The organism is Candidatus Nitronauta litoralis, assembly GCA_015698285.1.
In the GTDB taxonomy this organism is placed as follows: domain Bacteria; phylum Nitrospinota; class Nitrospinia; order Nitrospinales; family Nitrospinaceae; genus Nitronauta; species Nitronauta litoralis.
In genome coordinates this window covers 3,460,287-3,517,957 of record CP048685.1, presented here as the reverse complement: position 1 = coordinate 3,517,957, position 57,671 = coordinate 3,460,287, and the positions used below count along the sequence as shown (strand labels likewise).

Here is a 57,671-nt window from a genome sequence, read left to right as displayed (position 1 = left end):
GTATCCCAGCCGCTCATCTGCGAAACGATCCGGGAAATACCCAGGCCGATGAGGACCCCGATACCACCTCCAAGAACACTGACCACAACCGATTCGATAAGAAACTGTTTTCTGATTTCCCGCTTACGGGCGCCAATGGCAATGCGAATTCCAATTTCACGTGTGCGCTCCGTAACTGACACGAGCATAATGTTCATGATGCCGATGCCGCCAACCATCAGGGAAATGGCTGCGATTCCACCGAGCAGGTATTGAAAAGTTTTTGCAGCGTTTCCCCAACTGTTCAGCCATTCTGCAGAATTTTGCACGTGGAAGTCGTTTTCCTTGTCCTCCGGAATATTGTGTCGTCTGCGCAACAGGGCCTCAATATCCGCTTTGATGGTTTCAATGTCTTCGATGTTCTCAGCCTGGATATCTATGGTCTGTAAATAATCCTGGCCAAACTGCCTTTTTTGAGCGGTGGTTACTGGAATGAACACCTGGTCATCAGGGTCAAACCAGCTTAATGCTCCTTTGGCTACCGTTGTCCCGATAATAAGGTAATTATTTCCGTTGATCTTTAAAGTTTCACCTATGGGGTCAACCGCTCCTCCAAACAGGTTTTTAACAACCGTTGCCCCCAGAACGGCCACACGGCGCGATGTGTTGACCTCTTGCATGTTAAAAAACCGGCCTTTGTCCATTTGATAGTTTGCAAGACGGGCATATTCTCTTCCAGTACCCCGGATCGTTGATGAACTGTTTTTATTTCCAAATTTGATCTGGGCTCCCTTGTACACCTGGGCGGCAACCCCAGTGATTAACCCGATATGTTCTTCGATTGCTTTGGCATCTTCAAAGGTTAGGGTCTCTACCTGTCCACTTCTGACATGCCTTGATTTTTTTTCTCCAGGACGTACCGAAATGATATTCGTTCCAAATTTGGAAATGGTAGACAAGGTTTCCCGTTTTGCACCTTCACCAATCGAAATCATGGAGATTACGGATGCCACACCAATGATAATTCCCAATGCAGTCAGGAATGTTCGCATTTTATTTGCAACGAGGCTCCGCACGGCCATTTTAAATAGGTCAAATATCAGCATGTCGCCGCTTCCTTTTTAGCCCTGGCTGTGGGTTTATCGGACAATATCTCTCCATCTTTTAAGGTGATAATACGGTGGGCGTATTCAGCGATGTGAGGTTCATGTGTGACCAGGATGAGGGTGACGCCTTCTGTGTGCAACCGGGTAAACATTCCCATTATTTCTTCGCCTGTCCGGGAATCCAGGTTTCCAGTTGGCTCGTCTGCGAGAATGATAGAAGGATTGTTGACCAGAGCTCTTGCAATGGCCACACGTTGGCGTTCGCCACCTGAAAGCTCATTAGGCTTATGACGTGAACGAGCCTCCAGACCGACGCGCTCAAGCGCTTTCAGGGACTTTTCCCGTGAATCCGAAACGCGTCCATAAAGAAGAGGCAGTTCTACATTTTCAAGCGCAGAGGACCTGGGCAGGAGATTGAAGCTCTGGAACACAAATCCGATTTTACGATTGCGAACTTCTGCCAGTGAGTCTGCGTTGAGGGTTTTGACGTCAATATCATCCAGGAGATAAGTCCCGCCAGTGGGTTGGTCCAGGCAACCCAGTAAATTCATCAGGGTGGACTTGCCGCTACCGGATTGGCCCATGATAGCCACCCACTCTCCTTCATTGATTCTGAAAGTGGTACTTTTTAGGGCCACTACCTGTTGGTTGCCTAGCTGGTAGCTCTTGGAAAGTTCCAGTGCCTCTATCATGCGGGATTATTTTCGTGACAGGATGAACAATATTCTTTTCATAGTAGACATTTTACCGGAGTTTTTCTTGTACTCCTCAAGTAATTTTTCCCAGTCGCCTACTAAAACTTCCTGATCTTTGGAGACACCTTTTTTAATTTCAATGTGAATCGGATTGAGGATTCCGGTTTCAACTGTGACCTCTTTGGGCAAACCCGCTTCAAGAATGGCCACAAATGACCTGCCGTCCTTGTCCTGGACAGCTTCCCGGGGAAGGAATAAGGAGTTTTCCAGCTCTTTGGAAATAATGTCCACATTCGCAGACATCATGGGTTTTAGAATCTTCCGGCCTTTTCCGAGTATTTCAATTTTGACTTTGAACAGGGTGATGCTGTTTTCAACAACCCCCTTGGGTGCAATGCGGGTCACCCGGCCCTTGAAGGTTTTTCCCTGAAAAGCATCGGTGGTAATGGAAACCGGGTGTCCAACGCGTACGGATCCGATATCGGTCTCGTCCACATCGGCAATGATAAAAATGCGACTAAGATCCGCTACCTTGGAGAGGGGAGTCCCACCGGAGACATTCGAAATACCGGATGAAATAATCTGCCCCTGCTCAACCAGTTTTTCAATAAGCGTCCCGGAAATGGGTGCATAAATATCGGTTTCTGAAAGTCGCTCCTGGGCTTCAGCCAGGGTGATTTCGGCCTGGGTGACGTCGGCTTTTGCCAGTTCGATTTCGTTTTCCTTGACAGTGATATCGTGAATGGAATCTTTGGCAACCATCAAAAGGGCGCGCGCCTGAATGAGGGACTCCTGGCTCACCTTAAAGGAGGTTTCCGCAATATCTAGAGACTCCTGAGCAACAATCTTTTCCTTGAACAGGTTTCGCTGGCGTTCCAGTTTATCCTTCGCCTCTTTCAGATTGGCAATGGATTCTTCAACACGGGATTCAGCGGTTTTAAGATCGGTTTTATACTTAGATTTTTGTAGCAGGAGAGTAATTTCGGCGCGCCTCAATTTTGCCATTGCGCTGTCGAGTTCGGCCTGAGCTCTTGCGACATTCCGGTCCTCATCCGATTTGTCCAGCTTGAGCAATAATTGATCTTTTTTTACTGTGTCGCCTTCTTCAAAAGGGAACTCCAAAACTTCACCACTTGCCTTGGACTTTACTTCAACTTCGAAATTGGGTTCGACGACTCCTGTGGCCGTTACTTTGACTTTAAGGGTTCCAAATTTAACGGGAGTTGTTTTCCAGGAAATATCGGGAGGAGAGTCTGGTTTCTCATTTTCACTGAGAACAAACAGTGCTCCGGCAACTATGAAAAGGAGAAGCAGCCCTAGCCAGAGTTTTTTTTTCATATTTATTTTGCGCGACTGTCCAGGCTGATGTTGTGTGCTGTCAGGGTAGAGGCTTTAACTTTCTTGAAATTACTGAGGGACTTTTTATAATCGATTATTGCTTTCAACTCCCGACTCTCTTGTTCCGCAAGATCCGTTTGAAACTCCAGGACCTCGAAGCTGGTGGAGAGGCCTACGGCAAACTTTTTTTCTTCTGCAGCCAGTTTTTCTTCGGCGAGTCGCCTTGCGACCCTTGCGGCATGAACCCGCTTGATATCGGTCAGGATCTGGCGGGATGCCTGTCGGACTTCGACAACGATCGATTTTTCCAGATCCTTTATTTCGAGTAAAAGCTGGGCTGCCTGAAGTCGGGAAGCAGTGAGCCTGCTTTCGGCCGCGCGATTGCCTATTGGATAGTTGAGTAGTAAACCAACCTCCCAATTCTTAAAGTCCCCGGAGAAAACGTCATCCAGACTTTGGCCATAGTTTCCCCCAAAGCGACTGCGTACTGAACCACCGCCAAACTGTTGGATAGAACCGGCAGTTCCGCTCAATCCATTCAGTCCGAAGGTTCCAACCAGATCCAGGGAAGGATAGAGCTGGTTTTCGTTAAATTTCACGTTGATATTTTGATTCTCCAGTTCCTTTTTTCGAACAAGGAAATCGGGACGGTTTTCCAATGCTTCGGTAATGGCTTCACTCAGGACAATCTTTTTGCCTAACATAAAATCCGCAGGATCAAGAGGTTTAAATTCTTTCTTCCCCTCCTGCGAGTCAAAATTAATATTCATGATGTTTTTGAGCTGATCTTCTGCATCGGCGATGGCTTTTTCTGCAAGGAGAACCCCTTCTTCACGGGAGGCCACTTCAGATTGGGCCTGCAGAATTTCTATGGGGGCAAGGGTTCCCACCCTGACCTGAGCCCGAACGCGGCGTTCCAGATCCTGGGCTCGTTTAACCGATTGTTTTTTGACCTTGAGATCTTCACGGGTAAAAACGAGATCCCAATAAGTATTCTCGGCGTTAGTGATGATGTCGATCACACCGGATTTGAATTCGTACTCGGAAATATCCAGATTGTTCTGAGCTATGAAAATATCTTTCTTATTGGTATCAATCCCGAAATTTTTTAATAGGGGTTGGGTCACATTGACCTCAACACGAGAGGTGTACTGAGGGTTTAATCCTGCGAATGCGGAGTTGGTTTCATCCCGAAAACCTGTGTAGTTAAGTTCATATTGAGTTCCCGTCACCAGCTTCTGGGAAAGACCTACTTTCCAGCTTTGTCGCTCATTGTTGCTGATATCGGGTGCAGCAAAAGCCGACGCGATCTGCGATTCGTTTTCGTTTGCCCGACCCTCAATTACTATGGAAGGATCGAATACCGCATCCTGGCCAGTAATTTCCTGTTGTCTGATCCCGGTTTGATATTCTTGTACTGCAATCGCAACATTATTTTGGAGGGTAATACTGAGTACGTCTCTCAAGCCCAGGAGGCGCTCTTCAGGGGCATCTATGCTCTGATCAATTGTTTGAATCGAAGCCGCAGAACCAGTCTTTTTTTGATCCCCATTGAGATCTACTATCAGGGCAGGGGAGGGAGCCTCTCCTTTTTCACTTTTAGTATTTTTTATGGGTTGAGATTGACTGGCCGCCGAATCATAAGCTGGCAGGTCCGTTTCTTTTAAAGAAATGGATGAGCCAGAAGCTGTGGAATTGAACAAAATTAACGTCAGTCCAAAACAAACGGGCACCGGCCTGAAAACCCTAAAAATCGGGTGCATGGAAACTCCGCTGAAATAATGAATTTGATTAAGATAACTTATTATAATCGAAGGGGTTAAAGAAAAGAAGTCCATAATAAAAAAAAGTTAAAAAACTATAAATTTGTTAAAAAAGGAGCTAACTATAAATAAAAAAAGGGCTTGATAATCTATTTGTTTGTATTTATGGAGCTTAGAAGGTTTTTGTGGTTTTGGGTTTGATTCTCGAGAATTAACCTGTTAATTTACATTGAATGTAAAGTGGAATTGTTTGGGACCAAAATGGGGACCCAATTACGGCTAAAATACTTTGGAGATATTGATGGCCCGCAAAGACAATCTTGATTTTGAAAAAGTAACGGCAGCGGATATTTTGCTTGTGGTTCCTATCACAAGAAAGACTTTATGGTTATGGCAGAAGAAATATCAGTTTTTCCCTGACCCGATTAAGGTTGCCCATCCGGGGGGGAAGGGGATTGTGGGCTACTATCCCGCCTGGGTGAGGGAACGATGTAAACGCGTTTACTCCCTTCAAAAGAGTGGTTACACCATAACCATGATTCAGGAAATATTGAAGAAGGAGGAAGTTGAGAAGTCTGCCCGTAAGGTATTGATTGTGGATGATGAAAAGAAGTTCACTCAACTCATGAAAAAATATTTTGAGAAAAACGGGTTTCAGGTTGATGTGGCCTATGATGGCCTCAATGCAGGTTTGAAAGCCGCTGAATTCAAACCCAATATTATTTTATTGGATATCAACCTGCCGGGTCTGAATGGTCTTGAAGTTTGCCGCCATTTAAAAAGTAACCCACGCACCCAGAACACCCGGATCCTGGTTATTTCAGCCAGCCTGCAATATACCCTTGAAGAGGTGACTGAGGCGGGTGGCGATGGATTTATGAAAAAGCCTGTGAATTTTCAAGAGGTTATTGCGCATTGTGACGGCCTGATGGACAAGGGCGGCGATACTTTTTTGAATAATTAGTAACTGTTTTCACCCTGTATTTTCTTCCATCATAATATTTTCCAAAAAATTTCCTGTTAAATTTTTTTCAATTGCCTTAAGCTTAGCCCTCACGGATTTTGCCGTTAACAGGAGATTATAATGACGGTTTGTACAGACGATATTGCCTCTCTTGAAAAAGAGGCCAAGGAAGTCCGCAAGGACAGCTTGAAGCTTATTCACCAAGCGGGTTCGGGCCATCCTGGAGGAAGCCTCTCCGGGGCAGACATACTCACCGCCCTGTATTTTGGCGGAATAATGAAATACGATTCGAACAACCCAAAAGATCCTTCCCGGGACCGTTTTGTGTTGAGCAAAGGCCATGTTACCGGGCTTTTGTATACGGTGCTTTCACGGGCTGGCTTTTTCCCAAAAGAAGACCTTGCAGGCTATCGGAAAATAAACAGCGAGAGCAATTTATCCGGCCATCCTCATCCCAAAACTCCTGGCGTCGAAATTGCCACGGGCAGCCTTGGACAGGGATTGAGTGTTGCCAATGGGATAGCCCTTTCGGCCAGGTTGGATAATCTGAATTTTAAAGTTTACTGTTTGCTTGGGGATGGTGAATTGCAGGAGGGGCAGGTGTGGGAAGCTGCAATGTCGGCCCAGAAATTCAAGACCAATAACCTGGTGGCCATTGTGGATTTTAATAAGGTCGCACAGGATAACATCACCAAAGATTTAAAGGACTTGGAGCCTTTAGAAGAAAAATGGGCCTCTTTTGGATGGGAAGTTATCAGGATTGACGGCCACAATATGGCGGAAGTGATGGGAGCGTTGCAAAAGCCTCTGGATGCAACGCGCCCCAGAGTCATTATTGCGGATACGGTAAAAGGTAAGGGAGTCAGTTTCATGGAAGGTAAAACCGCCTGGCATGGGGTGGCTCCAGGAGACGAGGATCTGGAACGCGCACTTAAGGAGTTGGAATGAAAGACGGAGCAACCCGGGACGGCTACGGAGCCGCCTTACAGGATTTTGGAGAAAATCCCAAAGTAGTGGTACTGGATGCTGGAGTGAGTGACAGTACTCGTTCCAAAAAATTTGGAGACAAATTTCCTGACCGTTTCTTCAATATGGGAATTAGTGAAGGTGATATGGTCTGTACCGCTGCAGGGCTGGCCACAGCCGGAAAGGTGGCTTTTGCAACCAGTTTTGCCTGCTTTTTACTGGGAAGAACAATGGATCAGGTTCTGGTTAGCGTTGCTTATTCCAATACCAACGTGAAACTTGTGGGAACTCATACTGGAATTGCGGTGGGCCCGGATGGTCCAACGGCCCAGATGATAGTGGACTTGGCTTATACTCGGGCCATGCCAAACCTGACCGTGATTCAACCTGCGGATTACGAAGAGGCTTATCAGGCAACTAAGGTATTGATTGATCATGAAGGTCCTGTGTACTTCAGGCTGGGCCGGCCAAAAGTAAAAGGCCTGTATGATTCAAATTATAAATTTGAAATTGGAAAAGGCCACACAATTCAGGAAGGTTCTGATGCCGTAATTTTTGCATCCGGGGTGATGGTTCAGGAATCTCTGAAGGCTGCCGAGCAATTGAGAGCTGAAGCAGTGGATGTAAGCGTCGTGAACATTTCCACCATAAAACCTCTGGATCACAATCTGGTTGCTGAGCAGGCTAGAAAAACCGGTGCTGTAGTCACCGCTGAAGATCACAACGTAATAGGTGGTCTTGGAGATGCGATTCTGGATTCACTTGCCAGTCAGGATATTTCCGTGCCGGTCCGAAAAGTGGGGGTACGGGATACTTTCGCTGAGACTGGATCACAGGACCAGCTATTCGAAAAATACGGCCTTTCTTCGTCCAACATAGTTTCCCAGGTAAAAGAGGTTATCGGGAAAAAATCAGCTTCTAAAGCATCCGTCTAAGGTTGTATTAATTTCCCCTAAAACCCGGATCGTTTGGGTTCTTTTCACTCATTATAATTATTTAACATAATATATGTTATGGGAACTTGGCTTTTGGGGTAATATACAAGTATTTGATTTATTAGAGTCTAACCTTGATTTCCCTGTTTTGACCCGAGACTCCTGAATGCGGCGTTCCTTCCAATTCTTCCAAATCGATGTCTTCACCGATAAGCCTCTGAGTGGAAACCCGCTTGCGGTATTTCCGGATGCTAAAGGGTTGAACTCACACCAAATGCAAAAAATTGCAGCTGAGATGAACCTGTCTGAGACTACGTTCGTATTTCCATCAACCAAACCGGAAGCTGATTTTGACGTCCGTATTTTCACTCCTGGAAAGGAAATTCCATTTGGCGGCCACCCGACTCTGGGGACTGCCGAGGTCTTGAAATATCTGGCGGGCGATTTCATGCCTTCATTGTGTTTCAATATGGGGGTCGGTAATGTGCCTGTTGAATGGGAAAACGGCTTTTGTTTTATGCAACAACCTGAGCCAGAATTTTCCTCCCCTCTTCCGGAAACATCCTTAGCCGCCGAAGCTCTTGGCCTTCCTTTAGAATCCCTCCATGCTACATTACCTGTCCAGGAAGTAAGTACAGGTTTTCCTGCCCTGATGATTCCTCTCAAAGACATAAATTCTGTTAAAAAAATTGAACTTAATCTTCATGCTTTGAAAAAAATTCTGCGCTCACTGGACCTTGTGTATCCTTTCTGTATTGTTTCAGAAAATAAGGATTGTCAGGTCCATGCAAGGAGCTTTGCGCCTTTTATTGGGATTCCAGAAGATCCTGCCACTGGAAGTGTTGCGGGGGCTTTGGGGGCTTACCTGCTGCATTATGGAATCCTTGGTAAGGATTCCATTTCCATTTCAATTGAGCAAGGTGTTGAGATGGGACGTGCTTCAGAAATTCGAGTTGAAGCAAAACGGGATGGAGGGGTGATCGGATCTATTAGGGTCGGGGGAAAATCGCAAATTGTCATAGAAGGCCAATTGCAGCTTTAACTTGCGAAGGAGGATTAGCAAAAGCAGTTTAAATCATTATATTTAAGCGCTTTTTTTGTCTTCCGGCTTTACTTCGGTGGGGATTTTAAACTGGCAATTTGGGCAACTATGATTAATTTCACGTCCGCACATCAAGCAAACCTCAATTTCGCCGTTTTCCCTTATCATACCTCCGCAATGGTTACATTTTGGACTGGATTGTGTGGTTTTTTGCTTTTTTTTAGCAAAACGGCGATTATTAATTAAATGTTTGCTCCTTGAAATATTGACGTACATGGGGGCCTCTTGTTCAGTTAGTGCTGGGTTTTCAATTATTTTCTCCCAAACGGAACAACCCGTTATTAATATTGATGATTTTATTTTGCATAGGATTTATTTTTTAGATAAATACCCAAAATAGCGGATCAGGTTCTAGCGAGCATCCCGGCATTTACCTTTTCCACCATTTCAGGGTTGTACAATAATTCTACCAGCTTCAGGGCAAATTCCATTGCAGTTCCAGGGGCCCTACTGGTTGTGAAATTGCCGTCAACCACGACCCGTTCATCCAAATACCCTTTGACCTTTAGCTGTTTTTCAACCGAGGGGTGAGACGTTATATTTTTATTTTTGATCAATCCTGCTTTTTGGAGGACCAGTGGAGCGGCACAAATCGCGGCGATATGTTTTTGTTCCTGATTCATGGTTTTAAGAAAATGAATCAGTCCTGGATTGTTTTCCAGGTTAGTGGTTCCCGGTTGCCCTCCCGGTAGTACGATCATATCAAAGTCCTTAGGTGACTGGATTTCCAATGGGGCATCCGGCATTACCAAAATGCCACGCGAACCCTTGATCGGGCCCCTTTCAGTTCCTCCTAATATTACCCTTGCACCTGCCCTCCTGAGGACATCCACTACTGTGATGGTTTCAATTTCTTCAAAACCTGGAGCTAAAGGGATTAAAACCTTTTTTGCCATTGTTTTCTCCATATGAAACATTAACGCTGTAATTAAACTTATTTGCAAAGTTTAACATTTTGTTATTCTTTGCCAAAATAAGAGGCTTGGCTGCATTTTATTTAGCGTTGACTTAATATAAGTGAGACTGTAAAAGCTTAATCTAGGTGTGGTTCTAAATCCTTTCATGCCCTAAAGCTATGGCCTTTAAATCTTTTTTTAAAGAAAACAGGGTTTTGTTGATTTTGTCCCTTTTCGTGCTTGCCAACCCGGAGTTGTTAAAGGCGGCGAACCAGGAAAAAGAATGTTTAAAGAATATTATGCCTCTAGAAAAGCAGTTGCTTGCTGTTACTGAGGATGGTGGAGTCTGGGCTGAGTTTGAAGGGAGGCCGGGACTAAGAAAAGAATCGGCAACCGCTTTAAAAGTTGATTCAAAGCTTGAGCAACTCCTGAATTCACTTCACTATCTTTGCAAGGCAATAAATGGAATACCATTCAGCGATCTTGCGACTTACATCAATGGCTTCCTGGAAAACAAAACCGAGAAAGAAGTCAGGGCAGAATTTAATAAACACGGGAAAACGAAATCAGAGGTCGACCTTTGGTTTAAATACACATATTTTTTTAATGAACATCACAATCGCAAGCTGGATCCTGCTTCAATTCAAAATACTATAGAATTGTCAAAAAATTATTTTGACCGTTATGTGACCTATACAAATAAGTTAAAAAGGATGACCTCTGAAGCGTCACTGCAAGAAGCTAATAATTTGATAGTGGATGTCGATTCTTTTTTGGAATCGGATCCAAACCATTCAAAGGCTGCCTTTGAGAATGCCCAGGTACCCTATTGGGATATTGACGAAAACTATGGGGGTTCCTGATCCAATTTAATTCAAAGGGTCAGGGGTAATTTGCAACGATAGACAGGAGCGGTAAATGACAACATGCGTGATAGTGGGAGGTAGTGGGGTAATGGGAACTGCTGCCCTGCAGGCTTTTCGGGAACATTTCGGGAATGATGCCAGAATTATTGCCAACTGGTTTGCGAAAACTCCTTCGGATGAATCCATAGATGGAGCTGATGTGACTATTTTTGGTGATATTACCTCGGAGGATTGCCTGTCAAAGATTGAGGCTGCGGCCGGAAAACAATTCGATTATTTATTTTATGCAACAGCTTTGGGTGCGGTTGGATTCCCTATAAAAGATTCCACTCAGGAGCAGATTGACCAATCCAACCAACTTTCGTTTAATCCTCTTTTGCATCTCGAAGAAAGGTTTGATGCGGGCACTATAGTGGCCTATTCGACATTTTATAAAACACGGCACCAACTTGGTAGTTATGGTGCTATGGGTTATTCGAAGGAAGCAATTGAAAAATGGACCCTGGAGAAAGGGAAGTCCAGGCACGCTTGTATTCGCGCCGGTTTGTTCGAGTCATTTTCTTCTCGCGGTATCAAACTTCTTTTGCGCAAGACTTTTCGGGACAAAAAGGCAATGGCGGATCCATTGATCCAATCCTATTTTGAAGACGTGACGACCAGCGAGGGTGTCGATAACTTCATCAAGGGAATTGTTGCTGAAGAAAAGGAATTATTTGGAGACAGTCCTACCCTTCCGGAAAACCTGATGGACGCTCATTTGAAATTGTTTAAATCTGATAGTCCTGATTTTGTGAATGTTTGCGGGTCCAAAATCTGGTTGAGCTCCGAACCGCAACTTCTTGATTGATCAGGTAAGGAAAAAAAATCAATCGTTAAAATCCCGTTCCCCATGCAGGCCGCTGGTTGGTTTGATTTTGCGAAGGATTTCCCTGATAATAATTCTAAATTCAGTTATTTATATTTGTTACACGTTTGCAGGGCGAAGGTATGGATGACACAGGGCGACATTTTTCGGGGGCCCCTCTGGATAAAAATTTCTCAAAAGACGAAAACCTCAATACGGTTTTAAATAATATTGTAGGTGAGGTTACCAGTTATGCAGACCATCTCAGGGAGCAGATTAAAAAGCTCACAGATATTGGTCGTGCCCTTTCCGGGGTTAACGATCTCAATGCCCTGCTCGAGACCATTGTGGATCAGGCGCGACAATTTACCCAAGCCGACGCTGGCACTCTATATATTGTAGAAGACAACAAGCTCCGCTTCAAAATCGTACAAAATGACAGTCTGAACATCCGTTTGGGTGGGCAAACCGGGGATGCGATAGAGTTTGATCCGGTCGAAATGAAAGAGTCTAATGTGTCGGCCTTCGTCGCACTCCACGGTATTCCAGTCAATATCCCTGATGTTTACGACACAAACCTTTTTGATTTTACTGGTCCCAAAAACTTTGATGCCCAGTACGGGTACCGTTCGAAATCCATGCTGGTTGTTCCCATGCGCAACCATGAAAACGATATTATTGGCGTGCTTCAACTATTGAACTCGTGTTGTAAGCGTACCCAGGAGGTGCACGCTTTTTCACCTGATTTTGAAAGTCTTACCGAGTCTCTAGCCTCGCAGGCGGCTATCGCAATCACAAACGTAAAGCTCATTTCGGACATGGAGCGCTTGTTCGAATCCTTTGTTCAGGTGATGGCAACAGCTATTGATGAAAAATCTCCTGTAACAGGCGGGCACATTCGCAGAGTGGCTAACCTCACCGTATTAATGGCTGAAGAAATTCATAAGATCAATGAAGGCCCTTTTAAAAATATCCGATATACCCCGGAGCAATTATATGAAATAAAAGTTGCCGGGTGGATGCATGATATAGGGAAGGTCACCACACCGGTCGAAATTATTGAAAAGAGTAAAAAGCTTCAAACCATTTTTGATCGCATCCACCATGTCGACCTTCGTCTGGAGTACGCAATTCATTGCGCCCTTACTGAAAAACTTCAGGCCATGCTCAATCTTAAAAACGCGGGGGCATCTGAGGAAGAAATCAAAAAGGCCGAAGAAGAAGGCGATAGCAAGGCTAACGAATTACGTGAAATCAGAAAGTTCATCCAATTCTGCAATGAACCTCGAGAGTTTTTGGATGATGAGCGGGTGGAACGACTCAGAAGTATACGCGAAATGAGCTTTATGGGATTGGATGGAACCGTCCACAATCTTTTAACTGACGATGAGTTGGAAAACCTTTCTATCCGCAAAGGCAGCATTACAGAAGGCGAGAGACAGGTGATGAAGAATCACGCAAAGATTACACTGGACATGCTCAGTCAGATTCCCTTCACCAAAAAATTGCGTAACCTTCCCCACTTTGCCGGGGCTCATCATGAATGTATTAATGGGAAAGGTTATCCGCTTGGTCTTTCGGGAGAAAATATCCCCTTTGAAGGAAAGATGATGGCTGTGACTGATATCGCGGAAGCACTCACTGCAATTGACCGGCCATACAAAAAAGCCATGCCATTAAGTAATGTTTATCGGATTCTGAGAACGATGGCGGAACACGAGGAGCTTGATCAAGGGCTGGTCGAGTTTTTTATCGAAAATAAAATATATGAAAAGTATAAAGAAAAATTTGAACCTGATGAAGTCGCCGAAGAATCCCCACCTGAAACGAGGGAACCTGCTCCAAAACCAGTTCCCAAAGCCTGACCTTATTATTATCCTGGCAGACAGGATTTCCAATTCAGCAAAAACTATTTCAAGGTATTGTGAGTGACCTTGTATCGCCTATTGTGTTTATTTACGCGTTACTTTTTCTTGGGAACGTAGAGGCCGGTTCGCATGTATGAGTCGTTCATTTTCACATGAACATCAATGTTGACATCGTTTGAGTTGGTTGATTCCGGTTCGTGTTCCTTGTCAAACTTCTTAAACATTTTACCTTTGGATTTTTCTGACAGGAGTGTTGTCCGTTTTTTGCGTGAACTGTTAATTTTAATTTTTCGGTCGGCCTTAAGTTTCCGCAGTTCTCTATAGTTCATTGAAATGGTCATAACGCCTCGTGAGAAAGTCTTGATTTTCCTTTTATAACAGCAGTGTTAATATAACAAAATCATGCCGGTCAACAAATTAAAATCCATTCTGGAGTCTGCGGATTCCCCTGAAACCTCAAAACTGGTCAACGAAATGGACCAATTTGAGATTGCCAGGGTCCTGCATGCCTTCCCCACTGATCAAAAAACGGCCATTTTTCAATTACTGGATACAGAGGAGAAACAGCAGGATGTTCTGTATGAAACAGATATTGAAAGCCGTAAGGAAATAACCAAGGCTCTGGGGCTTAAGGAACTGGTTCCACTGATTGAGGCCATGCCGGCGGATGAGGCCGCTGATATCATTCAGGAACATCCTCCGGCGGGGCAAGCGGAAATTCTGGATAAATTGCCGCAGGAAGACGCCCGGATCATTAAGGATCTGATCCACTACAAGGAAGAGACTGCCGGTGGGATGATGAATCCCGACTTCAACCGGGTATCTGGAGACCAATTGGCTGGTGATCTACTGATGAGCCTTATCCGGGAACCGGGACTCGACCGTGGACACTATTTTTTTGTGGTTGATGACACCGGTAAGTTGAAGGGGTTTTTCAAAATGAGAGACTTGCTTCACGCTCCGGCTAATTTCCGAGCTGATCAAATTATTCGTGACTATCTCCCAACAGTGGACCTGACGGACCCCTTTGAAAAAGTGGCTAACCTGATGGATCATGAACACATGAGCACCCTTCCTGTCCTTGATTCCAATAATGTTATCCACGGGATCGTAACTTTTGATGATGTCTTGCGAGTGATGCAAGATGAAGCCAGTGAAGATATTTTCACTATGGTGGGAACCGCAAAAGTTGACCCTTTTGCCAAAAGTACCATCAGCAAGGTTCGAGCCCGGGCTCCCTGGCTCCTCACGACATTTGTCGGGGGAATTGTCAGTGCTTTTGTTTTAAAGTCATTTCAGTTAAGGGTTCCAGAGTTTGCGACCATATTGTTTTTTGTCCCCTTCGTGTTGGGGCTGGCGGGAAATGTTGGAATTCAGGGAGCCACCGTAATTGTTCGTGGGCTTGCAACCGGGGATATTAAAGATGATAACCTGAAGACTGTGGTGGTCAGTGAAGTGATGGTGGGGGTTATCAACGGGGCTCTGTTTGGTATCATTTGCGGGATTTTGATTGCCCTTGCGGCCCAACCGTTACTTGGGGCACCCACCTTGCTAGGTGCTTCGGTTGGTATCGGCATTGTGCTGGCAGTATGTGCTGCTGGATTTATTGGATCTCTTGCCCCGCTGGCTTTCATAAAACTTGAAATTGATCCAGCGATCAGCACAGGCCCCGTTGTGACCGTAATCAACGATATTCTGGGTCTGACAATTTACATGCTTGCTTCAGGGGTGATTTTTTCTATGCTCGGTTAGCTTCCTTCGGGATATCTTCCCCCTCAGCGAGCTCAATTTCCTCGACTTCCAGTATTGGTGTGTCGACCTCGACATACTCCCCTTCCCCGACATAAATTTCCTTCACAACACCGTAATATTCAGATAACAAAGTGTAATATCCTTCTGCAACGATTTCCGCAATTGGTGTTCCATCTTTAACGGTATCACCAATATTGACCAGAAATTCATCAACCTTGCCCGATGTCATTGTTGGGTACATTGCTGCCATGGTAATGTATGCCATCGAATAACCTCCCATGTTTCTATTTCTGATTTTCAAGAGTTCGTGCTAAAACCAGATGCAGCGTAACCTGAAAATCATTTGCATGTCTTTTGAACCACAGGCGAAGAGATTTACCAGTGGTTTTGTTTTCAATTCCTGCAAAATTAAGTTAAATTACAGGACAGTATTCAAATATCTTTAACTTGCCTTGTACAATTAGATTATGAAAATCCAGGTAGGCGATCATTTATACGAACCCCTCTCCCAAAATAACGGAGAGGTCACCAAAATAATCAACCATCCGGATGGCAAGCTGGTCACCGTGAGGTGGCGCGTAGATGACAATATTCCACACGATACCGAGCATTTCTACAAGAAGTTGAAGCGATCCATCACTAACGGTGAGCTGGAGTATACTGCAGGTCCGGACAACGATGAAGCTGAAGCCTGACTACTGTTTGTACATATTGTGGCTTGGACGACCCGCCAGAATGTGTTCTTTACCCCAATCGACCACATCAGCAAATTTTTCCGAATTGATAAAGCCACGGTAAGCTTCCTCAGAAGCCCACTCAGACACGATCAGGTAGGTTTGCGCATCGGTGATGTCCCGATACATATTGGTGTTGGTGTGGCCTTCCATGGAACGCATTAATTCGACAACTTTCTTAAAAGCTCCTTCAAACGTTTCTTCTTTTCCTGGTAATACTTTGTAGTTCATTCCAACAGTAACCATTAGTTTTCCTCTTAAAAATTCCCAGCGGAAATGATCCCGTCTGCGAAAAAATTAAGCACAGGAGCCAGGAAATCCGCAGTTTTGAATAAATACGAAGTAGCCTCGTTTGGGCTGGATTTGGAATTATACGGTGAAATTTAATTAAAATAAACTGCGAAGAAGCAAAAATTATCTGATTTTGGTTTCCCGAGTGTTTTGCCTTTGGGGATTTTAAATGGTTTTAGGTGGGTTTCGGGTGGAAATTGTAATGCTGGAAAGGTGCACCTGAAATAGAGTCTAAAATTGAACCTCATTTTTTACGAGCGAGACAAAAATATGAACTATAAAAAATTAATTCACGATATCTCAAAGCAGGTGGGTGTTATGGAGGATAAAGGAAAACCGGCCTCTTACATTCCCAAACTGAAAAATGTGGATCCCGAAAAGTTTGGCGTTCACCTGACGACCACAGATGGCAAAAATTATGGGTTGGGTGATTTCAAGGAAAAGTTTTCTATTCAAAACATTTCAAAGGTTCTTGCATTAACACTCGCTTTTAAGCTGGAGGGCAATGACTTATGGAAGAGAGTGGGTGTCGAACCTTCCGGTACCGCTTTCAATTCGATGATTCAACTTGAGTATGAAAAGGGGGTTCCGCGCAATCCGTTAATAAATTCTGGCGCTTTGGTTGTCTGCGATATTCTCGTCGGCCATCTAAAAAATCCAAGGCAGGAGTTTATTGATTTTATCAGGGAGATTTCTGGTGATGCGGGTATAGATTACAATTTTAGTATTTTCGAATCTGAAAAACAGACAGGGTTTCGAAATGCCGCTATGATCAACCTGATAAAATCTTTTGGAAATGTTAAAAACAATATTGAGACTGTTTTGGATTTTTATTTCCACTTGTGTTCGATTGAAATGTCCTGCGAAGAACTATCTCAGGTGTTTTTGTTTCTTGCTGCGAATGGAACTCATCCGAAAACGAAAATTGAGATTATCAGTTCCAGCATGTCAAAACGCATAAATGCCATCATGCTATTGTGTGGATTTTATGATGAGGCGGGAGAGTTTGCTTTTAAAGTTGGTTTGCCGGGCAAAAGCGGAGTGGGTGGTGGAATCATTGCAATCCATCCGGGAAATTTCAGTATTGCTGTCTGGAGCCCCAAGTTAAATAAAAAAGGCAATTCCAATAAAGGGATGAAATTGCTTGAATATTTGACTGACAAATCACAATCGTCAATTTTTTGAAAACCAGCTTTAAAATAGTTCCTCTAAGTCCATCACTCCTGGACTGAGAAGCGAGGAAAGGTTTTATCCGGTTTCCACCAAAATTTAAGCGCAATAAAGAAAGAACTTAAAATCAACCGCCAGTAAACCTATTGCACCTTATTTGATTCATTACGAAATTTATTTAACGCTTCTCTGGCTGCTGCCTGTTCGGCTTCTTTCTTATTTCTACCCTGCCCTCTTCCCTTGGGGTTTCCTTGAAATACGACTTCCACTTCAAAGGTCTTCTCGTGGTCGGGGCCGGCTTCTCCAACTACTTTATATGAAGGGATGCAGTTCAAGTGTGTCTGGGTATATTCCTGGAGTTCGCTCTTGAAATCCTGGAACAGCCGCGAGTCAATTCGTTTGGAAATTTCGCTTTTTAATTCTCCCATAAAAACGCGTTTTACTTCGTCCAGTTGTCCATCCTGGTACAAGGCTCCTACCAGGGCTTCAAAAGCATTAGCGAGCAGGGAGTTTTTATCACGACCCCCGGACTGGCTTTCCCCTTTCCCGAGCAAAAGGTATTTGCCAAGACTTAATTTTCGGGCAAGTCCAGCCAGGCATCCCTCGTTTACAACAGCGGCTCTGATTTTGGATAATTTACCTTCACTGAAATCAGGATAAGCAGTGATGAGGAAATCACTGACTATTAAATCGAGGACCGAATCGCCGAGAAATTCGAAGCGTTCGTTATTTTTCAGAGTTTCAGTTTTTTCATTAACGTAGGATTTGTGCGTCAACGCTTTATTAAGTAAAGCGGGTTCTTTAAATATGTAGTCTAGTGTTTCCTGGAGGGAAACCAATTCCCGGATGCGTTCAGGCGTCAGCATAATGGCTACCTTGGCGGGAATTACTGATCGAATTTCTTCATGAGGAGAACACCGTTGGTGCCTCCAAAGCCGAAGGAGTTGGACATTGCGACCTGAATATCGACTTCACGAGCTTCATTTGGAACGTAGTCGAGATCACATTCAGGATCCGGGGTTTGGTAATTGATGGTTGGAGGTATCACCCCGTTTTTGAGTGCCAACAGGGAGTAAATCGCCTCGACTCCTCCAGCAGCACCAAGCAAATGTCCTGTCATTGATTTTGTGGAACTGACCATCAGTTTTGAGGCGTGATCTCCAAACACGGTTTTCACTGCTGAAGTCTCGGTGGCATCCGCCTGGGTGGAAGTGCCGTGAGCATTAATGTAATCAACTTGCTGGGGATTGATTCCGGCACTTTTCAGGCCAAGATTCATGCAACGCGCCGCACCCTCACCACCTGGTGACGTTGCGGTGATATGAAAAGCATCTCCATTGAGGGCATAGCCGATAATTTCACCGTATATTTTCGCTCCACGTTTTTTTGCGTGTTCGTATTCTTCAAGGATCAGCACGCCACTACCCTCCCCGATCACAAAGCCGTCGCGATCCTTGTCAAACGGTCGACTGGCAGCCTGGGGCTCATCGTTGCGTTGGGATAACGCCTTCGATGCATTGAATCCGGCTACACAAAGCGGAGTGATAACGGATTCCGTACCGCCTGCATACATGACGTCGGCGTCTCCGTCGCGTATAAACTTATAGGCTTCTCCCAAAGAATGGGTTCCCGTTGCACAAGCGGTTACGACGCAGGTATTGGGTCCCTTGGCTCCCAGGTGAATAGAGACCTGCCCAGAAGCGAGGTTGGCAATCAGCATTGGGATAAAGAACGGTGTGATCTTACGTGGTCCCTTATCCATATAGACCTTGTGATACTTTTCAATTGCAGGAAGGCCACCCAGCCCCACTCCTATGAGAACACCAACACGTTCAGCGTTTTCTTCGGTGATCTCGAAGCCGGAATCATCTTTCGCCATAATGGCGCAGGCCAAGGCATAATGGATAAAGGTATCCATTTTCTTGACCTCTTTATGGTTGATCCAGGTTTCAGGGTCAAACCCTTCCACCTCTCCTGCTATGGTGACTGGAAAATCTGTGACATCGAACCGAGTGATGGGTGCAATTCCGGATTTACCGGAGCAAACTGCATCCCAATTTGCATCAAGTCCAATGCCAAGAGGCGAGATGATTCCCAAGCCGGTCACAACGACTCGACGGGTCATACCACTCCTTTGGGTGAGAAGTAACGGGGATTAATTGGTGTGATTATTGATGTAATCGACCGCATTCTGGACGTTAGCTATTTTTTCAGCGTCCTCATCCGGAATTTCGATATCGAATTCTTCTTCAAGCGCCATGACCAACTCTACCTGGTCGAGGGAATCCGCACCCAGGTCATCGATAAAGGACGCTGTTCCATTAACCTGTTTTTCATCCACACCCAACTGGTCAACAATAATTTCTTTAACACGTTGTTCCACCGACATAGTCGTTGCACTCCCATTGAGGTTACATCAACATTCCACCGTTTACGCCAAGCACCTGGCCGGTAATATACCGAGCACGGTCGGAAACCAAGAAGCCTACGCAATCCGCGATATCCTGAGGCTGTCCAAGACTGGCCAGGGGTATTTGCTGAACCAGCATTTCCCGGACCTTCTCGTCTAGTTGCCGGGTCATATCCGTATCTATAAAACCGGGAGCGATCGCATTGACCCGAACATTTCGCGATGCGACTTCCCTTGCCAGAGTTTTGGTGAGGCCCATTAAACCCGCTTTAGAAGCCGAGTAATTTGCCTGTCCTGCGTTACCCATCATCCCGACAATTGAGGCGATGTTAACGATTGCTCCGGACCTTTGCTTGAACATTTGTTTTACTGCCTGTTGCGAACAGAGAAAACTTCCTTTCAGGTTCACATTGAGAACCAGATCCCAGTCTGCTTCCTTCATTCGCATGCATAGTGCATCGCGTGTCACTCCAGCATTATTAACCAGAATGTCCAGCGGTTTGTGTTCCTTGACAATAGTATCAAAGACACCAGCCAGTTGTCCCGAATCGGTGACATTTAATTCTACTCCACTGGCTTTTCCACCCTTGCAGATAATCCCGGCAGCGGCCTGTTTGGCGCCATCAAGATCAACATCACCAAGGATAACATGAGCCCCTTGCCCGGCTAACTGTTCTCCAATGCATTGCCCTATTCCTCTGGCTCCACCTGTAACCAGCGCGATTTTGCCTTCCAATTCCATTTATTTCAACCTCAGTCAGCCTTTTTTATTTCTGAAACCGTATTTTGTAACGACTCCGGGTCTCCAACCTGGTAGCACTGGACATTGGAGTTAAAACGTCTCATGAGCCCTGAGAGCACTCTTCCTGAACCGATTTCGATCACGGCTTCAATTTCCTGGTCAACAAGGACCTGCATGGTTTCAACCCATCTTACCGGGGCGCACACCTGCTGAACTAAAGCCTGTCTTGCGTCATCTCCACGCGTTTTTGGAGTGGCATCTACATTAGAGATTACCGGAACTTCCATATCGCGGAACTCAGTCTTGTCCAGTTCTTCCTTCAGCCGGACCTCGGCGGGCTTCATCAAGCTACTATGAAACGGAGCGCTTACAGGTAACAGAACAGAACGCTTGGCTCCTGCTGGCTTGGCTGCCTGACACAATTTTTCAACAGCGTCTTTATGGCCGGCAATGACAATTTGTTCGGGACTGTTCAGATTGGCGGGCTGAACGATATTCTCAGGACTTGTGATCTGGTCGCACAGCTCCTGAACCCTGTCCAGAGTCAACCCAATAATTGCAGCCATGGCCCCAATTCCTACCGGGACCGCTTCCTGCATAAAGGTACCGCGCTGACGAACCAGATGAACCGCATCGGCAAAGGTGAGGCAACCTGAAGACACTAAAGCGGAAAATTCTCCAAGGCTATGCCCTGCTGCCAACACCGAATCTATACCATGTTCCCTGAGCCTTTTCAAGGCTATTGTACTATGGATTAAAAGCGCAGGCTGGGTGTTGGCTGTTAATTTCAGTTCTTCCTCGGGACCGTTAAAACAAAGGTTTGCGATATTGAAACCCAGGACCTCCGAGGCTTCTTCAAAGAGGGCGCGCGTCCCCGCATCGTCGTCAAAGAACTCTTTGCCCATGCCAATGAACTGGGACCCTTGTCCCGGAAATAAGAATGCAATTTTCACCATCGGATTAACGCTGCTCCCCATGTCAAACCGGCACCCAGAACGGTTAACAAAACCAGATCTCCATTTTTTATCTGGTTATTTTCTACAGCCTGATTCAGGGCGATGGGGATGGATGCCCCTCCGGTATTGCCCAGTTTGTTTAAATTAACGATTACTTTTGATGGATCCATTTTTAACTTGTCAGCTACTGCATCAATGATCCTTCGGTTCGCCTGGTGCGGAACCATCACAGTTAAATCCTCTTTACTAAATCCATTCAGACTCAAGGCCTCCATTGAAACTGCGGTCATTTTTTTTACTGCAATTTTGAATGTGGCCTGCCCTTCCATCTTCAGAGTATAAAGTTTGTCTTCTACGGCTTGTTTGGAAATGGTTTCCCGCCCAATCCCTCCCGGGACAATCAACATCTCGGCACGATTGCCGTCGGAGTATATATGAGAGGAAAGGATGCCTACGGGCTCTTCCGACTCTTCTCGTTTTAAGACCACCGCCCCTGCACCATCACCAAATAATATGCAGGTAGAGCGGTCGGTCCAGTCCATCAGACGGGAGTTTACTTCCGCTCCAATGACCAGAATGGTTTCATACCTTCCCGATTTTATATATTGCTCCGCAACAGATAAACCGAAAACAAATCCAGAGCAGACAGCCGAAATATCAAAAGCAGCGGCTTTACTGGCTCCAAGTTCCCTTTGAACAAAGCAAGCTGTTGATGGATAAATCACATCTGGTGTTGAGGTGCAGACGATGATCATGTCGATATCTTCTGCATTGACCCCCGCACGGGCCAGCGCCCGTCTGGCTGCTTCTGCTCCAAGCGTTGAACTGGATTCGCCTTTTTCAGCAATTCGACGCTCCGCTATCCCCGTTCGTTCACGAATCCACTGGTCTGAGGTGTCCAGGGTTTTCTCCAGATCAAGATTGGTCACAACCCGGTCCGGAAGGCAGGAGCCTGTACCTGCAATTCTTGCTTTGTAGGGAATATGCATGTTCATGCGAGAGAGGGGAAAAAAACCTTATTCATTCTTTTTGGCGGGTGGATCTTCTGTTTTTATTTCCTGGGAGGCGACATTGTTTTGTTCTTCACCGGAAACCATGTGCTTGATTTGTTTCCACAAGGAACCTTTGTCACCGAGGTGTCCTTCAATATCTTCACAAATATGAAGATTGATTTCTTTAGCGATCAATTCACTCGCCCGGGCAATGGCATTTTTTATTGCCTTCCCATTGGAACTGCCGTGGGCAATCATACACACTCCGTTAACTCCAAGCAATGGAGCCCCGCCTTTTTCAGAGTAATCGACCTTTTTTTTGAATTCGGTCAGCCTGTCTTTGAGGAGAAGGTAACCCAGTTTCCCACCGATGGATGCTGAGAACATTTCCTTAAGATTTGTGCCAATCATCTCAGCCAGGCTCTCGGAAATTTTCAAGGCGATATTCCCAATGAATCCGTCGCAAACGATGACATCGGCATTGCCGCGATAAACTTCCTTACCTTCAAGGTTCCCGATGAAATTCAAATCAGTTTTTTTCAGCATTTTAAAAACTTCTTTGGTGGTTTCATTTCCTTTGCTGTCTTCTTCCCCGATACTCAGGAGCCCTACTGTTGGATTGGTTTGCTCCAGAACATATTTGGCATAAACATGCCCCATCAGGGCAAACTGGAAGAGTTGGTTGGCTTTACAGTCGACGTTGGCACCGGCATCAAGGAGAATGGAAGAACCTTTTAGAGTGGGTAGCAGGATGGCGATGGCCGGGCGGTCCACACCCTTGAGGGGTCTTAGTATGAAGGTAGAGTACGCTAATACGGCGCCGGTATTTCCAGCACTGACGAAAGCCTGGGCTTCACCTTCCTTGACCAGATCAAGGCCGACCTTCATGGAAGATTTGCGTTTACCCCGGACAACCTTGCTGGGGCTGTCGTGCATGTCAACGACTTCGTCCGCGTGCCTTATTTCAATAGGAAGGTCGTCTGCGTCGGAATACTTTTTTAGCTCTGCAGCTATTTCGGATTCTATTCCGGTAATAATAATTCCGGTCTTGTTTTTGCGGGCAGCTAGCACCGCCCCTTCCACAGCTGTTTCAGGAGCGTGATCTCCGCCCATTCCATCGACCACGATTTTCATACAGGTAGCATCCCCAACTTATTTCTCACGGGGCAATCCAATAATTTTGGTTGGACACACGGATAGGCCTTTAGACTTTATCAATTAAGTTCAGGCTGCGATTTCGACGCGTTCCTTGCCTTTGTAATATCCACAGTGAGGGCAGACACGGTGTGGCCTGGTCATTTCGTGGCATTGTGGGCATTCTGAAAAAGTCGGGATGTTCAGGGAATCGTGCGATCGACGTTTTCCCCTTCTGGATCGTGATGTTCGCTTTTTAGGTACTGGCATTGAATTCCTCTTTTACTTTAATTTGTCCTTTAATTTTTGCAGGACCTCGAACCTCGGGTCCCCCAAATCCTGCCCCTTCTGACATTGACACGATTCCAGATTGCGATTGATACCGCATTGCGGGCATAAACCCTGACAATCGGGATCGCATAATGGAATTAAAGGTTGGGTCAATAGAATCTGATCAAAGACGGGCTGGGCCAAGTCTATCGTATTTTCCCTGTAATATTCAAGCTCTATATCCGATGCCCTCAGTTCATGTTCTTCCTGTGGCTGGTTTTCAGGGGCTGGCATGAAACAGGTATTCACCGGAGTTTTCACGGGTATTTCGTATTTCTCGAGGCACCGGGAGCAGAGAAACTGGATTTCGGTATCAACCTGACCCTGAAAAAATACCTCGCGCCCTATCCTGTTAAATTTGCCAGATAGCTCAATGTCTCGGGTCAAACAGCAATCTGGCTGGTCAATTTCCAAAGAGTCCCTTTTAAGAGTCTGGTTGAACTCCAGCCCTGTATCTTCCGGAATTGATTCTATTTCAATTTTTAATGTCAAAACCAGCCTTGATTGAGTTAGGGGAATTTAGTGTACAGGGTTTTTATCTTTGTGAGAATAAATCAGGAGCTAGAAAGGAAAAATTCTAGCGACAAGGCTGGTGAGGGTCAAGCAATTTCAAATTAGATTGAATCAGGCCCGCGGGTGGAATTGCTCAAATACATCTTTCATGCGCTCTTTTAAGACATGTGTATAAATTTGGGTAGTGGATATGTCTGAATGCCCAAGCATCTGCTGGACACTCCTCAAGTCTGCCCCACGCTCTAACAGGTGGGTCGCAAAAGCATGCCTGACTGAATGAGGAGAAACGGCTCCCTGAACATTGCCGGACCGGGCATATTTACGGATAATCTGCCAGAACATCTGACGGGACATCCCCTTTCCCCTGTTAGACAGAAAAAGATCCCCAGTTTGCTCACATTCTTTCAAAAACTTTGGTCGACCACTTTCCAGGTATTGTTTGAGCAACTGCTGGGCCTGGTCTCCAAGGGGAATAATACGTTCCTTGTTTCCCTTACCAAAGGTCCGAAGGAATCCAACCTCAAGATTAAGATTGGAAACTTTTAACTGGACCAGTTCTGAGACACGTAACCCTGTTGCGTATAATACCTCGAGCATTGCCTTGTCCCGGAGTCCCCGCGGGGTATTGACATCGGGACCATTTAGAATAGATTCAATATCAGTTATGGAAAGCACCGTTGGCAGTTTTTTCCATAATTTTGGAGATTCCAGAATTTGCGCAGGGTTAGAATCCAGGTGGCCACCTGTTTCGAGATAGCGGAAAAAAGCCTTGATGGAGCAAAGAGCCCTTGCGGAAGATCGGGTCGAAATACCCTCATTTTTCAGGGTCAGGAGATAATTGCGAACATCCTGTTGAGAAATATCTTGAACCTTTTTGCCTTTCATGGCATCAAGAAAGCGTAGGACATCCCTGCCATAACTGGAAACCGTGTTCGGTGAATACCTTTTTTCAATTTTAAGGTAATCTGAGAATTCTTTTAACCAGAACTGCATCGAATGTTCGTCCAATGAGTTTTTAATATTGTTCATAGTTAAGTTAAGGTATAGTGTTATTTAAAACAAGTGCTTAGAAGGTAAGTCCTGGAACTTGGAAATCCTCCTTTTACTTGAATTTCCCCCTAAAACCAAAAAGAAATGAAACCTGACCACATACGCAATGTGGGCATTATTGCCCATGTAGATCACGGCAAAACAACCCTAATAGACCGATTACTGGAGCAAAGCGGTGCATTCCGCGATAACCAGGCTCACCCGGACTGCGTCATGGACAGTAATGACCTTGAACGCGAACGGGGCATTACTATATTGTCGAAAAACGCGACGATTCATTACAAGGGTTTCAAAATAAATATTGTGGATACCCCGGGGCACGCCGATTTTGGTGGTGAAGTAGAGCGTGTCCTCAATATGGTAAATGGTGTTGTTTTGTTGGTCGATGCCGCCGAAGGACCAATGCCCCAAACCCGCTTTGTCCTTAAAAAATCACTTGAATTGGGGCTGAAACCGATTCTGGTTGTAAATAAAATAGATCGTACAGGAGCTGACCCAGAGAGGGCGATAAATCTTGTTTTTGACCTGATGGTGAATCTAGGCGCTTCTGATGATCAACTGGATTTCCCAATTCTTTATACTTCAGCCAAGCTTGGGCAAAGTCGACATAATCTTGAAGATGAGCCAGGGGATATGACCCAGGTGCTGGATACCATTATCGAAAAAATTGTCCCTCAGGAGGTAAATGAGGAAGATCGCTTTCGAATGCTGGTCACCTCTATTGATTACAACGATTATCTGGGGCGCATTGCCGTTGGAAAGGTTGAGCGAGGAAACTTCAATATTAAGGACCCTCTTGTCCGCATCAAAACAAATGGTGAAATAGAATCGTTTAAAACTGCTAAAGCATTTACTTATAGCGGAATGCAACGAGTTGAACTGAGTGAAACATGCTCTGGTGATATTATTGCCATCGCAGGAATGAAAGAAATAAATATTGGTGAAACCATTGCCTGCTCAAAACAACCGGATGCGCTTCCACCGATTGAAGTGGACGAACCGACAATGGCGATTCATTTTATTGTTAACGATTCACCGTTTGCTGGAAAAGAAGGAAAATTTCTCACTCAAAATCACATTCGTAGCCGATTGGAGCGAGAAGCCAAATCCAATGTCGCGATGCTTGTAGAAGAGACAGATCGCCGTGACACCTTTAAGGTTTCAGGTAGAGGGGAATTGCACCTCAGTATTCTGATTGAAACCATGCGACGCGAAGGCTATGAGTTTGCGGTTTCACGTCCCCAGGTTTTGTTCAAGGAAATAGACGGAGTCAAACTGGAACCTGATGAAACGGTTGTCATCGATGTAGAAGACACATACTCGGGGAAGGTCATGGAAGCACTCGGCGGCCGCAAGGGGCGTCTTCAAAATATGACACCGATGGGAGACGGTCACACACGCCTGGAATATGAGATCACGACACGTTGCCTTTTCGGGTTTCAGTCCGAATTTCTCACTTTGACAAAAGGGACCGGGACTCTTCAGCACAGTTTTAATAAATATATACCTGTTGTTGAACATTCTGGTGGAAGACGAAATGGCGTGCTCATTGCCATGGATGCCGGGGCGACAACCGGCTACTCAATTAACAGTCTGCAGGACCGGGGTGTGCTTTTCCTTCATCCCGGGGAAGAAGTATATACAGGTATGATTGTTGGTGAGAATAAAAAGGACAATGACCTGGTTGTGAATATCACCCGCGAAAAGAAATTAACCAATGTTCGTGCTTCCGGGTCAGATGATCATGTGTCCCTGACTCCCCCTCGACGTATGAGCCTGGAACAGGTTCTCGAATTTTTAAATGCGGATGAACTTGCAGAAATCACACCAACCCAGATACGTATCCGGAAGCGTTTATTGGATGAAAATGATCGAAAACGCGCCGCTAAAAAACTACAGGCAGGTTAACCCTGTCTTCGAAGAATTTTTTATCAAACGCTATATGAAAAATTCAGTAGTAGCTTAACCTGTTTTTTTCCTGGAAGGTCCCCTCTTCCTTTCCGACAAAATTCGGCAAGCTGTATTGCTTCCGTTTGTTCTAGAAGAAAAAAACTCTACATTCTGTGGTAACTCCTCTGGAAACAGTAAGGGAAATAATCGAGACTGGTGGCAGCGCTCCCCTGCCCTGAGGTCCATTTAGGGTTGGCCATCCTCAGTGCCATCATGCAGGAGTATCTGGATTTGAATGAAAAACTGGAGCTTCACAAATCCAAAAAACCTGATGATAAACTATAGATTAAAAAAACTGTTAAATTGGTTTGGAATCCTCAGCCTTATTCTCATCAGCGGGTGTAGTTCGGTTCCGTTGTATCATCCATCTACAGGTGCTATCGATTCCACAGAGGTAACAGATAGTGAGGCAGAGCAAGCATGGGCTGATGTTTTACAAAGAGGTGTTAATAGCAAAGGGCAAATAGATTTTCAAAAGATTGCGGGCTCTCCTGACAGCCTGCATCGTTTCTTATCCTATATTGGACGTACAAAAATTGAAAATCCTGGAGGCAGTGATCTGGCCAGACAAAAAGCCCTGGCTTTTTATATTAATTCCTATAATGCCATGGCGATGTACGGAGTCATTCATAAGGAATTCCCGGTAGATTTTGACAGCCTTTATGACCGTGCCCGGTTTTTTAAATTGACTACCTTCAAAGTGGGTGGGCGCTCTATTTCATTGTCAAATTATGAAAATAATGTAATACGACCCTTGAATGAACCACGCATTCATTTTGTTTTAAATTGCATGGTGCGGTCCTGCCCCCGCCTTCCACAGGTTCCCATTACAGCAGCAAAGCTTGATGAACAACTGGATTTTTACGCCAGAGAATTTTTCAATTCTGAAAAACATGTAAGAGTGGATACTCCTAATAAAACCGTGTTCTTTTCAAGAATCCTTGGTTTTTATAAGGACGATTTTGTTAATGAGCACGAATCAGAAAACCTTATCAGCTATGCAAATCGTTTTCGGAAAAATCCAATTGATGAATCCTTCAATGTGGACTTTATTCCCTACGACTGGTCGGTGAATTATCAGGTCAACCCTTAAGTATTTTCTGAAATACTTGATCGGACTAATTCTGCTGGCAACCGGTACCGGGAAATTATTGGAAGTTCCGGGTTTCGTAGAAGTCCTCAACACCTAAATACCTATCGCTTTTCCCCTGACTGGTTCTTTCCGGTGATAGTTATAATTCTGATACTGTTTGAATTGTGGTTGGCTGAATGGTTGATATAGGGAAAACGACTCATGCGGGCCGCCCTTTTATCGGTCATGTTGCACAATGGATTCACTCTTTTTTCGACGATCACATTAGTGCGTTGTCTCGAACTTCCGAATTGTGAATGTTTTGGTGTTTTCCTGGCGCGTCTTCTCACCTGGTGGACGGTAATAGAAGGTCTGGTATTGGTGGGAATGAGTTTTTGTTTATTGATGCTGGTGTTAAAAAAGCGGGAAGATAAAAATAATCGAGTATCTTCAAGGGGCCCTGGGCATATTTTGACCGAGGTTTTTTAAAGCTGATTCTGCCTGTTCAATGCCCTGTTCAAGTGCTTTTTCATACCAGAAGCGGGCTTCATAAAGGTTGGGTTCTGTGCCATACCCTTTTTCGTAAAAAATCCCCAGTTGAAAGCTGGCCCGAGGATACCCTTGGGCCCCGGCCTTTAAAAACCATTTCAGGGCTTCCTTATAACTTTTATCTATACCTTTTCCATCACGTAATAAAACTCCAAAATTATACTGAGCCCTCCGGTTTCCTCCCTTGGCCGACTTCTCAAACCAGTGACCTGCTTTTTCCCAGTCCCTGTCTGTGCCCCAGCCCATATAATAGTGTATTCCCAGGTTTAACTGAGCCAGCACGTTTCCCTGTTCAGCGGCAAGTCGGAACCAGGAGATAGCCTGAGTGAAATCCCGGGTGACCCCTTTTCCATTCTGGTACATATTTCCCAGAGTATTCTGGGCTCGAATAAAACCTCCCCTGGCTGATTTTTTGTACCACTTAATTGCTTCTTCCCAGTTTGCATCGATGCCTTTGCCCCTGAGTAACATGGATCCGACGTAGTACTGGGCTCTGGTGTTACCCAGCTTGGCCCCCATCAAATAATACTCATAGGCTTTCTTATAGTCGATGGACACCCCTTGTCCATTCACATACATCAACCCAAGAGATGTGTAGGCTTTGCTGTAATCCTGGGCGGCGGCTCTTTTGAACCAGTACAGTGCTTCCTGGTAGTCAACCTCGACCCCAAGTCCCATCCTGTAGGTTAGTCCAAGATTAAACTCGGCAGCTGCAAGTTTTTGCTCTGCGGCTCGACGAAACCATAAGGCCGCAGTTTCCAAATCCTTTTCAACTCCGAAGCCATTCTGGAGTAGAACCCCATACTCATTTTGTCCTTTTGCAAATCCCAACTGGGCCGACATCCGGAAATACTTTGCTGCTTTCTTAAAATCTTTTTTTCCTAATTGACCACTGACATAAGTATGACCCTTTTGATAGTAGAGTGAAGCCCGCATCGGGGTGGGTGGCGGGGTTTGATTTGGCTTGGGATGGATGAGCCGAGCGCTGGCCGAAAGAACGAGTAGATGCCAAACGATCAGGAATATGGCAGGATAAAGAGTTTTTTTAATCATTGATCCGGAGTTGTTGGTGCGTCCTTATCATATCAAGTTACTCATGTCGGGGTTCCTCAGTCTCCTATTCTATCTGGGGATGACATATCTTTCCAAGGAGTTTAATTGGGGAGAAGGCTATTCACGTCGCCCGATCCTGGAATACTTGCTCCTCTATTGGGGATTGTTTGTAATCTATTCTTTTTCAGTTTACTGGACCCTGAAGGCCAGCGACGATACACGATCACTCATTGTTATTTTTGTATTAGGGCTTGCCTTCCGGGCAATTTTGATTCCTTCCCAGCAAATTCAGGAGGATGACGTCTATCGCTATCTTTGGGACGGGAAGACCTTTGGCAATCAAATAAATCCCTATAAATTTTCTCCAGATCAAGTCACCTACTTTAAACAGTTCATGATTCGGGAACCGTCAAAGTTCAAGTCGACCTACGATGAACAAAGCATACGCAATTTGGAGCGGTTGGCTACTCTGAAATGGGAAAATGAAACCTCACTGGTATTTATGGAACGGATCAACCACCCCTCCCTTCCAACAATTTATCCCCCCATGGCTCAGTACGTATTCAGCCTCATTTATCAGATGAAACCAGACAGCATTGTTGCCATGCGACTCGGTTTTCTTGCTTTCGACCTGATGGCTGCTGGTTTTATTTTATTGACCCTGGGAGCCCTTGCTAAAAAGAAGACACTGGTCATTATTTATTTCTGGTCTCCCCTGATTATCAAGGAAACATTTAACTCGACTCACCTGGATATCATTGGAATTGGTCTATTGTGCGGTGCGATTTATTTTCTCGTGAAATCTCGATTTCTAACAGCCAATATATTTCTGGCTTTTAGTGTACTGGGGAAATTGTATCCCGTGGTCTTGTTTCCATTTTTTTTAAGAGAGCAGTATCGCAGGTTTGGCAGAGAAAACTTTAAATTTGCGGTCAGTACATTCGTTTTCGTGGGGACTATTTTTATTTGTTACCTGCCCTTTCTGGATATTGGATTTCGGATTTTTTCAAGTTTAAAATCTTTCAGTACCTATTGGCAAAGCAACGACAGTTTATTTGCGATTCTGGTCTGGTTCTATCGAGATGTTGCAGGAATTGCACCTGGAGGTCCCGTCGGGTTTTCATATGACGAGCCCTCACTATGGGCCAAGGGAACCGTCGCTGTTATTCTGGTTATTGTCTGGTCTTTTTTGTTAATCAAAAAAGCACCGTCGATGGAAAAAGGAGAAACCGAACATCCCGCACTGGATTGCCTCAGGCACCTGTTCATCATAATGGCGTTGATATTTTTATTGAGTCCGGTGCAGAACCCCTGGTACCTGAGCTGGGTGGTCCCCTTCATGTGTATTTTCCCTGGTCGCGCATGGATGTTGTTGACAGGGTTGATGGGGCTTTATTACCTGGAATTTTACTTTGACTATCAGGATATGCTGCAATACGTGCACTGGATTCCCTGGGTAGAATACATGCCCTTTTACGTTTTGCTTGTTTGGGATAGTTATCGAAGAAACATTAATCGCAGCAAATATTTGGTTAAACTAGCTCCATAAAAGAACTGATGGTTTTTGCGTCACAGTCAGGGTAACGGTTTTTTCGATCAATAAGGATGGCATCAATGCCGAGATTCCTGGCACCGGTGATGTCGGTAGAGGGCTCATCGCCAATGTGGATAGTCTGATCGGGTGAGGTTCCGCTCAGTTGGAGGGCTTTTTCGAATATTAATGGGTCGGGCTTGGCAGACCCAATAACGGTTGAAGCCAGTACAAAGTCAAAATGATGACCGATCTCCAGGTTGTCGAGGATTTCCTTAAGGCGCGAGTCCCAATTCGATACGATGCCAAGAACAACTCCCTTGTCTTTCAGGCGTTCAACCAACCTGGATTCAACAACATCTTCATATAATCGCCAGGCGTCGCGGCTCCTGAAGGCATCATAAATATTTTCAAAGCAGTTTTCGAAATCATCCACGCCTCCACAGGCATCAAAAGTCCTTTTAACCACATCCCGCCAATATCTGCGTTCAACCTCAAGACCCTTTTTCTGGCCCAGAGATTCCATTCCTCCGAGGGCCTTCCAGGCTCTTCGGAAATGAAAATTAAGGTCATCTGCTGACCCGGTAAACCCAAAGGGTATTGCCTGCTCCAGATAAATATGACCCACTGAGGGGTGAGGGGTCAGTAAAGTACCCCCAACATCGAAAAATACCGCTTTAAAAGAGTCAAGATGCGTAGGCAAAGTGGAGAAACCTTCTGAGTTCAAAGAATTTTTTGGGGTTTTTATAGTTGTATACACTTTAGGCCAAAGTCTAAAGCCCATTATCAAGGTTTAGAGAAAAAATTCCAAGAGGTGTGGTAATTGATAGGAATTAATTTTTCTGGCTGGAGGGAAATAGAGTCTGCTAAAAATCAGAATTATTCAGCAGTATGCTCTGGGATTTGTCTTTGATGTTATTCCATGGGTTCATCCAGAATGGGGCAGGATATGAAAATTCTTGTGTTCGTCCATGAAGGTAATGGAGAACTGCCAAAATAAGAAAGCTTATGACCGCCCCATAATATGCATGTTGCTGGAGAAAAGGCCGGCATAACGTGGGTTGTGAGAGCTTTGATAGGGCATTTTTATTTCGGGATTTAATTCCTCTGGTCTTTGAACACCATAAAAACCAGTACGGACATACTCAATACGATAGACAGGGCTGCCAACATCCCTATGGAACTTTCCTGTACAAATTTAACAACTCCTACGCTATGAGTTTCTATAGCCCAGAGAATAAAAATACCTGCAACGGCCAATAAGCCAAGTTTGCGTTTGCCCCAGATTAATGCCAGAGCCATGATTCCGGTGATCAGTAAAACGTAGTTGAAGGGGATTGAGAATGAAAGTCCGGTTAAGATGTCCATTTTTTTCTCCTGAAAGGATGAACGTTGATTTAATCTAAAAAAACGTTCCAAGCAATTAAAGGTTTACAGAGCAATTAATATGCCAATTGTTTTTATTTTGCGTGAAAAATTTAAATAAAAATTAAAATGCATGAAAAACCATCAATTAATGAAGGAAAATGAAATTTTTTTAGACGAAAAAAAGTCAAAACAATAAAAGAGACAAAAATTGCTGGTTATATTTATGCATAAGTTTACAATTTCATACACTCCCGGTTTCCCCTACAAAAATATAAGGCAAAATGAAAAGTCTTGTGGTGATTTGTGTGGAAATGAAAATAAATTTTTTTCATTCAATGCTTTATGTTTTAAATTTTTGTAGTTGAAAACTCGTCGTAACATTAGGGCTTGCGGATTTTATCTTTTCAGCGACTTTTTAAATTAACCACCTTTTGGTTTATCAGAAGGGTTTGTCTCAATTGTTGGTAGGTTTGTTCAGGAGATGCTGCAAAATATTTTCTTTGGATCGCTTTATCTGATTTGGTTAAAAACCATTTAAATTTAAATAATTAGTTCTAATTTATTAAGGTTAAGTCTGAGTGTAAAGATTAAATCAAATTGCTTGATAAGAGCTTAAAACTTAAAAATTATGTTTTAATCGAGTCTGCATTGAACTTGGTCTTAATTAGCAGCGTTGGTTTTATGAAGAAAAAATTGAAGGGTTCTAAGTGGTTTCTTTTATCGGTTGCAATCATTCTTTGTCTTCCCTTTGCTTTTGATTTCAGACCCCCTACCCCTCCAAAAGTTACTAATATTGAGTGGAACTGTGATCAAAAGCCGTGTCGGGTTGGATTTGATCTTGAAAAAATGAATGAGAAACCTATAGATGTAGTGGTAGAAATTCGCGGTTACAACTTTTCAAGTGACCTTGCCATTCCAAGACCCCGAATATTGGTCGGGAAGCGGGAGTTTATAGAGCACTTGGGTTCGGAAAAGAAGAGTCATTTTTCCAGGGAAATAAAATTCACCCGGTATCCTGATGAAATCAAGATTGATATTCATGCAAAGTGACATTGCCTGTTTCAGTAAACCTTGAAAATTCTTCTAGATTATAAAAATCATTGAGATTATTTTCTTCGTTTATATTATTAATCTATATACCCAGCCTTGGTTTGATGTTCTTTCTCAATTAGGGTAGAATTCGCTTCTTTCCAGAGTGCCTGGGTTTTGAGTTTCAATCCCTTAAAGTCTCCCTTTGTAAGGAGATTCGGTTTGTGAAGGCAGGGGTTTGGGGTTCTCAGCCATAGCTTGAAATAGGTTTACTGGGTAATTCTGGATCTATCTCTGAAATTGTGGAGCAGGAAGGTATATGGAAAAAACCACATTGGTTCAATTTATTCGAAGCCAGGAAAAACTGGCCGATGGCGCGACAGGAAATTTCACAGGTTTGATGAATGAAATTCTGGTTGCCGCCAAAATAGTGTCCTTGGAAGTTAATGGTGCTGGAATTGGTGAGAGTATTTTTGGCCTGACGGGGAAAATAAATGTCCATGGCGAAGAAGTACAGAAGCTGGATGAATTGGCGGACAATACTTTTTGTAACCTGGTTGGCCAATCGGGAACCGTTTGCGCTATTACTTCAGAGGAACAGGAAGAGCCGATTATTATTCCCAAGGACCAGGCTGGAAAATATATATTCATGATGGATCCTCTTGATGGTTCCTCCAACGTGGATGTGGATGTCAGTATCGGAACCATTTTTTCCATTTATCGTAAAAAATCTCCTGGCGATGAAGTGACTCAGGAAGATTTACTTCAAAAAGCCTCCGAACAGGTGGCTGCCGGATACATCATCTATGGGCCAAGCACCCTCTTCATATATACCTCAGGCAAAGGGGTCCATGGGTTTACCCTCGACCCTACTTTAGGAGAATTTTTCCTGTCGCACCCCAATATAAAAATACCTGAACGGGGCTCCTGGTACAGTATAAATGAAGGAAACATGGAAACCTGGGACCCCAATCAACGCCTGTATGTCGATTATTTAAAGGAAAAGGACCCGGATACCCATCGCCCATATAAGCTGCGCTATATTGGATCTCTTGTCGCCGATTTTCACCGTACTTTGCTGAAGGGAGGGATATTTATGTATCCCGGAGATTCCAAAAATCCCGAAGGTAAGCTCCGGTTTTTATTTGAGGCGGCTCCCTTGGCGTTTGTGGTTTCAAATGCGGGAGGGGCTGCTTCCGATGGAGTTAAGCGTATTCTAGGTCAAACTCCAACAGACGTTCATCAAAAATCCCCACTTTTTATAGGCAGCACAAACGAAGTGGAGCTCGCCGAATCCATGTTGAAAAAGTAAAGCGATGGAAATGGAATTCTTGTGAAGATTAATGGTATTAAAGGTGTCAAAGACATTCTGCCTGGGGAAATCGAAAAATGGCAATGGGTAGAGAATATTGCCCACAAAACTTTTGCCCGTTACGGTTTTAAGGAAATTCGCATCCCTATTTTTGAAAGTACACGTCTCTTCCAACGCAGCATAGGCGAGACCACCGATATTGTGGAAAAGGAGATGTATACATTTGAGGACAAGGGAGGAGATAGCCTCACCCTGAGACCGGAAGGAACCGCATCAGTTGTCCGTTCATTTGTAGAGCATAAGATGTATGGACCCGGTCAACTCAGCAAACTCTATTATATTGGCCCGATGTTCCGGTATGAACGCCCGCAAGCCGGTCGTTTCCGACAGTTTTACCAGATAGGTGTTGAGGCTATGGGGTCGGGTAATCCTGCCCTGGATGCGGAAGTGATTTCAATGCTGATGGAATTTTACAAAGAGCTTGGATTAAAAGGACTTCAACTAAACCTCAATACGCTGGGGTCTGGGGAATCGCGTGTCCGCTACCGGGAGATATTGAAAGCAGCGATAAAGCCTAACCTGTCTAAACTTTGTGAAAATTGTCAGGGGCGTTATGAACGGAACCCCCTCCGTGTTCTGGATTGCAAAAATGAAAACTGTGGTGAAGTTGCTGTCACATTGCCTAAAATTCGAGACAACCTGATAGAGGAAGACCTGGCCCATTTCAATCAGGTTCAGGCCTATTTAAAGTCAGTCAACCTGGATTTTATTATCAACGATCGCCTGGTGCGAGGGCTTGATTACTATGGGCGGACTACCTTTGAGGTGACTGCGGAGGGTCTGGGTGCGCAAAACGCTGTTTGTGGCGGTGGGCGATATGATAGCCTTGTGGAAGAGTTCGAGGGCCCTTCAACTCCCTGTTTTGGATTTGCCATGGGATTAGAGCGGCTGGTCTCCATACTTCCTGAGGAGGCTATACAAAAAATTCAGTCCCGACCGGATGTGTTTGTAGTGATGCTGGGAGAACAGGCTGAAAAGGCAGGATTTAAATTGATGCAGAACCTGAGAGATGGGGGGCTAAGTGTCACTCGTGATTTTGAAAATGGCAGCATGAAAAGCCAGTTGCGAAAAGCCAATAAATCCAATTGCAGATTCGCTGTAATCCTTGGTGAAAACGAAATATTGAATAAGAGTTACCAGCTAAAAAACATGGAAACCGGAGAACAGTCGAACCACCCTCCGGAGTTCTTGTTACAAAAGGTTTCTTCCCAGTAGGTTTTTGTCTTTTTGTGAAAAGATTTCAGTTTTTCTTTTTGCAGACTTGTGAAAAAATAAGCATTATTGAATGTAAGATAAAGTCTCCAGCGGGTTGAGTTCTTTTTATTACTTTTTTAAATAAAGGGTGTTTCATGGGGCGCCGCGAACAACAGGTACTGGAAGATTACATTGTTCAACATAATCTCAAAATAACCAAGCAGCGGCGGGCAGTGCTGGAAGCATTCCTTGGTAGTGAAGACCACGTTAGTGCGGAAGAACTGTATAAACTGGTAACTGAAAAGGAACCTAAAATAGGTTTGGCGACAGTTTACAGAACTCTTAGCTTGTTAACGCATAGTGGATTGGCCAGTGAACTGGATTTTGGTGATGGGCAAAAGCGGTATGAGCACAAGTTCATGCACTCCCATCACGATCATATGATTTGTACTGAGTGCGGTAAGATCATCGAATTTACGCATCCGATGATTGAAAAGCTTCAGGAAGAGGTTGCGAGCCGCCACAACTTTAAATTGACCTCGCATAAGCTCGACTTATTTGGGCTTTGTGCTGCTTGTAGTTAGGACCACCCGTTTCCTCGACTAAAACGAATTCCTGAATAATTGTGAAATTGCACGTTTACCCTCTTCGTTTAGAAAACGGGTACCCGTTCCCGCGAAACGTTTTTTCGTGATTCTGGGTTCGGTTTCCTCCCAATTATCAGAAACCCACTGAAACCAGTTTTTCTTTTCCTGATCAAATACATACAACGGTTTGTTGCAGAGCTTCGCAAACTCTGCACCCCATCCGGTTCCGCCCTTGACGGTTTTGTCCTCCTGTATCGTGCCCACCACGAAAACCTCTTCCGCACTGTTGATTTGGTGCCAGATACTTTGCAAAACCTTTTTCAAAAGAGGCGCGCGTTTGTAAGACCGGTTCATCAGTTTGGAAACATAGGATAAACTGACATCGCCTTGCAAAAGCTCCTTATGGGTGAGCGATCGTACCCCTCGTGTTCTTTGAGTTTGATGACCTTCAAAAGTGAAATTGACTTCTTCAATTCCGACCAACTCAGCCTGCTTCCCAAATTCAGATTCGGCTCCGGAAGCGCCTCCACTGAATAAAGTGAAATCATCACATTTCATAAGATTCTCCGTTCGGCTCTTGCCATTCCAGTGTGAAATTTTAAACCCGTTAATAAAATACGTTTTTAAACTTCCAGTCTCCTAACCTTATGGTGCTTGTAATTCTTGTTTCAGTTTCCCTGAGGGTAAACTATTGGGGCTCGGAACTAATTGTCTTTTCCTCCGGTTCAACAGAATCCGTTTGGAGGGGAACATTAAGGTCCCTGGCACAGCGAAATCCGATGAAATTGAAAATCTCATTAATTATTCCACCGTAAGTTGTTATCTTGGTGAACACCCTGTTTTTGGGATGCAACCAGGTACGATTGGTTATGCGTAAACCGCCTGCGGATGTATCAAGCCCGCCCCCGCGAATGACTCGAAACTCACCTTTTGCGGGTCCATGAGGGTTGGTAACCTTCGCAGGCTCATAGGTTGGAGTGTACCAGTCTTCAGTCCATTCCCAGACATTCCCCATCATGTCATACAAACCAAATTGATTTGGTTTCTTTTGCCCAACGGGGTGAGTTTTCGCCTCAGAGTTATCTTCAAACCAGGCAAAATCACCATCCATCATATTACCCCAGTAATACCGGGTTCTTACCAACCCACCGCCTGCAGCATATTCCCATTCTGATTCTGTAGGGAGACGGCATTGACCGTTACTGAGATTGATATACTCCTGAATATCATAATAATTAACCTGTTCTACAGGCAGGTCGTCTCCGACAAACTTGGAGGGGTTGTAATCAATTAAAGCTTTCCAACGCTTCTGGGTAACCTCGTATTTGTCCAAATAGAACCCATCCAGGCAGACTTCATGCTCCCATTTTTCGTCAACCTGGGCCTCGTTGGTGCCCTGGATGAAACAACCTCCCTTGATATAAACCATCCCTTCGGGAGCCTGCTCCTGGTATTTCTTGTCCTCACCGGTGTACTTTATCGGGTTGACTCCCTGTTGAGCTGGAGTGGTGGTTGGAGTTCCGCCAGCGGCCTCTTCAATTTGAGCCACAGACGGTGCTTCCTCGATGGTTTCGGGTTCCTGACCACAAGCGGGTAAAAGTAACAAAGCCAACAGGCTTGTAAAGATCGCGCCAAATTTCATAACTACCTGTGCATTAAAGAGTAAAGGGGGAATATTACCGCATCCAGGGGAATTCCTGAAATAAATTTCAGGTTTGGAGGCCTTTCCCCTCAAAATATTGCTCAAAAACTAAGAAATCACACGTCAAATGCCGATGATAAACTAATAATTACTTTGTTTTTCAGGGATAAACCAGTGAACCGTTTCTCCAGCAACCTTTTGATTTTATATTGTGTTTTCCTGTTGATTCAGGCTACTGGATGCCAGTCCGTCAAGGAAACGCTCACAACCCTGCCAACGGGGCCCAGTGAAAAAATCTCCCGGGATGATCCTTCCGTCAAACCTGGAAGGTCACTGATTGGTTACAGGGCTCCTGCTGAACTAATTCGCGACAACCTGGTTTACGCCAACCAGCAATTTCTACTCCAGAATTACAATGTGGCCGAATATTACCTGAAAAAGACACTGATTCAGAACCCGGACGAACCGGACGCACAATTCCTCCTTCCATGGACTCACTTCTTCCAGAAACGATATGAACTCGCGCTCATAAATTTCAGTCGTACCCATGCTCAATACCCAAGAGATTCCCACCCCCTGATCGGAATGGGATGGTGTTACTTTGCGATGCAATATTATGAGCAAGCCCTGGATGCATTTCAAAGGGCTGCTCATTTCGCACCGGATTCCTATCAGGTGATCAAGGGGAAGGCCCTGACCTTTCTCCAACTGGCAAAAAAAGAAGAGGCATTGGTGGAGTTTGAAAAAATTTTCAGAGAAGATGAAATTCTAAGCCTCATGGCTTCAATCGGGACCAAAACGGAACTCCATGCCTTGGAAATAATTCCATCTAAAAATAATTCTGCTTCTGTCTTTTCATTGCCTGAGGAAAAACCAAGGTATCGCAGTCTACTTTATGCTCTGGAAGAGCCAACTGGTAACGGTCCTGTCAATGCGGCCTGGTTGTGGTACCGAAAAGGATTTTATAAAAGAGCTGTTGCAGCTTTTGAGGATATGGACTCTGAATTTTCAGGAACCCTGGATGCTCAAAATGGTCTGGCCTGGTCTTTGTTTTCTTCGGGAGCGATAGAGGAAGCGCAAAGAGTTTTTGAGAAAGTCCTGAACCGTCATCCTACATTTCAAGGGGCGGTTGAAGGCCTTCAAGCTATTGAAGACACACTCAATAAAAAGGCTTCTGTTGCACGACATTATTTTGATTTGCAAAAATACCGGCTGGCTGAAAAAAAGTATCAGGACCTTGAGGCCAGTTACCGTCATTGGTCTCACCCCACGGCAATGCTGGGAACCATTGCTCTCGCAAACAATCGTGAAGAGGATGCATGGGTTCAATTTAATGAGGCACTCAACCTGAATCCGGATGACTCCGTTGCTCAAAAGGGCCTGGATCAACTTCAGCTAAAACAAGCGCCCCCGGTTTACCGCGGTAATCAGGCATTAAAAAAGAAGGATTACCAGACAGCCTCCTACCAATATTGGGATTATATCCAGAGCCTGGGGCCCCAGGCAAAACTTGAAGGACATTTGGCAGATGCTTATAAAGGCCTTGCCTGGAGTCAGTTGGAGAAAGGACTTTATGAGGTGGCCCTCGATAACTTTGATCGTATCCAACACATGCCTGACTTCCATGATGATGTGGCACGGGGCAAGGGGCTAACATATTATCGTGCGAAAGAATACCAGCTGGCTGTTGAGTGGCTGCAGCAAGCTGAAATGTTTTATCCGGGGCGTGATGAAGTTGCGGAAGCTCTTGACTGGAGCGTCCTCCGCGCATATCCACCCCATGATGCTGAGTCCTATTTTCTTTCCAGGTTGAAACAATTTCCACGCCAGGCATCCACCTACATGGCTCTCGGCTGGGTATATTACCAGAATGGAGACCCTGATCTTGGAGTTGAGTATTTTCTGAAATCAATCAGCCTGGAACCAGAATTGGCGTTGTCTAAAGAATTTGTGACCATGCTGGGTAATGAACGATACGGTTGGCAGGTTTTTAACCGGATGGGTTGGGAATATTTCCATCGTAAAGAGTATCCCCTTGCCCAACAGCTGTTCCAGGTGGCTTTGACTCGGGAACCGAAAAATTCAGAATCCTTAAAAGGACTGGGTTACGTGTACCACAAACTGAAAAGCTATCAACTGGCAGAACAATACTTGATGGAAAGCCTGAAACAAAATCGATATCCTACAACGGTTGAAGAAATGTTGATCGGAAGTGAGACCACCTCCCCTGTCTTCATCCAGACCAATGCCCGTACGAAACTGGGCCGCGTGTTGCTTGAGCAGGAAAATTATGAGCGAGCTCTTGAAGTGTTTGAAAAGGCCAAAAAAGCTCATCCGGATTGGCCAGAGATAAACGATGGACTGGGATGGGTTTACCTCAAGCTTGGAAAACTGGATTTATCCAGGGCATCATTTAATAAAGTTCTTCAATACCAGCCTTTGCACCCGGATTCCAGAAAAGGCATCCGAGAGATTAAAAGTTTCAAGGCAACTCAGAACCTTTAATAAACTGTGGATAACCTCTTAAAAACTTGTTGAAAAAAATTTTATAACTCTTTAAAAATCATTGGATTTTGTGAATTATTTGTTAAGAAGCTACAACAAAAATCAAATAAAGTTAATGAAATCAAATTATTGGGTTGACACATGACCCCCTTAAGAGTTATCGTATTCCTATCCTAATACAAAGTTGGCGCTCAATACATTTTGGGGCAAAATTTGGGGAGGGAGGGGACCCCTTTCTTTTTTCGCCTGGCGCGAGAAATCATGGAGTTGGTTATTCAACTCCATGATCCCGTTCGTGTTTTCAAGCCGGGAACCCTATTCTGTATTTGACTGAGGATTCCTCATCCTCGTATTTTCTGTTTTTCCTCCACTCTGAAAAAAACATCATGGTCTGCCTGCTGCTAGCAGGTTCCTGAAGGTCATAATGATTGGCAGGAACTGAAGAACTTCGTTTCCACTTCCAGGATAGCTTTTCACAAAAAATAACGGGCAGAGAAATTTCCCCACCCGTTTTGTTAACTTCGAGGCAGGTCCAACTATTTATAGAGAGCCACGCTGACGGATAGGGAATAGGATCTTATCTTGCGGGACGGGTTATTTTATGTCTTAGTCAGGAAAACAGAGTTTTGAGGCAGGACAAAGGGAGTGTCGCTAAGTCCTTTTTATTCAAAAATAATACTGTGTTGTTATCTTCGGGAATTTCTATTCAATAAAATCGTCAGGAATCTCTACAAATTTATCAGTATAATTTTCTATCTGGGGATCTGTAGAAACAATAATCAAGGTCGAGGTGCAGTCGTCTGAAATAAGCTTACGTACCAGAGGTTCCCGGATTTGAATTGGGAGTTTGTGGATAACCCCGTCCAGTATTAAAAGTGAAGGGTTGCCAACGATAGCCCTTGCCAATAATATTCTATAACGCTGGCTTGGTGAAAAATGTTTACCCCCCTGCACAATCATCGTTTCCAGTCCATCTGAAAAATTTGCCAGCTCACCATCCAATAGAGATAATCTCAGTGCTTTAATTAAATCTTCAGTGGCTATATTACGCCCCATGATAATATTTTCCGCAATGGATCCCTCAAACAAACTGAGGTCCCTTCCAAATAATATCCCCCTTTGCTCATTGACTTGTTCAGTTGACAAGCTCTTAATGTCGATGCCATTGTAGCGAACTACTCCATTTGCTGGCTGGTCTAACCCGGCAAGGGCCAGTGAAATTCGCATGCGAATTGATTCTGTTGGACAAACCAGAGCCCATTTTTCTCCTGGTTGAGCTTCAAAGTTTATTTCCCTTTGGGAAACCCCTCCTTTTTTAGTCCAACTTAAATGGCTGCAACTCAAGTGGAGACCTGAACCATTTGTTGAGGGAAATGGCAAACCGGATCCGGTTTCTAATTCGTCTGTTGGCAGTTTGTATAAATGGTCCAGTTCGACAAGGGCCGTGAAGAAATAAAATACGACATACGTACGTTTTACAACGGAGTCAAGATTGAGTAGCAGGCTGGCCACAATCACTTCTGCGGCAACCAATTGACCCAGGGTCAGCTGGCCCTGGCTGAGAAGCCATCCGGCAGTCCCCAAAAGTCCCACATGCATTATCACCTGAAAGAAAAGTGATCCAATGTACTGGCGGATCAAGGCTTTAAAACGGCGTTTCCGAGCCAATACGTATGATGTTGCTAAGGAATCTGTTTTTTGAAATATTAGATTCGCACAGTTAGTGGCTTTAAAATGTATCAGGTTGTTTGCTACTTCCTGAAGCCAGTGGAACGCTTCGTATTTTGCCTCAGACATTTTTATAGTGTTTTGAAAACCACCCTTACCAAGAAAAGCGATGATTACCACGGAAATGATTAAGACAATATCGAAAACCAGAAAATAGGGATGATAGAAAACCAGTAAAATCATCCCTATGGCTCCACCCACCAGTACGTTGGTCAGGTCTACAAACAAATTGGAAAAGGCGCGTTGAAGGAACACGGTTTCAAAAAACCGGTTGATAGAATTAGAACTAAAAGTCTTTTCTTTAAAACGAGGTAATAATTCAGCAAGGGCAAGACTCACTCTGACAAAAATACGACGCTCGAGAATATCTGTCGCATAAAACTGCAGAACCCGAAAGAATCCAACGAACAGTAATATTCCGGCCATGATGCCAACCAGGGTAACGACCATTACAGGAGTTACTGCAAAGGCAAAGGTATTTACAAGCTCCTGAACTGAAAAAGGAATGATGAGGGAGAAAAGGCCTACCGCAATGGCGTAAACAAAAATAAAAAATAATAGAGAGCGCTCCTGTTTTACAAACCTTCCAAGGCGGTCAAGAGTTTCTCTGAATGTCGGTGCTTGTCCCATAGTATTCAATTTGCCATTGCAGTGTTTTTGGGTGAGTTCTCAGGGGGCAGCCCATCAACCCAATTTCCAATGGCCCATTGATACAACGCAACCGCTTTTTGGTAATCGGCCATTCCCCAAATCCATGATTCATTTGCTTCCAGGACACTGCGCTCACGAAGGTTCACGACGAGCAGGGTTGTTGCACCAAGCTGAAATCGTGTGCGCTCGCCTTCTTCCAGTTTTTTAGCCAGAGTTAAACCTTCTTTCAAAATATGAACCCTTTCTTCAGCCCTGATTAAAGCTGAACGGGCGTTTGCTATATCCATCGCTATTTGTTTTTGGCGATAGTCTTTGAGGAGTTTCAGTTGGTCGGCCTTGCCTTTTATCCTCATAATGTCGCCCTTCGCTTCTCTTTGAAAAAGGGGAATACTCAATTGGACTCCAAACCGGTAGCCCAGACCAAGCACAAACTCTCCTGGTTTTCGCGTTGGTTGAGCTTCCAGGGACAAATCAGGCAGTAAGTTGTTTTCAGCGACATCCAGGTCAATATTATTAAACTGAGCTTCCAGGTTAACCAGTTGGATTTCAGGACGAACCTCGGTGGCTTCTCGTTTTACTTGTTCCATACCACTCAACCATCGTTTTGAATCAACCTTTGGAAAGGCTGGTACCTTTCGCTTTTCCGGCACCATCAATTCGTCACCATTCCATAAAAACAAAGCTAATTTATACTGTTCCTTATCAACCTTTCTTTTTGCTTTAATCAACTTGTCTTTTCTCCATTGAACTTCCCGGGTGGCATCAATGACGTCAAACTCAGGCCTTGCTCCCTCTTTTACCTGTTGTGTCAGCAAATCGAGACGACCCTCTGCCACTGATACTGACTTTTTCTGAACATCACTGACTTTTGAGGCAGCGACCCAGTTCCAGTATTGGGTTGCTGCACCCAGGTATAAATCCTGGCGAGTCTGCTGTATCTCCAGGTTTGCCTGTTCCTCCGCCAACGATGATTTTTTCAGTTCTCCACTAGCAGGGTTAGTAATAAATCCACGGAGCAAAGGAAACACAATTCCAAGTAAAGGTGTGTTGGTGGTGTTGATACCCAGATCAGCAACCTCCACATCCCCTATTCCCGCTCTAAATCCGGCAAACCCTTTTATTCCCCAGGGATGACGAAGTTCAACGAATGTGTCATTAAAACCTACATTTTTTGTGGAGCCATTTTTTACCAGGCGTTCTAATTCCCAATCATTGACGAGGTTGGGATCAAATTTTCCTAATGCTTTCAGGACCCTCCCCCGGGCCAGGGTAATGTTGGCCTGACTTTTCTTGAGAAGAGGATGTTCTTTTTCCAGTCTTTCAAAAACATTTTGAAGCGTTAGTAAAGAATTGGGAGATTCATAGGGGAATGTGGGAACCTCATCCTTGGCCCATGAAGGAGACGCAAAAATAACCAGCAGGACAATTGCTATTGCGTTCAGAGTAATTCTCACTTTCACTTCCTCATCTATCTAAAATATTGACGCAAAAAATTCCGGGAACAAACTGGTTTCCTATTTTCTTGGCCTTCCTGCCTTAGGCAGGAAAACGTCCTTTAAGCTCACGTCTCCTGATTCATAATCCGGAGGGAAGAGGTTAAATCGACGCCAGATTTCATACCACAAAGGCACTCGGTTCAGGATCACCCAGCCAATCACCTGCGTTCCCTGTCTGACATATTGTTGAGGGGGCCAGTGCCGACGACTATTGTCAGGTACCACCCAGAACCGGAATCGACCATTTTCAGAAGCTGATTGATCCACCACCTGAATTTGGCCGTCAAATGTTCCAGCCATCAGCTTAGGCCAGGCAGGAAGCGGTATCGCAGGGACCCCGTTAAACAAAAGCCGGACAGGGCGGCCTGGCCTTAATAAAGGCGCATCTAACGAACTGCTCCACATTTCAAGAGCGGGAGTGGTATTTGTCGGAACCAGAGTGAAAAGTAAATTACCAGAGTGAACAATCTCACCTGGGCCCATACGGGATAAACGAACCACTGTTCCATCAAATGGGGCGGTAACTTCGCGGGCTTTTTGCCTTTGAAATGCATTGGACCGTTTCAATTCCAGGTCTGCGATTTCCTTTGAGGCCTTTGCAAAATCACTTCGTGCAGAAGCACGTTTGGATTTTGTGTCCAGTAACTTCTGGACCAATTCAGCACCAACCTGTTCGCGGCGGTGTCCAAGAGCACGTCGCCCCTCCTGAACCCCACGTAAATCTGCTTCAATCGCTTTAAATTCTGCTTCTGCTTTGGTGAACGCCAGGAGCGCGAGTTCCAAATCCCTTTGGGAGAGAAGACCCTTTTCTTTTAATGCCCGCGATCTATCCAGATTCAGTTTGGCCGTTTCAAGGGCACCTTTTGCAGGTATGGTCAGTTGTTCTGCGTTTTGTACCTTATTGTCTGCCTCAGATACCCTGGCTGTGGCTGTTGAAAGACTTGCCTCCGCCAAAGCTTCCATTTCCTCTATGCGCTCAGATAAAATTTCAGCTTTCTCTTTGGCAGCCTTTCTTTGCTGGATCAAGGCTTCACGAGATTGATCCAACCTTTGAATCAGGTCTGGGGCCATGAATTTCGGATTTATGTCTCCTAATGTTAAAATCAGGTCGCCTTCTTTTACCTTGTCCCCTTCATTCACTTTCCAATTGATTATTTTCCCCTTTATCTGAGCATGGATTTCCTGCGGGCGTTCGGTGGGAAGGTAGGACGAGAGTTTGCCTTTAACCGTAATGGTCTGGGTCCAGGGTATAAATATTACTGAAATTGCAAGAATCAAAAAAATCAGAACCGCAGTTCGAGCCAGAATATTGAGGCGTCTGGGTATTTTGATTAATTCCCGGGAGAGCAGCACACGATTCTCAGGAAACAAACCAACTTGGGAAGAACTGCTTTTTAATCCTGAATCAGTTTCGGGCAAATTATTGTTCACTGGGTTATTGGCCATAATTTGTCGGACCGATTTACTTCGGGAAATAAAAATTCCCGAAAACCGCTTTCTATAAAAACAATGCCACGCTAAATGCCGATGTCCGCTCTGAAAAAAACAGCACTGTCCCCTGAATTTAGACTTTTATACGATGTATAATAGGTTAATATGCTTAATAATTAAAAATATTTTTAAATAAGATTAAATTTATATTAATTATGGATATAGTGTGTTGGCAGGTTTGGTTAGATAAAGCCTTAAATTTCAATGATGTTTAATAAATTAAATCACTATAATCTCGAATTTCTTCTGGTTTTATCACATAAAAAACATTAAAGAAAAAGGGCCCAGCGAATATCGCCAAGCCCTTATAAAACAATAAGAAGTATATTTTTAAGATTATTTGGTTGCGAGCGGTTGGTAGGTCGACTTCAGGTATTCGACGACTGATGGGTCCGCCAGTGTGGAAATATCACCCAGTTGATCCGCTTCGTTCGAAGCTATCTTCCTCAGGATTCTCCTCATGATTTTCCCGGATCGGGTTTTGGGTAAGCCAGGTGCCCAGTGGATAATATCCGGAGTGGCGCAAGGTCCGATTTCTTTGCGGACAAAAGAAATCAACTCTTTTTTCAAGTTGTCCTCGAAATCAATTCCATCCATCAGGGTGACGTAGGCGTAAAGCCCCTGTCCTTTGATGTCATGTGGAAATCCGACAACTGCAGCCTCTGCAACTTTATTATGGAGCACAAGCGCCGATTCCACTTCTGCTGTTCCAATACGGTGACCAGAAACATTGATAACATCATCTACTCGACCGGTAATCCAGTAATATCCGTCTACGTCGCGAGTACAACCATCACCCGTAAAGTAGTAACCCGGATATAGCTTGAAATAGGTTTCCTCGAAACGCTCGTGATCGCCAAAGATGGTACGAGCCTGTCCGGGCCAGGGTTTTTTCATTGCAAGGACTCCAGAAACACCGTTGCCCTCAACAACTTTTCCAGTTTCCGCTTCGATCACGACAGGGGACACCCCGAAAAACGGGAAGGTTGCAGACCCTGGTTTGCACGGTGTGCAGCCTGGCAGTGGTGTGATGAGGATTCCACCGGTTTCCGTCTGCCACCAGGTATCGACCACGGGACAACGTTCCCTTCCGATATTCTGGTAATACCAGCGCCAGGCTTCCGGATTGATTGGTTCGCCGACAGAGCCCAGAACTTTAAGAGTCGATAAATCGTATTTAGCAGGAATTTCCTCACCATGTGCCATCAGTGAACGTATGGCAGTGGGTGCAGTATAAAACTGGTTGACCTTATGCTTATCGACCACTTCCCAGAACCGGCCTGCATCCGGATAGGTCGGAATTCCCTCAAACATTATTGTGGTGGCTCCATTTGCGAGTGGCCCATATACAATATAGGAATGGCCTGTAACCCAGCCAATATCAGCTGTACACCAGTAGATGTCCCCGTCCTGATAATCAAATATGTATTTGTGAGTGAGCGCTGCAAAAATCATATAGCCACCGACATTATGCTGCACGCCTTTAGGTTTGCCTGTAGAACCTGATGTGTAAAGGATGAAAAGAGGGTCTTCCGCATCCATTGGTTCGGCTTCGCATTCCGCAGAAGCTTTCTTCATTTCATCATCCCACCAGAAATCTCGCCCACTTTTCATCTCGACCGGAATGGCTTCACCTGCCCGTTTGAATACGATACAGGAGGAGACTTGATCTCCCATCTTGGCGGCAAGGTCCATTGCCTTATCAGCATTCACTTTAAGGTTTACCGGTTTACTTCCACGAAAACTACCATCTGCAGTGACGAGAACGGTACATCCTGAATCGTGGATACGGTCTGCAAGCGCCTGGGCCGAAAATCCCCCAAAGACGATTGAATGGACGGCCCCGATGCGTGCGCATGCCATCATGGCGATGGCAAGCTCTGGCACCATGGGCATGTAGAGGGAAACACGATCTCCTTTTTTTACACCGTGCTTTTTTAATACATTGGAAAACCGGCAAACGGCATCGAGAAGTTCGCGGTAGGTCAGGCTGCTCTGCTCACTCGGGTCATTACCTTCCCAGATGATCGCGGCCTGATCTCCACGAGCTTCAACGTGGCGGTCCAGGCAATTGACTGTGATATTGGTCTTGCCACCTTTAAACCACTCAATTTTTATGGGGCCCTTGCGGACATCATAGTTGTAGTCGCAAACCTGATCCCATTTTTTCATCCAGGTGAATGTATCAGCCATCTCTCCCCAGAATTGTTCTGGATCATCAATGGACCGCTGGTATAACGACTGGTACTCTTCCATATTTTTAAACCAGGCTCGGTCCGCAATGTTTTGGGGAGGCTGGTAAAGATTGGATTCGCTCATCTCACGTTCTCCTGGTCACCATTAGGTGTCCACTGTTTAAAGGGTTCTTACGGCGCGTGTGGCTTCGGTTAGGGTCCAGAGTCCATCGGGGTTTTCAAATTCCCCAGTCCGGATATTGAGCACCCAGGTGCGTTGTCTGCCGGGTACCTGGCCTGCAACAATTGAGAATCCACACCCCTCTTGAAATACATTGCTGATATGGACGACCTTGCCGAACCGATCCTTTAGTTCAAGCGATTCATCATAAAGAAGACCCATTTCATCCCTGGTAGGGAGCCTCCAGTCGTCATAACCGGCAAATTTGGATTCACGAAGTTCACGAACATAATCGACACAATCCTGATAGTTCACCCACTTTTTAAGGTCGATCATGGAATCCGTTTTTTTCCACATCAACCCGGAAGATTCATCCGTGATAGTTCCATCTCCGTTATCGATAAGACTTGATTCTTTTTCCATTTAGGACCTGAAGAATTTTTGAAATCAAAGAATTGTGTATCCAAAATGGGAAGGTTATCATTTTTGCTCTATCAATTCAAAGGTCACTGAGTAGAAACAGAAGCTTGGAAGGGTGTAGGGAGAACTATTGGAATTCTGGTTATTTTTACTGAATTTTCTAGGTTTTCCAAGTATGAGTCTTATACAATCCTAGCGGTTAATTATATAAACCTTAATCCATGAGTTCTTTGATTTGAGTGATCTACAGGAAGATGTTCCTCTGCCAGTATTGCTGGGGCACCTCAAATGGAACCTGCAGCGCTTCAGGGAAATGCTGGACCAGGAGGCGACTCCTTACTTTCGCGATGCCGCCCTGCAGCGTTTTGAATTCACAATGAGTTCGGTTCTGAAGTGTATCGCTGCAGCCTCTGGTCAGAAAGAAAATGCTGGTCCAGAAAATTTACTTGACCATGCTTTGAAAGAGAACTGGTTGCCGGAGGGAACTGATACAGGGGATATCCTAAATTCCATAGAGAGCCTAAAGCCTGAAAGCCGTGCAGAAACCTCGGATACAGTCTATAAAAAGCTGGCAGGATATTATGAGAGCTTTGAGAAACTTCATCTCAAGCTGCAATAATTATATTTGTCAAAAATTATAAATTAAAGTCTGATCCCAACCGCTTTATATCCTCAAAGGCTTTCTTACGATGGGAAATTTCGTTTTTCTCTTCGCTGCTCATTTCTGCAAAAGTGCGGTCGTGACCTTCCGGTATAAAGATTGTGTCCCAGCCAAAGCCGTTTTTTCCTCTCGGGGATTCCGCAATCTCTCCCCTCACCTCTCCTTTTCCGATAATAAACTTGCTTCCATCGCCAAGACCGACAAAACATTGGGCTACAGCCCGGCGGATGGGAAACGGATCCAGCATGCGGGCCATACCTGCAAGGCCAACGGTTTTTTCGAACCATTTGACCAGGGCCCCCGGGAGCCCATTCCAGGCCTCAAAAACAAGGCCGGAATCCTCCACCATCACGGGCTTCCCCAGTTTTGAGAAGGCCTCCCGGACTTTATGATTCACGGCTGTTTCCACATCACAAGTCTGGATTTCTTCTATGGATATATCGACCTGGTCCAGAGTGATTCCCAGAATCATCTGGGCCTCCTTTACCTTGTTGGGGTTGCCGGTTACAAATTTCATTTGTTTCCTGATAGAGTTCTGATTCATAATGGTCGCTTCAATATTACAAGCGACTCCACGCTTTAGTGTTCGGCTCCCCAGTTAAACTCAAGACCCGGGACGTTACAACTCATGAAAAAAAATTTACTGGTCAAACTCTTTTTGTGCGCAATTGCATTGTTTTTTCTCAGCGGTTGCAATCGGCTATATGAAAATGCTGCTGATATTCAAGCCCGTAAAGCGATGCTGGACCTCATTGAATTGCAAAAAGATTATCACAAAAAGAATGATAGATATGCACGCAACCTGATTGAAGTACAGGAAACGGGTGGCAAGCTCGAATACCATACGGGGATTGTTTACCTAGAAATTGAATCAGCAAATGAGACTGCCTGGCGTGCCGTGTCTCTTCCGGCGGAATCGATAACAGCTCGTGTTTTTGCTTTTGATACGAACAAGGGCGGATTTTACGAAATGGATGAAGAGGAGGTTTCCAGCTACGTTTTGGGAGCACTTAATTTCATTCGGGAAAAACAGCATGAAATAAACGTGCGGGATCAAATGGGATTCGTGCTGATCGTTGTTATGCTTATATTTGGCCTTAAAACCTGGCAGCGCAACCGTGTTAAAGGATCGGGTGGCGTGGGATGGCCATTCCTGCTCAGTTTCCCTTCTGTCTTTTTAGCGGCTTTGACTCTCAACCACATGGACCATGAAATCGCTTTGTCAAAAACGCTGCAGGGGCTTTTAATAGCCGGGGTGGTGATTTCAGTTTTCTGCGTCTGGCTTATGGTGAGGGGTTTTAAAAAGATGGAAAAGGGAGAGAAAGCTCTGTCGCTTTCGGCTCTAGCTGTTTGTACGGTGCTGATGGCTCTGGTGAATATTTTAGTCACCACTCATACGTTTATGAACTACAAAGAAAACCCGGACCCGCTTGAAAAATATATTAAACCAGCCTCACTTCCACCAAGAACCGCGTTCTGATGCCGGTTACTGGATCGGGTTTGCCTAACAGGACGATTTCCTGACCGTGCCGTGTGGTCACTGGCAGCGAATAGAGAATCTGGCCTTCGTGGGTGGATAAAGAGAACACCTTCCTCTGACGGAGGTCTCTTTTATCAAGCCAGACAACTACAGGAAAATCATCGGGCTTTTTACCGGGGCGCTCACCTGCAGCGATTTCTATCCGGACAATCAGGTCGCCCCGTTCGCGGTGCATGACACCGGGATCTCCTTTGCCTGCAAGCCGTAAAAGAGTTCCGTCACGTGTCCTCTGAGGCACACGGATGTCCAGAGTTTCCCAGGACCGTTTAACTTTGATATAACCGCCATTCAGTGCGACTTGCGGTGAAACCACCACTTTTAATTCAACATCAAGCTGAAACCATGAACGCTCCAGCCGTTGAAGTTTTTTCCAGGCACGGCTTACAAGTGGTCTCCCCAGAATATCCGGGTTTTCTTCCTGTTTGGGATTTGAAGTTTGGTGCTTCCTTCGAAATGTATAAGGCTCGTTAAAATTCTCCGGGGCAGTCTCCATTCCTCTTGCTGCGTAATATTGACGCAATGTATTAAAAGCAGAGGAGACCTCTTTAAACCTTTCTTCACTTACCGGGTCACCCAGATTTCGATCAGGATGAAATTTCAACGCAAGAGCATGGTAGGCCCGCCGGACTTCATTCCAGGCGGCATCGGGGGATACATTTAGAATTCGATAGCAGTCGGGCAACTTCACAGCTCTATTGCTATTCACAATTGATGCCTTTTCCTTTCCACGGGCAATTTCATTTGATTCTGAGGCCAGTTTTTCCGGACTTGAAGTTTTGACAATTAGAAAAAATTTTCATACCTGCTTTGCCTTCAAAACCTTGAGGAAAATAAATGGCAAGGTCCACCAATTGAAAGGCAAGGCATACAAACCAACAATCCGAAAAAGTGTACCCCATTTGGGGATACCTTTCCAGTGATTTCCAGGGAACAAAATTCCCAGGCTGCAGGTATAATAGGAAAAAATTGCTCATCCCTTTTGGTGCATTCAGTCGACAGATGGGAGTGGGTCTGGTTCAACTTTTAAATTGGTTTATCTAAGTGATTGATATTATTGGGCTACCAGAAGACAAGCTGAAGCAGGTCCTGGCAGATTGGGGGGAAGCTTCGTACAGGTCTCATCAAATCCTGGGATGGGTTTACCAACGAGGTTGCCGGGATTTTGAGGGAATGTCCAATGTTTCCAAAGCCTTAAAAGAAAAACTACAAGAGCATTTCAGTCTTTGTCTTCCAAAGATTAAATCAAGGACACATTCGGAAGATGGTTCGATTAAATACTTGTTTGAACTGGCCAATGGGGGGCAGGTAGAAAGCATTTGGATGCCTGATGGGGATCGAAGGACATTGTGTATATCAAGCCAGGTGGGTTGCAGGCTCGCTTGCTCCTTTTGTCTGACGGGAACTCTTGGATTGAAAGAGCAGCTTACTGCGGGTGAAATACTGGGTCAGTACATGGCGGTAAATGATGACCTTCCTCAAGATAAACAAGTGACTAATATCGTCATGATGGGCATGGGAGAACCTCTGGACAATTATGCCGCAGTCGTGGATGCCATCAAGCTCTTGATATCGACTGAAGCGCTACGGTTTCCCATCCGCAAAGTTACCGTTTCCACAAGTGGGCTGGTTGATAAAATACGCGACTTTGGTAACGAGGGTTTGAATGTCAATCTTGCGGTCTCTTTAAATGCAACCGACAATCCGACCCGTGACAAGATAATGCCTATCAACAAAAAATATCCGATTGAAACACTCATTGCCTGCCTGCAGGACTTTCCACTTAAAGCAGGAAGGCGTATCACCGTTGAGTATGTTTTGCTTGGAGGAATCAATGACAGGATGGAAGATGCCAGGAGGCTTTCCAGATTACTATCCGGTTTCCCCTGTAAAATTAACCTGATTCCCTTTAACTGGTATGAGGGTTCTGCCTATGAGGCTCCTGAAGAAAGTCAGGTTGAACTGTTCCGCGATTATCTGGTTTCAAAGCACTATTCGACCTTTGTCAGGAAAAACCGAGGGACCGACATTCTGGGCGCATGTGGGCAGTTAGCTGCAGAGTCGTTTCCACAAACAAGTTTGGAGAAAATCTCGTGAAGACATTAAAAGTCAGGGGAATTGGCCTTGCCTTGTTAGGACTTGGAAGTTATCTTTTCGTCATGTCTGTCCGAGATATGGCTGGTGAATCTGCCAGAGTCCCTGTTGGCCTCCTTTCCGTGTTTTGCGTTTCCCTGGGTTTTGGATTGCTCATTGTCCCTGGTTTGACCTCGGATTCCACCGATGGGCAGCTTTAAATTTGGGAAGTTTGGGAAACATCTTTTCTTAAAACCCGATTTATTTATTAATCGCTTTTATCTTAAGGTCTTGGACTACATCCCTTAAGGACAAAATCCTTGACTTTAAATAACCCCTATGATAATTCTCTAGCCTTTTAAGGGCACCTTTACTGGGTCGGACTTAACCGAATTGTGTCTTTAAGAAGGGTTTGAAAAGGGTTAGTGATTGCCTGAAACCAGTTACTCGGTTCTTGATCAGGAATGGCCCTTAGTAATTTCCAGTCAAAAAGGCAACCCGGTACTCCTTTAACCCGTGCTCCTTCACCTAATTTAGGGATCGTTTAATGGAAACCTCCGCATCCCCTCAGAAAAAGTTCAATTTTCTTTTAACCACTATTGTCTGGGTACTGGCTTTGGCAGTTTTTGCCTGGGGACCAGGTACTTCTGCCCTGCAAAGCCTTACCGGTGGATCCTTCAATATCGGAATTTCTTCTGCGTATGCTCAAGAAGATGAAGACGAAGAGTATGAAGACGATGAAGATGAGGATGATGAGGACGAAGACGATGAAGAAGGTGACGGTGAAGGTGACGAAGAAGGGGGTGAAGAAGGTGAAGAAGAACCTGATCTCTCTTATTTGACTGACATTGGTCTTGCTAAAGATGTCAAGGCCCCGCAATTCTCCAATGAAGATATTGACGGATGGAGCAACCGCAAGGCGACCTGGTTTGCGGCGCAGATGCATATCCTGTTTGCATCCTTCATTCTGGGCTGCCCGATGTTCGTGGTCATTATGGAAGTCATGGGAGCAAGGCGGACCCGGGGTGTGCGGGCTTCCATAATTCTGGCTAATACCTTCCTGGCTGTCCTGATCGGGGTGACTATCGGGATCATCGGCGAAATAATTGTAGACATACATCATGGTGTCTTGTTCGGGATGTGGGCCTGTGCATTTGCAGCATTGACAGTCAGCTTTCTGAACTTCTTTCACAAGTGTATAGGGATATTACCCTCTATAGCCATTGGTGCTGTAGTGGGTACGGCAATGTGCTTTCCCACAATCAATGTAGAACATGTCCATCTGAATCAGATTATTTGTGCCATTATTAACGGCGCTGTCGGTGGTTTGCTTGCAAATAAAATCATGTTTGCAGAAGCGGACTTCAAATTCGAGCGCCTGGCGCACGAGATCACAAAAGTTATCGGGATCTGTTATAGCTTCACGGCGCTCACTGGAGGCCTCTTCCTGTTCATCATGATGGTGGCCTACAAGGATTTCATATCCTATCTGGTCACTGCGTTTCCCGTTCTGTTCATGATCGGGTATCCAACTCTGTTCATTTTGGAAACCATCATCATGTACATTTACGTGTACTCCTGGGATCCGCTGAACAAATCAAATAAAAAAGGTCGACACATTGTTCTTGGCGTCATTCTGAATATTCTGGGACTGTCCCTGCTTTGTGCGCTTGATGGTCCGGCGACCTTCATGCAGACTCCACCAAAACCATATGCGGATATGTTCACCGCTATGACCGAATGGGACCGCCTGACAAATATGACGTGGATGCCTCTCAACTACCACCGTCTTGTCGGTAATGGGACTTTTGGTGGATTCATGGTCGGGGTCATCGCGGCGTACATGTATTTGTGGTCGACTGATAAAAAAGAAAAAGAGTATTACGATTGGATGGGGTATGTGGGTAACGCGATTGGCGTGATCATCATGATTCCCCTCCCCGCTATGGGTTACATCTTTGTCCGGGAAATTTACCAGTACGATGCGACCATCGGCATGTACATCATGTCCGATCGTGAATCCATGTTCATGCTAGTGCAGGGATTATTGATCGGAACCATGTTCACCGCTAGTAATGTTTATATGTGGGTGAGTATGAAGCGCATTGAGAATGCGCAACGGTTTTTCCCTGCAATGAAACTTGGTTTTATTTTGATCGTGTGCGCTGCCACCATCTGGTTCACCCCAAGACGTTTCTTTGCGACGATGATGCCGGAACCTGGCATGAATGAAGCCATGGTGCTTCCCGATAATCTTGCATTTCTGGCGCTGATGGTTTCCAAGAACACGGCAGCTTTTGCGTTGGTGGGTGTTACGCTGATCAACTACATTTTTTATACGATCTCGACTAAAACAGGAAAAATCAGCTGGGGCAAGATCAATCCATTAGGTCCTTACATCCTGATCTTCATGGGTTTCACAGACATCTGGTTGATGAGCTGGATGGGCGTTATTCGTGAACTTTCCCGGATGAATTTCCATATTTACAAAGTATTCAGAGATGTGACACCTGAAAAATACGCTCCAACGCTTGCGGAGTCTGGACAGTTTGTCACGTTCATTGTGTGGACTTTCTTTATCATCATGACAGCAATTATCTGGTTGGGTATCAAATACCCGAAAGGAAAAAAGAAAGAAGTACCGGCTTCTGCTGCTCCGCAAATGGCGGAGTAATAACAGGGAATTAAGTTGTTAATCTTCTTTGGTGGACTATGAAAAAACTTGCCAAAATTTTCGGGCCGACTCTAGGAGCCTTTGTATTTGGATATATCTGTGGGGACTTTTTCAGTTTTAACCCACCGTGGTCCATGGGGGTTGGCCTCGCCTTCCTGACATTCCTTTACACAATTCTTCTGTTAAAGGGCGCAGGTCCGCTTAAAGAAAAAAGCTTTGTTAAAAATATTGGCTTTAAAATTCCCGTTGCCGCGGTCATAGCTGTTATTGCCTGGATTGCGGCCGGGAAATTAGGGTTTCCAGTCTGGTGGCAGATTGAGTTTGTTTCTTTTGTGATTGTCGGCCTTGTTTATTTCATAATCCTTGACCTGAAAAAGCTCAGTGTTGAAAAAGGAATGGCGCAATCCAACTTCCGCCTGATCATGACTTACCTGATTCCCTCGATGCTATTTATTACCATTACCGCCCAGCTTCCCCAATTTGATCCGGTGGAAGAGGTTAAGAAAATAGACAAACCACCTATCACCAAGTTTGTTCCAGGGCCAGAGGCAATTGCTGCGGGTCGTGAGATTTTTGAGGGAAATAAATGCTTTAACTGTCATAAGGTTTTCTGGGAAGGCAACTCGGACCGTGGACCTAACCTTGGCACCAAACAAATCGGTCTATACTCGTTTGATTATATTCTGGAGCAGATTGTAGATCCGAGAAAAATACAGTCGCCAGGATTTGAGGATCCAAAATCGAAAAAAGCTATGCCCACTTATTATGGTGAAGACCTGAGTAAGGTTGAGTTGCAATCGCTGGTGGCTTATCTCAAAACATTGCGTGACCCGACTCATATCCCGGTTGAGGGTAAATTCCCGAACCAGTGGACCTGGTGGGACGACCCAAAAATAATTGAAGAAGGGAAATTGGTCTTTGAAGGTAAGGAACCCGTCACCGAAGGTCTCAATTGTGCTGTTTGTCATGGCGCTGATGGTATTCCTATGATGACGGGTGCATTTGATTTCCGAGACCCCAATGGTCCTGATACTGACAAAATGCCCGATCACGTTGACAAGGTCCTGAAGGATTGGCCGGATGAACTCTATTACAAACGGGTTACTCGTGGCGTTGACGGTACACCTATGGCCCCTTGGGGTCTGATGTTTCCTCACCTGTATCTGTGGAAAGCGGAGGCGTACGCCAGAACGTTCCACTCACCGTTGGATCCTAAAGCTCCTGAAGTTAAACGGGTAGAGGTTCCACCGATTCCATCCAAAGAAGAGGTCGAGAGATGGACCAAAGAGGGACTATTTCAGGAAGACCTGTTATAGCCTGAAAATAGATTTGATTTA

The 57,671-nt window shown here is 44.9% G+C and carries 55 protein-coding genes (1 of these 55 only partly in view); 24 read left to right on the top strand and 31 right to left on the bottom strand.

Annotated elements, in window-relative coordinates; genetic code table 11:
• The 4 genes in view from G3M70_16075 to G3M70_16060 are tightly spaced (at most 6 nt apart) and all read right to left on the bottom strand, a layout consistent with a single transcriptional unit that may run on beyond the window.
• Positions 1-1,085: the 5' portion of an FtsX-like permease family protein gene (locus G3M70_16075; protein QPJ63311.1), read on the bottom strand. 127 nt of this gene lie to the left of the window's left edge; the window shows 1,085 of its 1,212 coding nt (coding positions 1-1,085); it begins with the start codon at positions 1,083-1,085; its stop codon lies off the left edge, out of view.
• Positions 1,079-1,777: an ABC transporter ATP-binding protein gene (locus G3M70_16070; protein QPJ63310.1), complete on the bottom strand. Its 699-nt coding sequence runs from the start codon at positions 1,775-1,777 to the stop codon at positions 1,079-1,081. The genes G3M70_16075 and G3M70_16070 overlap by 7 nt, the downstream gene beginning before the upstream one ends.
• A gap of 6 nt (positions 1,778-1,783) precedes the next feature.
• Positions 1,784-3,118 carry an efflux RND transporter periplasmic adaptor subunit gene (locus tag G3M70_16065; protein QPJ63309.1) on the bottom strand — a complete coding sequence of 445 codons (1,335 nt, stop codon included), beginning with the start codon at positions 3,116-3,118 and terminating at the stop codon, positions 1,784-1,786.
• 2 nt (positions 3,119-3,120) lie between these two features.
• Positions 3,121-4,881, bottom strand: coding sequence for a TolC family protein (locus G3M70_16060; protein QPJ63308.1), 1,761 nt, complete (start codon positions 4,879-4,881; stop codon positions 3,121-3,123).
• Positions 4,882-5,182: 301 nt separating this feature from the next.
• On the opposite strand from G3M70_16060, the gene G3M70_16055 reads away from it, so the two are divergent.
• The 4 genes from G3M70_16055 to G3M70_16040 all read left to right on the top strand — a co-directional run bounded on the left by G3M70_16055 (position 5,183) and on the right by G3M70_16040 (position 8,788).
• Positions 5,183-5,845, top strand: coding sequence for a response regulator (locus G3M70_16055; protein ID QPJ63307.1), 663 nt, complete (start codon positions 5,183-5,185; stop codon positions 5,843-5,845).
• A gap of 114 nt (positions 5,846-5,959) precedes the next feature.
• Positions 5,960-6,793: a transketolase gene (locus G3M70_16050; protein QPJ63848.1), complete on the top strand. Its 834-nt coding sequence runs from the start codon at positions 5,960-5,962 to the stop codon at positions 6,791-6,793.
• The gene (locus tag G3M70_16045; GenBank protein ID QPJ63306.1) at positions 6,790-7,746 is read left to right on the top strand and encodes a transketolase family protein; all 957 of its coding nucleotides are present in this window, start codon (positions 6,790-6,792) and stop codon (positions 7,744-7,746) included. Before G3M70_16050 ends, G3M70_16045 begins: the two co-directional genes overlap by 4 nt.
• A 166-nt stretch (positions 7,747-7,912) precedes the next feature.
• Complete coding sequence (locus tag G3M70_16040) at positions 7,913-8,788, top strand: PhzF family phenazine biosynthesis protein (GenBank protein ID QPJ63305.1); 876 nt, start codon at positions 7,913-7,915, stop codon at positions 8,786-8,788.
• 42 nt (positions 8,789-8,830) lie between these two features.
• On the opposite strand, the gene G3M70_16035 is transcribed toward G3M70_16040, so the two are convergent.
• Both G3M70_16035 and G3M70_16030 read right to left on the bottom strand, forming a co-directional pair.
• Positions 8,831-9,064 carry a hypothetical protein gene (locus tag G3M70_16035; GenBank protein ID QPJ63304.1) on the bottom strand — a complete coding sequence of 78 codons (234 nt, stop codon included), beginning with the start codon at positions 9,062-9,064 and terminating at the stop codon, positions 8,831-8,833.
• A 128-nt stretch (positions 9,065-9,192) separates the two neighbouring features.
• Positions 9,193-9,744: a DJ-1/PfpI family protein gene (locus G3M70_16030; GenBank protein ID QPJ63303.1), complete on the bottom strand. Its 552-nt coding sequence runs from the start codon at positions 9,742-9,744 to the stop codon at positions 9,193-9,195.
• 224 nt (positions 9,745-9,968) lie between these two features.
• Here G3M70_16030 and G3M70_16025 point away from each other — a divergent pair, with 224 nt between their 5' ends.
• From G3M70_16025 to G3M70_16015, 3 genes are all read left to right on the top strand, one after another.
• Positions 9,969-10,607 carry a hypothetical protein gene (locus G3M70_16025; GenBank protein ID QPJ63302.1) on the top strand — a complete coding sequence of 213 codons (639 nt, stop codon included), beginning with the start codon at positions 9,969-9,971 and terminating at the stop codon, positions 10,605-10,607.
• A gap of 55 nt (positions 10,608-10,662) precedes the next feature.
• Complete coding sequence (locus tag G3M70_16020; GenBank protein ID QPJ63301.1) at positions 10,663-11,457, top strand: hypothetical protein; 795 nt, start codon at positions 10,663-10,665, stop codon at positions 11,455-11,457.
• Positions 11,458-11,597: 140 nt separating this feature from the next.
• Complete coding sequence (locus G3M70_16015) at positions 11,598-13,319, top strand: GAF domain-containing protein (protein ID QPJ63300.1); 1,722 nt, start codon at positions 11,598-11,600, stop codon at positions 13,317-13,319.
• A gap of 98 nt (positions 13,320-13,417) precedes the next feature.
• On the opposite strand, the gene G3M70_16010 is transcribed toward G3M70_16015, so the two are convergent.
• On the bottom strand, positions 13,418-13,663 hold the full coding sequence (locus G3M70_16010; protein ID QPJ63299.1) for a hypothetical protein: 246 nt from the start codon (positions 13,661-13,663) through the stop codon (positions 13,418-13,420).
• A gap of 61 nt (positions 13,664-13,724) precedes the next feature.
• Here G3M70_16010 and mgtE point away from each other — a divergent pair, with 61 nt between their 5' ends.
• Entirely contained in the window at positions 13,725-15,074 is a 1,350-nt protein-coding gene (gene mgtE / locus G3M70_16005) for a magnesium transporter (protein QPJ63298.1), read from the top strand.
• On the opposite strand, the gene G3M70_16000 is transcribed toward mgtE, so the two are convergent.
• The gene (locus tag G3M70_16000; protein QPJ63297.1) at positions 15,061-15,339 is read right to left on the bottom strand and encodes a hypothetical protein; all 279 of its coding nucleotides are present in this window, start codon (positions 15,337-15,339) and stop codon (positions 15,061-15,063) included. The genes mgtE and G3M70_16000 overlap by 14 nt on opposite strands.
• 202 nt (positions 15,340-15,541) lie before the next feature.
• Between G3M70_16000 and G3M70_15995 the strand changes: the two genes are divergently transcribed.
• Positions 15,542-15,769, top strand: coding sequence for a hypothetical protein (locus tag G3M70_15995; protein ID QPJ63296.1), 228 nt, complete (start codon positions 15,542-15,544; stop codon positions 15,767-15,769).
• On the opposite strand, the gene G3M70_15990 is transcribed toward G3M70_15995, so the two are convergent.
• Complete coding sequence (locus tag G3M70_15990) at positions 15,770-16,054, bottom strand: antibiotic biosynthesis monooxygenase (GenBank protein QPJ63295.1); 285 nt, start codon at positions 16,052-16,054, stop codon at positions 15,770-15,772.
• Between the two features lie 315 nt (positions 16,055-16,369).
• Between G3M70_15990 and G3M70_15985 the strand changes: the two genes are divergently transcribed.
• Positions 16,370-17,284, top strand: coding sequence for a glutaminase (locus G3M70_15985; protein ID QPJ63294.1), 915 nt, complete (start codon positions 16,370-16,372; stop codon positions 17,282-17,284).
• 128 nt (positions 17,285-17,412) lie between these two features.
• On the opposite strand, the gene rnc is transcribed toward G3M70_15985, so the two are convergent.
• From rnc to xerD, 10 genes are all read right to left on the bottom strand, one after another.
• Positions 17,413-18,135: a ribonuclease III gene (rnc, locus tag G3M70_15980; protein ID QPJ63293.1), complete on the bottom strand. Its 723-nt coding sequence runs from the start codon at positions 18,133-18,135 to the stop codon at positions 17,413-17,415.
• A gap of 20 nt (positions 18,136-18,155) precedes the next feature.
• The gene (gene fabF / locus G3M70_15975; protein ID QPJ63292.1) at positions 18,156-19,394 is read right to left on the bottom strand and encodes a beta-ketoacyl-ACP synthase II; all 1,239 of its coding nucleotides are present in this window, start codon (positions 19,392-19,394) and stop codon (positions 18,156-18,158) included.
• A 30-nt stretch (positions 19,395-19,424) separates the two neighbouring features.
• Entirely contained in the window at positions 19,425-19,658 is a 234-nt protein-coding gene (gene acpP / locus G3M70_15970) for an acyl carrier protein (GenBank protein QPJ63291.1), read from the bottom strand.
• Between the two features lie 22 nt (positions 19,659-19,680).
• Positions 19,681-20,421: a 3-oxoacyl-[acyl-carrier-protein] reductase gene (gene fabG / locus G3M70_15965; GenBank protein ID QPJ63290.1), complete on the bottom strand. Its 741-nt coding sequence runs from the start codon at positions 20,419-20,421 to the stop codon at positions 19,681-19,683.
• Between the two features lie 11 nt (positions 20,422-20,432).
• Positions 20,433-21,377: an ACP S-malonyltransferase gene (fabD, locus tag G3M70_15960; GenBank protein ID QPJ63289.1), complete on the bottom strand. Its 945-nt coding sequence runs from the start codon at positions 21,375-21,377 to the stop codon at positions 20,433-20,435.
• Positions 21,371-22,366, bottom strand: coding sequence for a ketoacyl-ACP synthase III (locus G3M70_15955; GenBank protein QPJ63288.1), 996 nt, complete (start codon positions 22,364-22,366; stop codon positions 21,371-21,373). Before G3M70_15955 ends, fabD begins: the two co-directional genes overlap by 7 nt.
• Positions 22,367-22,393: 27 nt before the next feature.
• A complete protein-coding gene (gene plsX, locus G3M70_15950; GenBank protein ID QPJ63287.1) occupies positions 22,394-23,503 on the bottom strand; it encodes a phosphate acyltransferase PlsX in 1,110 nt (369 codons plus the stop codon).
• A gap of 90 nt (positions 23,504-23,593) precedes the next feature.
• Complete coding sequence (rpmF, locus tag G3M70_15945; protein ID QPJ63286.1) at positions 23,594-23,773, bottom strand: 50S ribosomal protein L32; 180 nt, start codon at positions 23,771-23,773, stop codon at positions 23,594-23,596.
• 12 nt (positions 23,774-23,785) lie between these two features.
• Positions 23,786-24,325 carry a DUF177 domain-containing protein gene (locus G3M70_15940; GenBank protein ID QPJ63285.1) on the bottom strand — a complete coding sequence of 180 codons (540 nt, stop codon included), beginning with the start codon at positions 24,323-24,325 and terminating at the stop codon, positions 23,786-23,788.
• 132 nt (positions 24,326-24,457) lie between these two features.
• Entirely contained in the window at positions 24,458-25,339 is an 882-nt protein-coding gene (gene xerD, locus G3M70_15935; GenBank protein ID QPJ63284.1) for a site-specific tyrosine recombinase XerD, read from the bottom strand.
• Positions 25,340-25,480: 141 nt separating this feature from the next.
• On the opposite strand from xerD, the gene typA reads away from it, so the two are divergent.
• Together typA and G3M70_15925 are read left to right on the top strand one after the other, a co-directional pair.
• Positions 25,481-27,304: a translational GTPase TypA gene (typA, locus tag G3M70_15930; GenBank protein QPJ63283.1), complete on the top strand. Its 1,824-nt coding sequence runs from the start codon at positions 25,481-25,483 to the stop codon at positions 27,302-27,304.
• Between the two features lie 277 nt (positions 27,305-27,581).
• Complete coding sequence (locus G3M70_15925) at positions 27,582-28,439, top strand: DUF547 domain-containing protein (protein ID QPJ63282.1); 858 nt, start codon at positions 27,582-27,584, stop codon at positions 28,437-28,439.
• Positions 28,440-28,868: 429 nt separating this feature from the next.
• Here G3M70_15925 and G3M70_15920 read toward each other — a convergent pair whose 3' ends face one another.
• A complete protein-coding gene (locus G3M70_15920; GenBank protein QPJ63281.1) occupies positions 28,869-30,020 on the bottom strand; it encodes an SEL1-like repeat protein in 1,152 nt (383 codons plus the stop codon).
• 16 nt (positions 30,021-30,036) lie between these two features.
• On the opposite strand from G3M70_15920, the gene G3M70_15915 reads away from it, so the two are divergent.
• On the top strand, positions 30,037-31,569 hold the full coding sequence (locus G3M70_15915; protein QPJ63280.1) for a hypothetical protein: 1,533 nt from the start codon (positions 30,037-30,039) through the stop codon (positions 31,567-31,569).
• On the opposite strand, the gene G3M70_15910 is transcribed toward G3M70_15915, so the two are convergent.
• Together G3M70_15910 and G3M70_15905 are read right to left on the bottom strand one after the other, a co-directional pair.
• Positions 31,553-32,335 (bottom strand): HAD-IA family hydrolase, encoded by a 783-nt coding sequence (locus G3M70_15910; protein QPJ63279.1) that lies wholly within the window; start codon positions 32,333-32,335, stop codon positions 31,553-31,555. The two genes, G3M70_15915 and G3M70_15910, sit on opposite strands and share 17 nt — an antisense overlap.
• Positions 32,336-32,649: 314 nt before the next feature.
• Positions 32,650-32,919: a hypothetical protein gene (locus G3M70_15905; GenBank protein QPJ63278.1), complete on the bottom strand. Its 270-nt coding sequence runs from the start codon at positions 32,917-32,919 to the stop codon at positions 32,650-32,652.
• A gap of 597 nt (positions 32,920-33,516) precedes the next feature.
• Between G3M70_15905 and G3M70_15900 the strand changes: the two genes are divergently transcribed.
• From G3M70_15900 to G3M70_15885, 4 genes are all read left to right on the top strand, one after another.
• The gene (locus G3M70_15900) at positions 33,517-33,969 is read left to right on the top strand and encodes a hypothetical protein (protein QPJ63277.1); all 453 of its coding nucleotides are present in this window, start codon (positions 33,517-33,519) and stop codon (positions 33,967-33,969) included.
• Between the two features lie 298 nt (positions 33,970-34,267).
• On the top strand, positions 34,268-35,260 hold the full coding sequence (fbp, locus tag G3M70_15895; GenBank protein QPJ63276.1) for a class 1 fructose-bisphosphatase: 993 nt from the start codon (positions 34,268-34,270) through the stop codon (positions 35,258-35,260).
• Between the two features lie 21 nt (positions 35,261-35,281).
• Positions 35,282-36,535 (top strand): histidine--tRNA ligase, encoded by a 1,254-nt coding sequence (locus G3M70_15890; protein QPJ63275.1) that lies wholly within the window; start codon positions 35,282-35,284, stop codon positions 36,533-36,535.
• A gap of 134 nt (positions 36,536-36,669) precedes the next feature.
• Positions 36,670-37,098 (top strand): transcriptional repressor, encoded by a 429-nt coding sequence (locus G3M70_15885; protein QPJ63274.1) that lies wholly within the window; start codon positions 36,670-36,672, stop codon positions 37,096-37,098.
• Between the two features lie 18 nt (positions 37,099-37,116).
• On the opposite strand, the gene G3M70_15880 is transcribed toward G3M70_15885, so the two are convergent.
• Both G3M70_15880 and G3M70_15875 read right to left on the bottom strand, forming a co-directional pair.
• Positions 37,117-37,659: a hypothetical protein gene (locus G3M70_15880; protein ID QPJ63273.1), complete on the bottom strand. Its 543-nt coding sequence runs from the start codon at positions 37,657-37,659 to the stop codon at positions 37,117-37,119.
• Between the two features lie 130 nt (positions 37,660-37,789).
• Positions 37,790-38,743, bottom strand: a complete 954-nt coding sequence (locus G3M70_15875) for a formylglycine-generating enzyme family protein (GenBank protein ID QPJ63272.1) — start codon at positions 38,741-38,743, stop codon at positions 37,790-37,792.
• A 174-nt stretch (positions 38,744-38,917) separates the two neighbouring features.
• Between G3M70_15875 and G3M70_15870 the strand changes: the two genes are divergently transcribed.
• A complete protein-coding gene (locus G3M70_15870; GenBank protein ID QPJ63271.1) occupies positions 38,918-41,248 on the top strand; it encodes a tetratricopeptide repeat protein in 2,331 nt (776 codons plus the stop codon).
• Between the two features lie 702 nt (positions 41,249-41,950).
• On the opposite strand, the gene G3M70_15865 is transcribed toward G3M70_15870, so the two are convergent.
• From G3M70_15865 to G3M70_15845, 5 genes are all read right to left on the bottom strand, one after another.
• Entirely contained in the window at positions 41,951-43,606 is a 1,656-nt protein-coding gene (locus G3M70_15865; protein ID QPJ63270.1) for an ATP-binding cassette domain-containing protein, read from the bottom strand.
• A 5-nt stretch (positions 43,607-43,611) separates the two neighbouring features.
• Positions 43,612-45,081 (bottom strand): TolC family protein, encoded by a 1,470-nt coding sequence (locus G3M70_15860; GenBank protein QPJ63269.1) that lies wholly within the window; start codon positions 45,079-45,081, stop codon positions 43,612-43,614.
• A 60-nt stretch (positions 45,082-45,141) separates the two neighbouring features.
• Positions 45,142-46,569: an HlyD family efflux transporter periplasmic adaptor subunit gene (locus G3M70_15855; protein QPJ63268.1), complete on the bottom strand. Its 1,428-nt coding sequence runs from the start codon at positions 46,567-46,569 to the stop codon at positions 45,142-45,144.
• A 381-nt stretch (positions 46,570-46,950) separates the two neighbouring features.
• Positions 46,951-48,933 carry an acetate--CoA ligase gene (acs, locus tag G3M70_15850; GenBank protein QPJ63267.1) on the bottom strand — a complete coding sequence of 661 codons (1,983 nt, stop codon included), beginning with the start codon at positions 48,931-48,933 and terminating at the stop codon, positions 46,951-46,953.
• A 36-nt stretch (positions 48,934-48,969) separates the two neighbouring features.
• A complete protein-coding gene (locus G3M70_15845) occupies positions 48,970-49,392 on the bottom strand; it encodes a DUF1566 domain-containing protein (GenBank protein ID QPJ63266.1) in 423 nt (140 codons plus the stop codon).
• 232 nt (positions 49,393-49,624) lie between these two features.
• Here G3M70_15845 and G3M70_15840 point away from each other — a divergent pair, with 232 nt between their 5' ends.
• Positions 49,625-50,008, top strand: a complete 384-nt coding sequence (locus G3M70_15840) for a hypothetical protein (protein ID QPJ63265.1) — start codon at positions 49,625-49,627, stop codon at positions 50,006-50,008.
• 16 nt (positions 50,009-50,024) lie between these two features.
• On the opposite strand, the gene rdgB is transcribed toward G3M70_15840, so the two are convergent.
• On the bottom strand, positions 50,025-50,594 hold the full coding sequence (gene rdgB / locus G3M70_15835; GenBank protein QPJ63264.1) for an RdgB/HAM1 family non-canonical purine NTP pyrophosphatase: 570 nt from the start codon (positions 50,592-50,594) through the stop codon (positions 50,025-50,027).
• 84 nt (positions 50,595-50,678) lie between these two features.
• Between rdgB and G3M70_15830 the strand changes: the two genes are divergently transcribed.
• Positions 50,679-51,530 (top strand): hypothetical protein, encoded by an 852-nt coding sequence (locus G3M70_15830; GenBank protein QPJ63263.1) that lies wholly within the window; start codon positions 50,679-50,681, stop codon positions 51,528-51,530.
• Here the strand turns inward: G3M70_15830 and G3M70_15825 are convergent.
• Positions 51,493-52,296 (bottom strand): DnaJ domain-containing protein, encoded by an 804-nt coding sequence (locus G3M70_15825; protein QPJ63262.1) that lies wholly within the window; start codon positions 52,294-52,296, stop codon positions 51,493-51,495. The genes G3M70_15830 and G3M70_15825 overlap by 38 nt on opposite strands.
• Before the next feature lie 335 nt (positions 52,297-52,631).
• Between G3M70_15825 and rlmN the strand changes: the two genes are divergently transcribed.
• The 4 genes from rlmN to G3M70_15805 all read left to right on the top strand — a co-directional run bounded on the left by rlmN (position 52,632) and on the right by G3M70_15805 (position 57,650).
• Positions 52,632-53,684 (top strand): 23S rRNA (adenine(2503)-C(2))-methyltransferase RlmN, encoded by a 1,053-nt coding sequence (gene rlmN / locus G3M70_15820; GenBank protein QPJ63261.1) that lies wholly within the window; start codon positions 52,632-52,634, stop codon positions 53,682-53,684.
• Positions 53,681-53,881, top strand: a complete 201-nt coding sequence (locus G3M70_15815) for a hypothetical protein (protein QPJ63260.1) — start codon at positions 53,681-53,683, stop codon at positions 53,879-53,881. Before rlmN ends, G3M70_15815 begins: the two co-directional genes overlap by 4 nt.
• A 326-nt stretch (positions 53,882-54,207) precedes the next feature.
• Complete coding sequence (locus G3M70_15810; GenBank protein ID QPJ63259.1) at positions 54,208-56,334, top strand: hypothetical protein; 2,127 nt, start codon at positions 54,208-54,210, stop codon at positions 56,332-56,334.
• Positions 56,335-56,372: 38 nt separating this feature from the next.
• Complete coding sequence (locus tag G3M70_15805; GenBank protein ID QPJ63258.1) at positions 56,373-57,650, top strand: c-type cytochrome; 1,278 nt, start codon at positions 56,373-56,375, stop codon at positions 57,648-57,650.
• Positions 57,651-57,671 lie beyond the last annotated feature (21 nt).

Excerpts from the sequence above, each read along its gene's own strand:
- G3M70_16070 (QPJ63310.1), bottom strand. The coding sequence starts at position 1,777 with ATGATAGAGGCACTGGAACTTTCCAAGAGCTACCAGCTAGGCAACCAA.
- G3M70_16065 (QPJ63309.1), bottom strand. The coding sequence starts at position 3,118 with ATGAAAAAAAAACTCTGGCTAGGGCTGCTTCTCCTTTTCATAGTTGCC.
- G3M70_16060 (QPJ63308.1), bottom strand. The coding sequence starts at position 4,881 with ATGCACCCGATTTTTAGGGTTTTCAGGCCGGTGCCCGTTTGTTTTGGA.
- G3M70_16055 (QPJ63307.1), top strand. The coding sequence starts at position 5,183 with ATGGCCCGCAAAGACAATCTTGATTTTGAAAAAGTAACGGCAGCGGAT.
- G3M70_16045 (QPJ63306.1), top strand. The coding sequence starts at position 6,790 with ATGAAAGACGGAGCAACCCGGGACGGCTACGGAGCCGCCTTACAGGAT.
- G3M70_16040 (QPJ63305.1), top strand. The coding sequence starts at position 7,913 with ATGCGGCGTTCCTTCCAATTCTTCCAAATCGATGTCTTCACCGATAAG.
- G3M70_16035 (QPJ63304.1), bottom strand. The coding sequence starts at position 9,064 with ATGTACGTCAATATTTCAAGGAGCAAACATTTAATTAATAATCGCCGT.
- G3M70_16030 (QPJ63303.1), bottom strand. The coding sequence starts at position 9,744 with ATGGCAAAAAAGGTTTTAATCCCTTTAGCTCCAGGTTTTGAAGAAATT.
- G3M70_16020 (QPJ63301.1), top strand. The coding sequence starts at position 10,663 with ATGACAACATGCGTGATAGTGGGAGGTAGTGGGGTAATGGGAACTGCT.
- G3M70_16015 (QPJ63300.1), top strand. The coding sequence starts at position 11,598 with ATGGATGACACAGGGCGACATTTTTCGGGGGCCCCTCTGGATAAAAAT.
- G3M70_16010 (QPJ63299.1), bottom strand. The coding sequence starts at position 13,663 with ATGACCATTTCAATGAACTATAGAGAACTGCGGAAACTTAAGGCCGAC.
- mgtE (QPJ63298.1), top strand. The coding sequence starts at position 13,725 with ATGCCGGTCAACAAATTAAAATCCATTCTGGAGTCTGCGGATTCCCCT.
- G3M70_16000 (QPJ63297.1), bottom strand. The coding sequence starts at position 15,339 with ATGGCATACATTACCATGGCAGCAATGTACCCAACAATGACATCGGGC.
- G3M70_15995 (QPJ63296.1), top strand. The coding sequence starts at position 15,542 with ATGAAAATCCAGGTAGGCGATCATTTATACGAACCCCTCTCCCAAAAT.
- G3M70_15990 (QPJ63295.1), bottom strand. The coding sequence starts at position 16,054 with ATGGTTACTGTTGGAATGAACTACAAAGTATTACCAGGAAAAGAAGAA.
- G3M70_15985 (QPJ63294.1), top strand. The coding sequence starts at position 16,370 with ATGAACTATAAAAAATTAATTCACGATATCTCAAAGCAGGTGGGTGTT.
- rnc (QPJ63293.1), bottom strand. The coding sequence starts at position 18,135 with ATGCTGACGCCTGAACGCATCCGGGAATTGGTTTCCCTCCAGGAAACA.
- fabF (QPJ63292.1), bottom strand. The coding sequence starts at position 19,394 with ATGACCCGTCGAGTCGTTGTGACCGGCTTGGGAATCATCTCGCCTCTT.
- acpP (QPJ63291.1), bottom strand. The coding sequence starts at position 19,658 with ATGTCGGTGGAACAACGTGTTAAAGAAATTATTGTTGACCAGTTGGGT.
- fabG (QPJ63290.1), bottom strand. The coding sequence starts at position 20,421 with ATGGAATTGGAAGGCAAAATCGCGCTGGTTACAGGTGGAGCCAGAGGA.
- fabD (QPJ63289.1), bottom strand. The coding sequence starts at position 21,377 with ATGGTGAAAATTGCATTCTTATTTCCGGGACAAGGGTCCCAGTTCATT.
- G3M70_15955 (QPJ63288.1), bottom strand. The coding sequence starts at position 22,366 with ATGCATATTCCCTACAAAGCAAGAATTGCAGGTACAGGCTCCTGCCTT.
- plsX (QPJ63287.1), bottom strand. The coding sequence starts at position 23,503 with ATGAAAATCGTGGTCGATGGAATGGGCGGAGATCACGCTCCTGAAACA.
- rpmF (QPJ63286.1), bottom strand. The coding sequence starts at position 23,773 with ATGCCAGTACCTAAAAAGCGAACATCACGATCCAGAAGGGGAAAACGT.
- xerD (QPJ63284.1), bottom strand. The coding sequence starts at position 25,339 with ATGCAGTTCTGGTTAAAAGAATTCTCAGATTACCTTAAAATTGAAAAA.
- typA (QPJ63283.1), top strand. The coding sequence starts at position 25,481 with ATGAAACCTGACCACATACGCAATGTGGGCATTATTGCCCATGTAGAT.
- G3M70_15925 (QPJ63282.1), top strand. The coding sequence starts at position 27,582 with ATGAAAAACTGGAGCTTCACAAATCCAAAAAACCTGATGATAAACTAT.
- G3M70_15920 (QPJ63281.1), bottom strand. The coding sequence starts at position 30,020 with ATGATTAAAAAAACTCTTTATCCTGCCATATTCCTGATCGTTTGGCAT.
- G3M70_15910 (QPJ63279.1), bottom strand. The coding sequence starts at position 32,335 with ATGGGCTTTAGACTTTGGCCTAAAGTGTATACAACTATAAAAACCCCA.
- G3M70_15905 (QPJ63278.1), bottom strand. The coding sequence starts at position 32,919 with ATGGACATCTTAACCGGACTTTCATTCTCAATCCCCTTCAACTACGTT.
- fbp (QPJ63276.1), top strand. The coding sequence starts at position 34,268 with ATGGAAAAAACCACATTGGTTCAATTTATTCGAAGCCAGGAAAAACTG.
- G3M70_15885 (QPJ63274.1), top strand. The coding sequence starts at position 36,670 with ATGGGGCGCCGCGAACAACAGGTACTGGAAGATTACATTGTTCAACAT.
- G3M70_15880 (QPJ63273.1), bottom strand. The coding sequence starts at position 37,659 with ATGAAATGTGATGATTTCACTTTATTCAGTGGAGGCGCTTCCGGAGCC.
- G3M70_15875 (QPJ63272.1), bottom strand. The coding sequence starts at position 38,743 with ATGAAATTTGGCGCGATCTTTACAAGCCTGTTGGCTTTGTTACTTTTA.
- G3M70_15865 (QPJ63270.1), bottom strand. The coding sequence starts at position 43,606 with ATGGGACAAGCACCGACATTCAGAGAAACTCTTGACCGCCTTGGAAGG.
- G3M70_15855 (QPJ63268.1), bottom strand. The coding sequence starts at position 46,569 with ATGGCCAATAACCCAGTGAACAATAATTTGCCCGAAACTGATTCAGGA.
- acs (QPJ63267.1), bottom strand. The coding sequence starts at position 48,933 with ATGAGCGAATCCAATCTTTACCAGCCTCCCCAAAACATTGCGGACCGA.
- G3M70_15845 (QPJ63266.1), bottom strand. The coding sequence starts at position 49,392 with ATGGAAAAAGAATCAAGTCTTATCGATAACGGAGATGGAACTATCACG.
- rdgB (QPJ63264.1), bottom strand. The coding sequence starts at position 50,594 with ATGAATCAGAACTCTATCAGGAAACAAATGAAATTTGTAACCGGCAAC.
- G3M70_15830 (QPJ63263.1), top strand. The coding sequence starts at position 50,679 with ATGAAAAAAAATTTACTGGTCAAACTCTTTTTGTGCGCAATTGCATTG.
- G3M70_15810 (QPJ63259.1), top strand. The coding sequence starts at position 54,208 with ATGGAAACCTCCGCATCCCCTCAGAAAAAGTTCAATTTTCTTTTAACC.
- G3M70_15805 (QPJ63258.1), top strand. The coding sequence starts at position 56,373 with ATGAAAAAACTTGCCAAAATTTTCGGGCCGACTCTAGGAGCCTTTGTA.